At 71.3% G+C, this 55,943-nt stretch carries 52 protein-coding genes, 1 tRNA gene, 1 pseudogene and 1 riboswitch (2 of these 55 only partly in view); of the genes and pseudogenes, 22 read left to right on the forward strand and 32 right to left on the reverse strand.

Annotated features, from left to right (window positions below):
* The 5 genes from KWI83_RS23125 to KWI83_RS23145 form a co-directional block, all read right to left on the reverse strand.
* Positions 1-268, reverse strand: partial view of a DedA family protein gene (locus KWI83_RS23125; RefSeq protein WP_218516294.1) — the 5' portion only. The gene continues 509 nt to the left of window position 1, outside the view; 268 of the gene's 777 nt are visible here — the first part of the coding sequence; it begins with the start codon at positions 266-268; its stop codon lies off the left edge, out of view.
* A gap of 86 nt (positions 269-354) precedes the next feature.
* Positions 355-582: a zinc ribbon domain-containing protein gene (locus KWI83_RS23130; protein ID WP_218516295.1), complete on the reverse strand. Its 228-nt coding sequence runs from the start codon at positions 580-582 to the stop codon at positions 355-357.
* Positions 583-591: 9 nt separating this feature from the next.
* Positions 592-1,176: a DUF4383 domain-containing protein gene (locus tag KWI83_RS23135; RefSeq protein ID WP_218516296.1), complete on the reverse strand. Its 585-nt coding sequence runs from the start codon at positions 1,174-1,176 to the stop codon at positions 592-594.
* 136 nt (positions 1,177-1,312) lie between these two features.
* Positions 1,313-2,704, reverse strand: coding sequence for a hypothetical protein (locus tag KWI83_RS23140; RefSeq protein ID WP_218516297.1), 1,392 nt, complete (start codon positions 2,702-2,704; stop codon positions 1,313-1,315).
* A gap of 74 nt (positions 2,705-2,778) precedes the next feature.
* The gene (locus tag KWI83_RS23145; protein WP_218516298.1) at positions 2,779-3,561 is read right to left on the reverse strand and encodes a DUF4097 family beta strand repeat-containing protein; all 783 of its coding nucleotides are present in this window, start codon (positions 3,559-3,561) and stop codon (positions 2,779-2,781) included.
* 219 nt (positions 3,562-3,780) lie between these two features.
* Between KWI83_RS23145 and KWI83_RS23150 the strand changes: the two genes are divergently transcribed.
* Positions 3,781-3,852, forward strand: a tRNA-Val gene (locus tag KWI83_RS23150).
* A 95-nt stretch (positions 3,853-3,947) separates the two neighbouring features.
* Here KWI83_RS23150 and KWI83_RS23155 read toward each other — a convergent pair.
* Both KWI83_RS23155 and KWI83_RS23160 read right to left on the reverse strand, forming a co-directional pair.
* The gene (locus tag KWI83_RS23155) at positions 3,948-4,298 is read right to left on the reverse strand and encodes a hypothetical protein (protein ID WP_218516299.1); all 351 of its coding nucleotides are present in this window, start codon (positions 4,296-4,298) and stop codon (positions 3,948-3,950) included.
* A gap of 112 nt (positions 4,299-4,410) precedes the next feature.
* Positions 4,411-4,593 carry a hypothetical protein gene (locus KWI83_RS23160; RefSeq protein WP_218516300.1) on the reverse strand — a complete coding sequence of 61 codons (183 nt, stop codon included), beginning with the start codon at positions 4,591-4,593 and terminating at the stop codon, positions 4,411-4,413.
* Positions 4,594-4,698: 105 nt separating this feature from the next.
* Between KWI83_RS23160 and KWI83_RS23165 the strand changes: the two genes are divergently transcribed.
* Positions 4,699-5,082, forward strand: coding sequence for a VOC family protein (locus tag KWI83_RS23165; RefSeq protein ID WP_218516388.1), 384 nt, complete (start codon positions 4,699-4,701; stop codon positions 5,080-5,082).
* Positions 5,083-5,176: 94 nt separating this feature from the next.
* Here the strand turns inward: KWI83_RS23165 and KWI83_RS23170 are convergent, their stop codons facing one another.
* On the reverse strand, positions 5,177-6,079 hold the full coding sequence (locus tag KWI83_RS23170; RefSeq protein WP_218516301.1) for a ketopantoate reductase family protein: 903 nt from the start codon (positions 6,077-6,079) through the stop codon (positions 5,177-5,179).
* Positions 6,080-6,233: 154 nt separating this feature from the next.
* On the opposite strand from KWI83_RS23170, the gene KWI83_RS23175 reads away from it, so the two are divergent.
* Positions 6,234-6,467 carry a DUF2277 domain-containing protein gene (locus KWI83_RS23175; protein ID WP_218516302.1) on the forward strand — a complete coding sequence of 78 codons (234 nt, stop codon included), beginning with the start codon at positions 6,234-6,236 and terminating at the stop codon, positions 6,465-6,467.
* A 567-nt stretch (positions 6,468-7,034) separates the two neighbouring features.
* On the opposite strand, the gene KWI83_RS23180 is transcribed toward KWI83_RS23175, so the two are convergent.
* From KWI83_RS23180 to KWI83_RS23200, 5 genes are all read right to left on the reverse strand, one after another.
* Positions 7,035-7,664, reverse strand: coding sequence for a DedA family protein (locus KWI83_RS23180; RefSeq protein ID WP_218516303.1), 630 nt, complete (start codon positions 7,662-7,664; stop codon positions 7,035-7,037).
* 154 nt (positions 7,665-7,818) lie between these two features.
* Positions 7,819-8,286, reverse strand: a complete 468-nt coding sequence (locus tag KWI83_RS23185) for a DoxX family protein (RefSeq protein WP_218516304.1) — start codon at positions 8,284-8,286, stop codon at positions 7,819-7,821.
* Positions 8,287-8,365: 79 nt separating this feature from the next.
* Positions 8,366-10,552, reverse strand: coding sequence for an FAD/NAD(P)-binding protein (locus KWI83_RS23190; RefSeq protein WP_308122141.1), 2,187 nt, complete (start codon positions 10,550-10,552; stop codon positions 8,366-8,368).
* Between the two features lie 224 nt (positions 10,553-10,776).
* On the reverse strand, positions 10,777-12,417 hold the full coding sequence (locus tag KWI83_RS23195; RefSeq protein WP_218516306.1) for an alkaline phosphatase D family protein: 1,641 nt from the start codon (positions 12,415-12,417) through the stop codon (positions 10,777-10,779).
* 161 nt (positions 12,418-12,578) lie between these two features.
* Positions 12,579-13,223: an HNH endonuclease family protein gene (locus KWI83_RS23200; RefSeq protein ID WP_218516307.1), complete on the reverse strand. Its 645-nt coding sequence runs from the start codon at positions 13,221-13,223 to the stop codon at positions 12,579-12,581.
* A 393-nt stretch (positions 13,224-13,616) separates the two neighbouring features.
* Between KWI83_RS23200 and KWI83_RS23205 the strand changes: the two genes are divergently transcribed.
* Both KWI83_RS23205 and KWI83_RS23210 read left to right on the forward strand, forming a co-directional pair.
* The gene (locus KWI83_RS23205) at positions 13,617-14,198 is read left to right on the forward strand and encodes a TMEM165/GDT1 family protein (RefSeq protein ID WP_218516308.1); all 582 of its coding nucleotides are present in this window, start codon (positions 13,617-13,619) and stop codon (positions 14,196-14,198) included.
* A 189-nt stretch (positions 14,199-14,387) separates the two neighbouring features.
* The gene (locus tag KWI83_RS23210; protein WP_218516309.1) at positions 14,388-15,056 is read left to right on the forward strand and encodes an HAD-IA family hydrolase; all 669 of its coding nucleotides are present in this window, start codon (positions 14,388-14,390) and stop codon (positions 15,054-15,056) included.
* 80 nt (positions 15,057-15,136) lie between these two features.
* Here KWI83_RS23210 and KWI83_RS23215 read toward each other — a convergent pair whose 3' ends face one another.
* Together KWI83_RS23215 and KWI83_RS23220 are read right to left on the reverse strand one after the other, a co-directional pair.
* Positions 15,137-16,054 carry a peptidoglycan-binding protein gene (locus KWI83_RS23215; RefSeq protein ID WP_218516310.1) on the reverse strand — a complete coding sequence of 306 codons (918 nt, stop codon included), beginning with the start codon at positions 16,052-16,054 and terminating at the stop codon, positions 15,137-15,139.
* A gap of 266 nt (positions 16,055-16,320) precedes the next feature.
* The gene (locus tag KWI83_RS23220) at positions 16,321-16,803 is read right to left on the reverse strand and encodes a GNAT family N-acetyltransferase (protein WP_218516311.1); all 483 of its coding nucleotides are present in this window, start codon (positions 16,801-16,803) and stop codon (positions 16,321-16,323) included.
* Between the two features lie 116 nt (positions 16,804-16,919).
* On the opposite strand from KWI83_RS23220, the gene KWI83_RS23225 reads away from it, so the two are divergent.
* Positions 16,920-17,591, forward strand: a complete 672-nt coding sequence (locus KWI83_RS23225; protein ID WP_218516312.1) for a hypothetical protein — start codon at positions 16,920-16,922, stop codon at positions 17,589-17,591.
* Between the two features lie 5 nt (positions 17,592-17,596).
* Positions 17,597-18,124 (forward strand): hypothetical protein, encoded by a 528-nt coding sequence (locus tag KWI83_RS23230; RefSeq protein WP_218516313.1) that lies wholly within the window; start codon positions 17,597-17,599, stop codon positions 18,122-18,124.
* A 6-nt stretch (positions 18,125-18,130) separates the two neighbouring features.
* Here KWI83_RS23230 and KWI83_RS23235 read toward each other — a convergent pair whose 3' ends face one another.
* Positions 18,131-18,541, reverse strand: a complete 411-nt coding sequence (locus KWI83_RS23235) for a DUF1992 domain-containing protein (protein ID WP_218516314.1) — start codon at positions 18,539-18,541, stop codon at positions 18,131-18,133.
* Between the two features lie 98 nt (positions 18,542-18,639).
* Between KWI83_RS23235 and KWI83_RS23240 the strand changes: the two genes are divergently transcribed.
* A complete protein-coding gene (locus tag KWI83_RS23240; protein ID WP_218516315.1) occupies positions 18,640-19,032 on the forward strand; it encodes an FHA domain-containing protein in 393 nt (130 codons plus the stop codon).
* A gap of 6 nt (positions 19,033-19,038) precedes the next feature.
* Here KWI83_RS23240 and KWI83_RS23245 read toward each other — a convergent pair whose 3' ends face one another.
* Positions 19,039-19,710, reverse strand: a complete 672-nt coding sequence (locus KWI83_RS23245; RefSeq protein ID WP_218516316.1) for an O-methyltransferase — start codon at positions 19,708-19,710, stop codon at positions 19,039-19,041.
* Positions 19,711-19,940: 230 nt separating this feature from the next.
* Positions 19,941-20,114, reverse strand: coding sequence for a hypothetical protein (locus KWI83_RS23250; RefSeq protein ID WP_218516317.1), 174 nt, complete (start codon positions 20,112-20,114; stop codon positions 19,941-19,943).
* On the opposite strand from KWI83_RS23250, the gene KWI83_RS23255 reads away from it, so the two are divergent.
* Both KWI83_RS23255 and KWI83_RS23260 read left to right on the forward strand, forming a co-directional pair.
* Positions 20,113-20,613, forward strand: coding sequence for a hypothetical protein (locus KWI83_RS23255; protein WP_218516318.1), 501 nt, complete (start codon positions 20,113-20,115; stop codon positions 20,611-20,613). The genes KWI83_RS23250 and KWI83_RS23255 overlap by 2 nt on opposite strands.
* A 229-nt stretch (positions 20,614-20,842) precedes the next feature.
* Positions 20,843-22,894, forward strand: coding sequence for a bifunctional glycosyltransferase 87/phosphatase PAP2 family protein (locus tag KWI83_RS23260; protein WP_218516319.1), 2,052 nt, complete (start codon positions 20,843-20,845; stop codon positions 22,892-22,894).
* On the opposite strand, the gene KWI83_RS23265 is transcribed toward KWI83_RS23260, so the two are convergent.
* From KWI83_RS23265 to KWI83_RS23275, 3 genes are all read right to left on the reverse strand, one after another.
* Positions 22,881-23,768: a hypothetical protein gene (locus tag KWI83_RS23265; RefSeq protein ID WP_218516320.1), complete on the reverse strand. Its 888-nt coding sequence runs from the start codon at positions 23,766-23,768 to the stop codon at positions 22,881-22,883. The genes KWI83_RS23260 and KWI83_RS23265 overlap by 14 nt on opposite strands.
* 90 nt (positions 23,769-23,858) lie before the next feature.
* The gene (locus KWI83_RS23270; protein WP_218516321.1) at positions 23,859-24,239 is read right to left on the reverse strand and encodes a peptidase inhibitor family I36 protein; all 381 of its coding nucleotides are present in this window, start codon (positions 24,237-24,239) and stop codon (positions 23,859-23,861) included.
* Between the two features lie 272 nt (positions 24,240-24,511).
* A complete protein-coding gene (locus tag KWI83_RS23275; RefSeq protein WP_218516322.1) occupies positions 24,512-26,137 on the reverse strand; it encodes a helix-turn-helix transcriptional regulator in 1,626 nt (541 codons plus the stop codon).
* 401 nt (positions 26,138-26,538) lie between these two features.
* On the opposite strand from KWI83_RS23275, the gene KWI83_RS23280 reads away from it, so the two are divergent.
* From KWI83_RS23280 to KWI83_RS38915, 3 genes and pseudogenes are all read left to right on the forward strand, one after another.
* Entirely contained in the window at positions 26,539-27,867 is a 1,329-nt protein-coding gene (locus KWI83_RS23280; RefSeq protein WP_308122142.1) for a glycosyltransferase family 39 protein, read from the forward strand.
* Positions 27,868-28,040: 173 nt separating this feature from the next.
* Positions 28,041-29,438 (forward strand): glycosyltransferase family 39 protein, encoded by a 1,398-nt coding sequence (locus tag KWI83_RS23285; RefSeq protein WP_218516323.1) that lies wholly within the window; start codon positions 28,041-28,043, stop codon positions 29,436-29,438.
* 931 nt (positions 29,439-30,369) lie between these two features.
* Positions 30,370-30,516: pseudogene (locus KWI83_RS38915) on the forward strand (ArsR family transcriptional regulator); the annotation flags it as partial.
* Between the two features lie 89 nt (positions 30,517-30,605).
* Here the strand turns inward: KWI83_RS38915 and KWI83_RS23290 are convergent.
* Positions 30,606-31,025, reverse strand: a complete 420-nt coding sequence (locus KWI83_RS23290; RefSeq protein WP_374106356.1) for an ATP-binding protein — start codon at positions 31,023-31,025, stop codon at positions 30,606-30,608.
* A 92-nt stretch (positions 31,026-31,117) separates the two neighbouring features.
* Between KWI83_RS23290 and KWI83_RS23295 the strand changes: the two genes are divergently transcribed.
* Entirely contained in the window at positions 31,118-31,966 is an 849-nt protein-coding gene (locus KWI83_RS23295) for a helix-turn-helix transcriptional regulator (RefSeq protein WP_218516325.1), read from the forward strand.
* Positions 31,926-32,204: a DUF397 domain-containing protein gene (locus KWI83_RS23300; protein WP_218516326.1), complete on the forward strand. Its 279-nt coding sequence runs from the start codon at positions 31,926-31,928 to the stop codon at positions 32,202-32,204. Before KWI83_RS23295 ends, KWI83_RS23300 begins: the two co-directional genes overlap by 41 nt.
* Here the strand turns inward: KWI83_RS23300 and KWI83_RS23305 are convergent.
* Positions 32,188-33,357 carry a steroid 3-ketoacyl-CoA thiolase gene (locus KWI83_RS23305; protein WP_218516327.1) on the reverse strand — a complete coding sequence of 390 codons (1,170 nt, stop codon included), beginning with the start codon at positions 33,355-33,357 and terminating at the stop codon, positions 32,188-32,190. The two genes, KWI83_RS23300 and KWI83_RS23305, sit on opposite strands and share 17 nt — an antisense overlap.
* A 213-nt stretch (positions 33,358-33,570) precedes the next feature.
* Between KWI83_RS23305 and KWI83_RS23310 the strand changes: the two genes are divergently transcribed.
* Positions 33,571-34,806 carry a cytochrome P450 gene (locus KWI83_RS23310; RefSeq protein WP_218516328.1) on the forward strand — a complete coding sequence of 412 codons (1,236 nt, stop codon included), beginning with the start codon at positions 33,571-33,573 and terminating at the stop codon, positions 34,804-34,806.
* Positions 34,807-34,922: 116 nt separating this feature from the next.
* On the opposite strand, the gene KWI83_RS23315 is transcribed toward KWI83_RS23310, so the two are convergent.
* From KWI83_RS23315 to KWI83_RS23340, 6 genes are all read right to left on the reverse strand, one after another.
* Complete coding sequence (locus KWI83_RS23315; RefSeq protein WP_218516329.1) at positions 34,923-35,339, reverse strand: transglycosylase SLT domain-containing protein; 417 nt, start codon at positions 35,337-35,339, stop codon at positions 34,923-34,925.
* A 260-nt stretch (positions 35,340-35,599) separates the two neighbouring features.
* On the reverse strand, positions 35,600-36,496 hold the full coding sequence (locus tag KWI83_RS23320; RefSeq protein ID WP_218516330.1) for an ECF transporter S component: 897 nt from the start codon (positions 36,494-36,496) through the stop codon (positions 35,600-35,602).
* A gap of 11 nt (positions 36,497-36,507) precedes the next feature.
* Positions 36,508-38,226, reverse strand: a complete 1,719-nt coding sequence (locus KWI83_RS23325; protein WP_218516331.1) for an ABC transporter ATP-binding protein — start codon at positions 38,224-38,226, stop codon at positions 36,508-36,510.
* Positions 38,223-39,497, reverse strand: a complete 1,275-nt coding sequence (locus KWI83_RS23330; RefSeq protein ID WP_218516332.1) for an energy-coupling factor transporter transmembrane component T — start codon at positions 39,495-39,497, stop codon at positions 38,223-38,225. Before KWI83_RS23330 ends, KWI83_RS23325 begins: the two co-directional genes overlap by 4 nt.
* A complete protein-coding gene (locus KWI83_RS23335; protein ID WP_218516333.1) occupies positions 39,490-40,125 on the reverse strand; it encodes an SCO2322 family protein in 636 nt (211 codons plus the stop codon). The genes KWI83_RS23330 and KWI83_RS23335 overlap by 8 nt, the downstream gene beginning before the upstream one ends.
* Positions 40,126-40,127: 2 nt before the next feature.
* The gene (locus tag KWI83_RS23340) at positions 40,128-41,342 is read right to left on the reverse strand and encodes a prenyltransferase/squalene oxidase repeat-containing protein (RefSeq protein ID WP_218516334.1); all 1,215 of its coding nucleotides are present in this window, start codon (positions 41,340-41,342) and stop codon (positions 40,128-40,130) included.
* 132 nt (positions 41,343-41,474) lie between these two features.
* Positions 41,475-41,559, reverse strand: a riboswitch (cobalamin riboswitch).
* 202 nt (positions 41,560-41,761) lie between these two features.
* Between KWI83_RS23340 and KWI83_RS23345 the strand changes: the two genes are divergently transcribed.
* Positions 41,762-45,136, forward strand: coding sequence for a pyruvate carboxylase (locus KWI83_RS23345; protein ID WP_218516335.1), 3,375 nt, complete (start codon positions 41,762-41,764; stop codon positions 45,134-45,136).
* A 261-nt stretch (positions 45,137-45,397) separates the two neighbouring features.
* On the opposite strand, the gene KWI83_RS23350 is transcribed toward KWI83_RS23345, so the two are convergent.
* Positions 45,398-48,142: a SpoIIE family protein phosphatase gene (locus KWI83_RS23350; protein WP_218516336.1), complete on the reverse strand. Its 2,745-nt coding sequence runs from the start codon at positions 48,140-48,142 to the stop codon at positions 45,398-45,400.
* Between the two features lie 142 nt (positions 48,143-48,284).
* The gene (locus KWI83_RS23355; protein WP_218516390.1) at positions 48,285-49,307 is read right to left on the reverse strand and encodes an MBL fold metallo-hydrolase; all 1,023 of its coding nucleotides are present in this window, start codon (positions 49,305-49,307) and stop codon (positions 48,285-48,287) included.
* A 138-nt stretch (positions 49,308-49,445) separates the two neighbouring features.
* Between KWI83_RS23355 and KWI83_RS23360 the strand changes: the two genes are divergently transcribed.
* The gene (locus tag KWI83_RS23360) at positions 49,446-50,903 is read left to right on the forward strand and encodes an aldehyde dehydrogenase (protein WP_218516337.1); all 1,458 of its coding nucleotides are present in this window, start codon (positions 49,446-49,448) and stop codon (positions 50,901-50,903) included.
* 5 nt (positions 50,904-50,908) lie between these two features.
* Complete coding sequence (locus KWI83_RS23365; RefSeq protein ID WP_218516338.1) at positions 50,909-51,142, forward strand: ferredoxin; 234 nt, start codon at positions 50,909-50,911, stop codon at positions 51,140-51,142.
* Positions 51,143-51,502: 360 nt separating this feature from the next.
* Here KWI83_RS23365 and KWI83_RS23370 read toward each other — a convergent pair whose 3' ends face one another.
* Positions 51,503-52,144 (reverse strand): TetR family transcriptional regulator, encoded by a 642-nt coding sequence (locus KWI83_RS23370; protein ID WP_218516339.1) that lies wholly within the window; start codon positions 52,142-52,144, stop codon positions 51,503-51,505.
* 231 nt (positions 52,145-52,375) lie between these two features.
* Here KWI83_RS23370 and KWI83_RS38920 point away from each other — a divergent pair, with 231 nt between their 5' ends.
* The 3 genes in view from KWI83_RS38920 to KWI83_RS23385 are tightly spaced (each overlapping or abutting the next) and all read left to right on the forward strand, a layout consistent with a single transcriptional unit that may run on beyond the window.
* A complete protein-coding gene (locus KWI83_RS38920; RefSeq protein ID WP_308122143.1) occupies positions 52,376-54,355 on the forward strand; it encodes a glycosyltransferase in 1,980 nt (659 codons plus the stop codon).
* Positions 54,349-55,095, forward strand: coding sequence for a class I SAM-dependent methyltransferase (locus KWI83_RS23380; RefSeq protein ID WP_218516340.1), 747 nt, complete (start codon positions 54,349-54,351; stop codon positions 55,093-55,095). Before KWI83_RS38920 ends, KWI83_RS23380 begins: the two co-directional genes overlap by 7 nt.
* Positions 55,092-55,943: the 5' portion of a prenyltransferase gene (locus tag KWI83_RS23385; protein WP_218516341.1), read on the forward strand. 219 nt of this gene lie beyond the right edge of the window; only the first 852 of its 1,071 coding nucleotides appear in the window; the start codon lies at positions 55,092-55,094; its stop codon lies off the right edge, out of view. The genes KWI83_RS23380 and KWI83_RS23385 overlap by 4 nt, the downstream gene beginning before the upstream one ends.

The following is a 55,943-nucleotide window of genomic DNA, read 5'->3' on the forward strand; positions in this document are numbered from 1 at the left end:
CCAGCGTGCGGTCACGGCCGAGCATCGCCCCCACGCCGTACAGCGCGAGCGCGCCGATCACCGAGCCGGCCGTCGTCCAGATCAGCGCGGCGTACAGATTCATACGTCCCGTGCTGGAAGCGAACCCGGCCAGCGGCAGGATCACCTCGCTGGGCAGCGGCGGGAACAGATTCTCCAGTGCTACCGCGAGCCCGGCGCCCGGTGCGCCGAGGGTGTCCATGAGTTCGTTGATCCATTGTGGTGCCGTCTGCGCTGCGATGGCTGTCATGACGATCACGCTAGAGAACCGAACCTGAAGAAACCCTGAGGAGCGGAGCTGGAGCGGGCCACGACCGGGATCGGGCTCGGACGGCGTCAGCCGCAGCAACCCCCGCCGCAGCACCCACCGCCGCCACCGCCACCCCCGCCGCCCGCACGCGGCGTCGGCGCCGAGGCCGAGCCGCCCACCGCGACGGTCGACAGGAGTTTCACCGTGTCGTCGTGGCCCGTGGGGCAGGTGGCAGGGGCGGAGGACTCGGCCATGGGGCGGCTCAGTTCGAAGGTGTCGCCGCAGGTCCGGCAGCGGTACTCGTAGCGAGGCATGCCCACAGGTTAACGGGCGTCCTCCGGCGGACGCCGGGACTCGTCGAGCGCCACCGCCCGCCCACGGCCCAGTTCGCGGGGCTCGGGTTCGACCAGGTCGGGGTGGCGGGCCCGCCAGTAGGGGTTGTCGTGGGGCAGGGCCGAGCCGACCCTCCCGTACATCCCGAAGAACATCAGGACCACTCCGACGACGAAGCTGAACAGCACGTTCTGGATGCGGAAGGCCAGGAAGTTGTACTCCGTGTCCAGAAGCCCCAGGTTCACGAAGCCACTGAGGATGAAGGCGATGCCGACCAGCATGTTGACCGTCGAGGCGAAGTTGCCGCCGATCACCATGCCCACGAAGAGCAGCAGTCCCACGCAGATCGACAGGACGCTCAGGGCGCCGTTGGTGTTGAGGCCCACGACCTGGTCACCGCGGGTGTCGAAGAAGCCGACCTTGCCGATCAGACCGAGGATGCCGAAGGCGATCAGCACCAGACCCATCAGTCCGGCGCCGAAGCGGTAGACCTGGTTCAGCCGGTGGTCGACGGGGAGGTGCTTGTCGAACTGGATCCGTCGTCGTTCTCCCCTGTGCGCTGCGTGTGCGGCCATGTCGCCTCCCTCGGGGCGATAGCGGAGGCCGTGCTTCCCTTTCCCTTCAATATCTGCCCGCCCTGCCCGGTGGGCAACACAGCGAGGCGACATCCGGGCTCCGGCCCAGCTCAGCGCGGACAAGGAGGCGGGTGGGTCAGTGGGCGGTGGCGCCGCGCTCTTCCCGGATCTGCGCGACGACTCGGGCCACGGTCTGCCGGACCGCCTCCGTCTCGGTCAGGAAGTGCCAGTAGTCCGGGTGGCGGCCGTCCAGGATGGCGATCGCGCGCTCCAGTCGGCCGACGGAGTCGTCCAGGGGGCGGGCGTGTCGGGGATCGGGGGTGTTGCGGCCGGCCATGGCGAGCCGCTGGGCGTCGCGGATGGCGAACCGGGTCCGTTCGATTTCCTGCTGGGGGTCCTTCTGGACGGCGTTCAGCCGCCGGAGGCGGTCCCCGGCGGCGGAGACGGCCTCGTCGGTGGAGTTCAGCAGGGCCCGGGCCGTGGACAGCAGGGCGGTCGCGTCGGGCCAGCGCTGGGCCTGGCGCGCCGTCTGGGCCTCGGTGAGCTTCAGCTCGGCCTGGCGGACGCTCTCCGCGGCCTGTTCGGGGACGCGTTGCAGGTCCTCCCAGCAGGCCACCGTGAACCGTCGTCGCAGCTCGCTGAGCACCGGTTCGACCTGGTCGGCGCGGGTGGTCAGGGCCTGGGCGCGGGTGCGCAGGGAGACCAGGCGGCGGTCGATCTCGGCGGCTCGTTCGGGAAGCCGTTCGGCCTCCGCGCGGATGGCCTCGGCCTCCCGGGCGACGCGCTCGGCCCGTTCCAGGGTCTGCGGGACGCCGTGCTGGCCGGCGCCCTGGTTCAGCTTGGTCAGCTCGGGGGCGAGGGCGGCGAGACGGGCGGCGAGGTCGTCCGCCTTCAGCCCTGATCCTCGTACGGCGTCCAGGGCGTTCGAGGCGGCGAGCAGGGACTGGCGGGCGCGTTCGACGGCGGGGGCCAGGCGGGCGAGCTGGGTCTCGGCCTTGCCGAGCAGCGGGCCGAGACCGTCGGCGAAGCGGTCCAGGTCCTGCTTGACCCGGCCGAGCTCGTCCTTGGCCTGGGTGAGCTCGGTGCGGGCGCGGGCGGCGGCCGAGGCTTCCAGGTCGTCGCGGTCGAGGTCGTGGGCGTCGACGGCGTTGATGTACCGGTGGCTGGCCTCGTCGATGCGGTGGCTGAGCGCCTCGAAGTCGGCGGCGGCGCGGCGGGCGGCGGGGGAGTCGTCGACGGCCGCGATCGTCTCGATCGAGATGCGCAGATCGCGCTGGGCGGTGTCGAGTTCGTAGAACGCGGCCGCGGCTGCGTCCTTCGCGGCCTGTGCCTCGGCACGCTGGCTCTCGGCACGGCCGCCGAACCAGCGCCGGGTGCCGCCGCCGGCGAACGCGGCGGGCAGTACCAGGGCCGCCACCAGCGGCAGAGAGAGCAGGGTGAGGGTGTCACGTATCGCGGTGGACACCCGGGGTGAGCGGTGCGCACGCGGCATCGACGGCGAGTCCCGCTGAGGTGGTGTCGCCGTCACATCCCTCTCCCGTGCCGTCATCCGCCCTGCCCGGTGTCATTCTCCCACCGGTTAAGGACGAACACACGGGGCGGTTAGTTCGCTGTCCGGACCGTGACTTTGCCGTCGCCGGTGCGGGCGGAGACGACGTGCCGACTGGAGTCGTCGCGGGGCACGGACACGTCGACCGCGCCGTCGCCGGTGTCGGCGGACACGCGGTAGGAGGCCCGGGGCACCGAGACGGTGACGGAGCCGTCGCCGCTGCGGGAGTCCACCAGGTCGGGTACGGCGCCGAGTTCGAGGCGGGTGGAGCCGTCGGCGGTGTGGGTGCGGACGTGGCGTGAGGTGACGTCGGCGCGGATGGAACCGTCCTGGGTGCGCAGGTCCAGCGGGCCGGTGGCGTCGTCGACGCGGACGGAGCCGTCGCCGGTGCGGATGTTCAGCGCCTCCTGGAAGCCACGGGCGCGCACGCTGCCGTCGCCGTCCTTGACCTCGACGGCGACGCCGCGCGGTACCTCGATGCGGTGCTTGGCGGAGCAGTCGGCGACGAAGCCGGAGCACTTCAGCCGCAGCACCAGCCGGTCGCCGTCCATGGCCCAGGTGACCTTGGGGTCCTCACCCACGACGACCGAGCCCTCGAACCAGCGGGTGACGTCGATACGGCCTTCGGGGACCGCGTCCGTGGCGACGAGTTCCAGGGCGGAGTCGTCGGAGTCGACGGTGAGGGTGGAGCCCTGCAGCGGGAAGGACCGCCGCTCGGGCTCCCGGTCGTCCCCGGCGGCCGCACCGCAGCCGGTGACACCCGCGACGAGGACCACGACGGCACCGGCGACGACGGCGAAGCGGGCGGGCACGGAAGCGGAAGCGGTACGGGCCATGACGGATCTCCCCCTGAGACAGGCTGCGAGACGCCTCCCGTAGGGGCCGGAACCGGCGGGGAAGGCGACTCCTCGACCGTACGGCCCCGGCCTCCACCAGAGGATCCGGACCACTCCCGGAACCGGGGTGGGGTTAACCCCCGCCCCACCACACACCGCCCCCGGCGATACGGGTTTGCGGGGCACTGCCCCGGGCAAGGTAGGCTGTCGACTCGTCCTGGGCGCGTAGCTCAGCGGTAGAGCGCCGCCCTTACAAGGCGGATGTCGGCGGTTCGAAACCGTCCGCGCCCACCCGTCGCAGGACACAGCAAGGCCCAGGTCACCGGGGGGAACCCGGAGATCTGGGCCTTGTTCGGTTTCAGACACCTTCAGGTGCCCCGTCTGTGTCACGCATCCCGCTCCGGGACCGGCGGTGTCTCCTCGGCGTGTTTCAGTTTGGCTCGGGCGTCCACGCGGTCGGGGCCGGTGAGTTCGGACCAGTAGCGGTGGGTGCTGACGAAGATCGCGAGTTCGCGTTCGCGGCGGCGGAGCTTCTCGACCTCGGCCTGCTCGTCGGCCGTCCAGCCGGGGGAGGCGGGGCGTTCGATCTTGCGCCAGCCGCCTGCGTCGCTGAAGCCGTCCAGGGGCTCGACCGACCAGGGGAGCCGCTTCAGCAGGGCCGACAGTTCGGCCCGGACCTGATGCAGCTCCTCCTGACCGGCGCGGAGGTCGCTAGGAAAGTCGTAGGTCGTAGCCACGGCCGTAATGCTACGCCTGTTCGATTTGGAGTGGCGAGTTTCTTACGGCGGTTCATGCGAACGGGTGTGCCTGCGGGGCCCCTGGGCTACGGACTGTGGGTGCTTGCTCCGCTCAGGAGTGGGCGGTGAAGTCGGTGCCGGTGAAGCCGGGGAGTCGGTCCAGGGTGTCGCGCAGTGTGGCGTGCCACCAGTCGTAGTGCTGGGTCCGGTAGGGGCTGGTGCCCGCGCCGGACTCCTCCAGGGCCAGGGAGAGGTGCCGGTGGTCGAGCTTGCAGGTCTGCTGAGCGGGGGTCACCGCCAGGGCGTGTATCGAAGGAGCTGCCAGGTGCCCGAGCTGTACGCGCGAGGAGCGAGCGCAACTCGGTGGCGTCTGGAGCGAAAATCAGCAAGTCTCGCGCGCATGGTCTCGGTATTGCAGAACGTGGCGATTGACTGTGCGGATGCCTACGAGCTGGCCCGGTTCTGGAGCAGGGTGACCGGCCGTCCGCTGCATCCCGAAGACAAACCGGGTGATCCGGAGACCCAGGTGTTGTTGGCGGAGGGCCCAGTGCTCTACTTCAACCAGGTGCCCGAGGCTAAGACGATCAAGAACCGGATCCATCTGTGTTTGCGCCCAGAGACCTCGCGTGAACAGGAGGTGGAACGGCTGCTGGGCCTTGGCGCCACCCTCGTCGCCGATCTCCGGAATCCCGATGGCTCTGGCTGGGCGGTCCTTGCTGATCCCGAAGGCAACGAGTTCTGCGTTCTGCGCAGCGAGTCCGACCGGGCCGCCATGACTTTCTGACGCTTCCGTGTCCATCCTGGCCGGTTTCGGACGAGTGCTGGTCACAGCCACTCGCCGCCACGGAGTCCCGGTCCGGGTCCGCCACCGATGCGCCCTAGAGGCCTGCTTCCCTCAACTCCCGTACCAGCTTTGCCGCCACGGGAGTGGGTACGTCGTGCTGTTCGGCCGCGCGGAGCAACGCGCCGCCGATGGCGTCCAGTTCCAGGGGGCGGCCTGCCTCGGCGTCGCGTTGCATGGACGACTTGGTGGCCGGTGGGAAGGCGTCGAAGCGGGCGAGTGCCTCGGCCGGGTCGGCGGGGCCGCCGCAGGCGCGGCTGACGGCGGCCGTTTCCGCGACGAGGGCGGTGAGTTCGTCGCGGTGGTAGGTGCGGATGTCGCCGAGGGGGAGGGCGTAACGGGTGGTGAGCAGGGCGAAGGGGGCGAGGAACGACATCTTCGCCCAGAGGGTGGCCGCCTCGTCGTCCAGGACGCGGGTGGTGAGGTCGGCCGTGGTGAAGGCGGCGGCCAGTGTGTCGAGGCGGTGCCGGGGGACGGGGTCGCCGGTCAGGTCGATCTCGGCGAAGGGGCTGGTGTGTTCGATCTCGCCCGGGGAGACGCGGGTGGACTCGACGCGGATGACGGCGGGGGCCACCTGGTGGGGGCGGTAGCGGGAGCGCAGGTGGGTGGGGTGCTCGACGCCGTTGAGGAACGGGACGAGCAGGGCGTCTCCGAGGGTGGCGGCGGGGATGCGGGGGAGTGCGGCGTCGAGGGTGGTGTGCTTGACGGTGATCAGGCAGGCGTCGACCGGTTCGCGGAGTTCCGTGCTTGCTTCCACGGGGGCGGTGAAGTCGCCGTAGCGGGGGCTGCGGACGTGGATGCCGGTGGTGCGGAGGGTGTAGGCCGTGGTGTCACTGGCCAGGCAGATCACGCGGTGGCCGGCGCGGGCCAGGAGGGCGGCGAGCAGTCCGCCCACGCCGCCGGGGCCCAGGACGGCCACGGTGAGCTTGTCGTGCGCCATGTGTGGTTCCTCTCGTCGGTCGGCCCCGGGGAGGTGGCCGCCTCGGAGTGGATCATTGCAGGGGGAGTGGGAGGGGGCCAGAGGGGTTCCGGGAATTGAGGGCTGCGGTTCTACGGGGGTGGGCGGGAGTCGGGGTGGGCGGGAGACTGGGGGTATGTGCCGCAGTATCAAGACGCTACGTCCGCCTGTGCTGCCCGAGGAGGCCAGTGAGGCCGAGATCAGGGCTGCCGCTCTGCAGTATGTGCGGAAGGTTTCCGGTTTTCGGGTGCCTGCCGCGCACAATCGGGAGGTTTTCGATCGGGCCGTTGATGTGATCACCGAGGCTACGGCGGAGTTGCTGGGCGGGTTGGAGGTGCGGGGGTCGGGGGTGGCTCGTAAGACGGGGTAGGGGGCGGTGCCGGCTGGGGTCGGTGAGCGTGGGCGGTGCCGGCTGGGGTCGGTGAGCGTTGGTCGCGGGGCGGGCCGGTGCAGGTGCTGGCGCTGGGCGGGGGCGGGGTCGCTCACCCGCGCTGGCGGGCGCCGCTGCGCCCACCCGTGCCGCCCCAGCGGCACGACTGCCCGCAGCTACGCGGGTGGGGCGGGCCGCCTCTGCTACGCGGGTTGGTGCCGGGCTGCGGCTGCTACGCGGGTTGGTGCCGGGCTGCGGCTGCGCGGGTTTGCGTGTGCGCGGCTGCGGGGGCTTGCGTGCCTGTGGCTGTGCGGGTCTGCACGGCGCTCGGGCGCCTCGGCCCCACACGCGCCATCGGGGGAGCAAGGCCAGGATTCCTGCACCACTCGGCGGGACACCATCCTGCTGGTCGCTGCGGCAGTGCGCGCGGTTGGTGGTTGTTGGGGCGTTCTGGTGTGGCTGGTGGTCGCCGTGGCAACTCCCGTGCGGCTGGTGGTCGTTGCGGCAGAGTTGTGCGGTCGCCGCGGCAGCTCGCGCGCCGGAGCCCGGTTCCACGCCCGCCCCCTGCTACGACGGATCCGCCTCCGACATCCGCGGGCGGCGCATGAAGTACGTCGCTGCGGCGCCCGCGGCGAAGAGGGCCAGGGCCGAGACGCCCGTTGTCAGCCATGTCGTGCCCAGCCAGTGGGCGCCGAAGTAGCCGAGGGCGACGCTGTACGTGGCCCAGGTGAGGCCGGCCAGGGCCGACCAGGGGACGAAGTCGCGGGGGCGGCGGCGGGCGGCGCCGGCGGTGAGGGAGACGACCGAGCGGCCCGCGGGGGCGAAGCGGGCCAGGACGACCAGGGCGCCGCCGCCTCGGGCCAGGGCCGTGCCGAGACGTTCCTGCGCGGTGCTCAGGCGGCGTGAGCGGGCCAGCGCGCGGTCCAGGCGGGGGCCGCCGCGCCAGGCGAGGCGGTAGGCCACCAGGTCGCCCAGCACGGACGCGGTGGTGGCGCAGAGCGTGAGGAGCAGGATGTCGGGGACGTCGGTCGGGACCTGGCCGGTCGCCGCGCCGCAGCCCGCGGCCGCCGCCGTCGCCGCCATGATGACCAGCACCCCGCTCGGCAGTACCGGAACGAACACGTCGAGCAGGATCGACGCGGCCACCATCGCGTAGATCCATGGGCTGCCCGTCAGTGACCCCACACTCTCCAGCACTGCGACTCCCCGTCATCCCCCGTGAGCCACACAGCGTACGCCTGGGTGTGACAGAAGGTTCATCGGGGGCGCCAGGACAGCAGAGAAACGGCGTCTGCCCTCTGGGTCCCATGGGGCAGACGCCGCTCCGGTTCAGCGTCCGGTCAGGCATCGGTCATGCCGCGACCGGCGACTCCTGCCTCTCCGCCGACGCCTCCGGCCTCCGCTCGGCCTCACCACGCCGGGCGAACAGCGCGTCCAGGCCGAGGGCGCCCGAGCCGGTGAAGACCAGCAGGAAGAGGGCCCAGCAGAACATGGCCGCGGCCTCGCCGCCGTTCATCATCGGCCACAGGCCGACGGGCTGGTGCACGGAGAAGTACGCGTACGCCATGGAGCCCGACGCGACGAGCGCGGCCCCCCGCGTCCCGAGGCCCAGCATCACCAGGCCTCCCCCGATCAGCTGAATCACGGCGGCGTACCAGCCCGGCCAGGTGCCGGCGGAGATCGTGCCGCCGTCGGTGCCCGCGGCGCCGCCGAGTACGCCGAACAGGGACGCGGCGCCGTGGCAGAGGAAGAGCAGGCCGGTCACTATGCGAAACAGGCCGATCGCATAGGGCTGGGCGGTGTTGAGGCGTTCGGTCATGTGGGGGGCTCCTTCGGTGGGCGGGTCCGGGCAGACCCGTCGGGGACAGAACCGAGTGGCCCACCCACGTTAGGCACACCTAATCAATGCTTGCAAGTTCAACATTCTCCCCGTTGGGCCTGCTCAGCGGCCTCTCTTCACCCGACTCCGGCCCCGACTCCGCCCCTGCCCCCGTCCCCGCCGCCACCCGCAGCACCGCCCGAGCCACCGCGTCCGCGTCCGACAGCGTCACCGAGTCCACCCCGGGGCGCGCCCCCGCCGCCGTCACCCAGTGCACCCCCTCCGTGGGCACCCCGAACGCGAACCGCCTTTCGTGCGGCTGCCCTTGACGATCCATCAGGAGATACGGCCGCCGGGTCACGTCCAGCCCACCCGTCTCGTATCCGTCGGCCGTGTGCGGGCGGCACTGCCCGGTCCGCAGGAGCCGGGCCAGCAGCTCGTCGGCGGTGCGGCGCACGTCGGGTTCCGGGAGCCGGGCCTCTATGAGGGTCGTCACCCGCGCCGCCGACCCCGGCACCTCCGGCGACTGCGCCACCCACGCCCCCTCCGCGCACCGCACCTCCAGCCGTGGCCCGAGCACCTCCACCACCCCGGCCTCCATCAGCGCGGTCAGTTCCTCGATTCGGCGCCGGGGCGGGCCGATGGAGAGGAACGCGTTGAGCGGGGTGTACCAGAGGTCCAGGTGGTCCCGGCGGGACACGCCGGTCAGTCCCGCGTGGTCGACGATCAGCCGGATCTCGTTGCGCAGGTCGCGCAGCACGTCGAGGGCGGCCTTCAGCGGGCCGCGCACATTGCCCAGGGCGGCCTGCGCGGCGTCCTCCCGCAGATACGCCAGCAGCCAGTCCCGCCAGTCCCCGGGCCCGTCGAACGCACGTCCCGCGTACGGGCGGGAGATCCGCTCCCACGACCAACGGTCGGCGGCCGGAACCCCGAACTCGTCCAGCAGACGCGCCTCTTGAGGATCGCCATGAGAGACGGCGAGATAGCGCTCGACGAACTCCCGCGACCCACCCAGCACCGTGGCGTCCCCGTCCGGCGGTGTGGATTTCCCGTCCAGCGGCGTGGCGTTCCCGTCTGGCGGCGTGCAGTTCCGGCTCGGCAGCATGGCGTCCCCGTCCGGCGCTGTCGCGTTCCCGTTTGGCGGCGTGGCGTTGCCGTCCGGCGGCGTGGATTTCCCGCCCGCCACCATGGCGTCGGCGCCTCCGCCCGGCGCCATCGCGCCCCCGCCCGCCACCGCGGCGTCGGCACATCTGCCCGGCGCCGTCGCATTCCCGCCCAGCAGCGCCGCGTAATACACCGTCTCGACCTCCTTCGCCACCAACGGCCATATCTCCGTCAGGAAGTCCGGCGCGTCCCCGGAGTCCGCGCGCTTGCGGAAGCCCGCGATCACCTCCGGTGTGAGGACGAGAGGCTCGTGACGGCCGTACGGGCCCTTGGCGTTGTCGCCGCGCGCCTGGTACGGGACGCCGCGCCGGGAACCGGCGTACAGGCGTGGCTCGCGGCCGGAGGGGACATAGCGCAGCCCGTCCCCGGTGCGGACGAAGCGGCCGCCGCGGCCGGTGGTCAGCAGGGCCATGTGGTCGAAGAAGTTCAGGCCCAGGCCGCGCAGCAGCACCGGTTCGCCGGGGGACAGCGGGGTGAGGTCGACGTCCGCCGGGTTGGCGGGCGGGATGTAGCGCAGGCCGTGCCGGGCGGCGTACGACGTCTGCTGCCGCTGGTGCGCGTCCGGTGCCGTCGGCAGATGGCCCTGCGCGAGGACGACGGCCGCGAGCCCGGTCAGCACCCGGCCGTCGTCCAGGGCGAGGACCTGACGGCCGTCGGGACCGTCGTCGAGCCGGACCGCGCGGGCCGCGTGGGTCTGGACGCGCACCCCGGGCGGCGCGTCCCGCACCACCCGCGCGAACACCCACTCCAGATAGCGGCCGTACTGCGCCCGCGTCGGGTAGTCGTCCGGCCCGAGTTCACCGCCCGCCCACTCGTACAGGCTCGGGCCGGGGCGGATCGGCCCCGAGCAGTCCACGCTCTCGTCCGTGAACAACGTCACCTGCGAGGCGACCGTGTTCATCAGCAGCTCGGCCGACTGCGCGGTGCGCCACACGCGTCCGGGGCCGGGTGGTGCCGGGTCGATCACGTGGACCGTCAGCGGCGTACCGGGCGGGAGGAGTTCGGCGGCGGAGGCGCACAGCCGCTCCAGCACGCTGGTGCCGCGCGGCCCGGCACCGACCAGGGCGATCGCCGACGGCGGCGCGGAGGCCGGCACCGGCACCACCGCCCCCTGCGAGGAAGTCCTCGATGAGGAAGTCCTCGGTAGGGAGGACTCCGGTAGGGAGGACTCCGATATGGATTCCGCGGTCGGTGCAGACAAAGCGGTGACTCCCGAGCAGGTGCGGCACAGTGCGGCGAACCGCCCGCGGGAAGCGGACGGTCCGCCTCATCATGCCGTCGGGGACACCAGAAGCCAACGCGCGCCCCACAGGTCCCGGATGTACCTCATGCGGTGGTGAGAACCGACTCCTCCACGGTCGCCAGCCGTGCTCCGCCCCGCCCGTCCCCCTGGGCGTGCTCCAGCCGCAGCCGCGCCGAACGCCCGTTCATCGTCAGCGTCATGAGCTGGTTGCCGAACCAGGGCCCGCCCGTGCACCGCCAGTCGATCGACGGCTGCGGCACCTTGCCATGGCCCGCGATCCGGCGGCCCAGGAAACGCGCGACGCCGCTCCAGCCGAAGCGGAAGCCCCACTTGAGCACCAGCGGGATGGAGTTGTGGACCGGCGAGCAGGTGAGCTGGAGCACGCGCGCGTGCGGCCCGCCGGACGGCCACGTCGGTTCGGCCACGTACGCGTGATGCACGTCTCCCGACAGCACGCACACCGTCGCCGGTGCCGCGTCCCCCGAGCCCACCTCGGCGATCAGCGCAGCCAGCGCGTCGAAGGACTCCGGAAAGGCCGACCAGTGCTCCAGGTCCGCCGCCCGCCGCATCTTCTCGCCCCAGCGCGCCCAGCGCTCGCCCTTCTCGCCCCGGCACAGCGCGGCGTTCCACCCCTCGGCGTCGTGCGCCAGGTGCGGCAGCAGCCAGGGCAGGGAGGTGCCGATGAGGAGATGGTCGTACGATCCCGGCTCGTCCAGCGCCTCGGTGCGCAGCCACTGCTCCTCGCCGGGGTCGAGCATCGCGCGCTCGCCCTCCGCCAGGACGCGGGCCGCGCGCGTGTCCACCATCAGCAGCCGGACGCGCCCGAAGTCGCGCCGGTAGCTCCACCGCGCGGCCGTCGGGTCGGCGTCGGCCTCGTGGGCGAAGGCGCGCAGCAGGTCGGTGGCGTCCGGGGTGTCCCGTACGGCCGCGTAGAGCGGGTCGGCGGCCAGTTCGGCCGGGGACAGGTTCCCCAGGTGCTGGTGGACCCAGTACGACATCAGGCCGCTCAGGATCCGCTCCTGCCACCAGTCGGTGGCGCGCAGGTCGGCGAGCCAGGAGGCGGAGGTGTTCCAGTCGTCGATGACGTCGTGGTCGTCGAAGATCATGCAGGTCGGCACGGTGGACAGCAGCCAGCGCACCTGGGAGTCGAGCCAGGACTCGTAGTAGAGCTGCGTGTACTCCTCGTAGTCCGCCACTCCGCCGCCCGGCGGCTCCCGCAGGTCGCGGCGGGCGGCCAGCAGGCGCCGGGTGGCCACGGAGGTCTCGTCGGCGTAGATCTGGTCGCCCAGGAGCAGCAGGACGTCCGGTCGTTCGGCCGTGGGGTCGGCCGCGAAGCGGGCGGCCAGGGTGTCCAGGGCGTCGAGTCCGACCCGGTCCTTCCCGTCGGCCGGGGGCGCGGCCCAGCGGCAGGAGCCGAAGGCGACGCGGACGGTGTCGCCGACGAACCCGGCGCGGATCACGGAGGGCGGGAACGAGGAGTCGGGCAGCGGCCACACGCGCGTGCCGTCGAGCAGCACCTCGTACGACGTCGTCGTCCCGGCCGTCAGGCCGGTCACCGGCACGAGCGCGTAGTGGTGGCCGGCGACCTGGAAGGTGCGGGCCGTGCCGTGGGCGCCGTCGGCGCAGCGCACCTCGGCGGTGCACGGGCGGCTCGCCTCGATCCAGACGGTCGCGGTGGAGTCGTCGACGTATCGCAGCAGTGGTCCCAGGCGCAGTCCCGCCACGTGATCGCCCGCCTCTTCTCTGGCCGGCGCGCCCCTTCGGCTCGCCTCCTCCGTCGCCCCGTACGGTACGGAACGACGGAGGCCGGCGGGTAGGTTCCGCGCCAGAATGCCGGGCGGCTGTCAGCAACGCTCGGTCGGCAACGCTCGGGTGATCAATGCGCCTAGCAGGAGGCCAGGTAGTTGGTGAGCGCGTTCTTCTCGGCGGAGTCGACCGAGAGGTCGTAGTAGTACTTCACCTGGACCCAGGCGCGCACGTAGATGCAGCGGTAGGCGGTGCGGGACGGCATCCAGGTGGCCGGGTCCTGGTCGCCCTTGGCCTGGTTGACGTTGTCGGTGACCGCGAGGAGCTGCGGGCGGGTCAGGTCGTTGGCGAAGGCCTGGCGGCGGGAGGAGGACCAGTTGTCGGCGCCGGAGTCCCAGGCCTCGGCGAGCGGGACGAGGTGGTCGATGTCGACGTCGGAGGCGGCGTACCAGGTGGCGCCGTCGTACGGGGAGTACCAGCTGCCGCTGGTGGCGGCGCAGGAGGAGTTGGTGACGACGTTCGAGCCGTCGCGCTTGAGGACGGTCTCACGGGTGTTGCAGGAGCCGCTGATGGTGATCCAGTGGTTGAAGAGGTCCCGGTCGTAGCCGGTGCGGTCCTCGTTCGCCACGGTGAGCTGGGCGAGGTAGGAGCGGGCGGTGGCGCCGCTGACCGGGGTGGGGAGGGCGGCGGAGGCGGTGGGGGCGTTGAACAGGGCGACGGAGGCGACGAAGGCGCTGATCGCCGCGACTGTGCTCCGTCGTCGACGCGCGTAGAACCTGGGCATGCGAACTCCCTTGGGGTGTGGGGGTGTCGGGGTGCGGGCGAGGGAATGCTGTCGGTGCCGTGTTGCGAGCGCGTGTGCGTTCGATGGCAAGCTAGTGACGCGTGCATGACACGACAAGGTTCAAGACCGAACTTTCGGCTTCGGGGCCGTCGCGTACCATGGACGGCGCAGAAGGGGAGTAGCCCTTTCGCCGGACCGTCGACATACTGCTCAGCCCGTGAGGGACCTGGGCCGGCGCCCGGAGGCGGGCCTCGATCACGAGGCCGGCCGGCGAGACCTTCGGCAAGCAGTACACGCCCGTGCCGTACGGCACGGGTGCCGCGTGTGCTGCCGTGCCGAGGTCCGATGTTCGCCTGCGACTCTCGGCCGGTGGCCCCGACCGATTGAGGAACCTTGATCAGCCTCACCGTCACGGCGCTCGTCTTCGGCGTCGTCTTCCTCGCCGAACTGCCCGACAAGACCGCACTCGCCGGGCTCGTCCTCGGCACCCGTTACCGCGCCTCGTACGTCTTCGCCGGGGTGGCCGCCGCCTTCGCGCTGCATGTCGCGCTCGCCGTCGCGGCGGGCAGTGTGCTCACGCTGCTCCCGCGGCAACTGGTGCACGCGCTGACCGGTGTGCTCTTCCTGGGTGGCGCGGCGATGCTGCTGATGAAGAAGGACGACGGCGAGGAGGAGATCCGCAGCCCGCAGGACCAGTCCTTCTGGAAGGTCTCCGGGGCCGGGTTCATGCTCATCCTGGTCGCCGAGTTCGGCGATCTCACGCAGATCATGACCGCGAATCTCGCGGCGCGGTACGACGATCCGCTGTCCGTCGGGCTGGGTGCGGTGCTGGCGCTGTGGGCGGTGGCCGGGCTGGGCATCGTCGGGGGCAGGGCGCTGATGAGGCGCGTGCCGCTGGGGCTGATCACGAAGGTCGCGGCACTGCTGATGCTGGGCCTCGGGGTGTGGAGCCTTTGGGAGGCCGTGACCGGGTGAGAGGCCGTGACCGGGTGAGCTGAACGGCAGGTGAAGGGTTGGCCACGGTGGTGGCGGCGGCGCGACTTGTTTTGTACCGTGGGGGAACAAAGTGGCTCCCGCCCGTTTTCCCTGACCGGCGGGCGGGGCCGCCTTGTTTCGTCGGGGCCCGCCGCCTGCGCCGCCCCTCCCCGCGTCCTGGAGCTGCCGATGACGGCCACCACCGTGCCCACCGTGCTCACCGCCCGCGCCCTCCTGCTCGACATGGACGGCACCCTCGTCAACTCCGACGCCGTCGTGGAGCGCATCTGGCGACGGTGGGCCGAGCGGCACGGGCTGGACCCGGACGAGGTCATGAAGGTCGTGCACGGGCGGCAGGGATATGCGTCGATGGCCGTGCTGCTGCCGGACCGGCCGATGGAGCGGAACCTGGCGGACAACGCGCGCATGCTCGCGGAGGAGACCGCCGACATGGAGGGCGTCGTCGCGATCCCCGGTGCGGCGGACTTCCTGGCGTCCCTGCGCGGGCTGCCGCACGCGCTGGTGACCTCGGCGGATGTGCCGCTGTCCACGGCGCGGATGGCCGCGGCGGGGCTGGCGCTGCCGGACGTCCGGGTGACCGCCGAATCCGTGGGCGCGAGCAAGCCCGACCCCGAGGGGTTCCTCAAGGGGGCCGCCGAACTGGGCGTGGCTCCCGCGGACTGCCTGGTCTTCGAGGACTCCGGGGCGGGGATCGCGGCGGGGCGTGCTGCGGGGATGCGGGTCGTGGGGGTGGGGCCGCGGGCCTCGGTGCACCGGCCGGACGTGCTGGTGGCGGATCTGACCGGGGTGCGGGTCGAGGCGGCCGAGGGTGGGGAGATCCGGGTTTCTCTCGGGTAGGCCGACGAAGTGTCGGCTTCCTGTCGGGTGAGGGGTGGCCGGCTTCCTGTCGGGTGAGGGGAGGTCGGCTTCCCGTCGGATCAAGGCTCCGACGTTTCCGACTCCAGCTTCTGTCTGGTCTCCTCGCCGTAGACGCCCAGTTCGTCGGTCTGTACGCCGCGGGCCCACTGGTAGTTGCGTACGGCGTTCTCCACCTCTTGCGTGTAGTGGCCGTGCGGGTCGTCGTTGTACAGGTACAGCTGGCGCAGGCGGAGTTGGAGTTCCGTCACCTCGGGGCCGGAGTCGCCTCGGCGCAGGGTCGGGGCGGGCTCGTCGCGGTCGGAGGGGGCCAGGGAGCCCGTTGCGCGAACCGGGGGTGGCGACGGCTGGGCCGGGGTGGGTGACGGGGGTGGCGACGCCGGGGGCGTGGTGCGCGCCTGGGTCGGCGTGGGGGTCGGTGGGGGCGTCGGGGACGGGGATGGCGGCGTGGGGGTCGTCGCCGACGGTGTCGTTGCCGTCGGGGTCGGGCTCGGGCGCGTCGTGCGGGCCTCCGGTACTGCCTCCCGCACCGACTCCGGGGCCGCGCTGTCCCGGGTCGGGGGCTCGTACGAGAACAGGCCGCTCGCGAAGCCTGCCGCCGCGGCCACCGTGACCACCGCGCCGGAGGCCGCCAGCAGTGCCGTGCGGCGGCGGGCGGGGCGGGGGCGGGCGGTGCGGGGGCGTGGCTCGGATTCCGTGGCCCGCGTGATGGCCGGGGCGGGCGGCGAGGTCGGCGCGGGGAGCGGCAGGGTCGGCTCCGCCGGGGGCACTGCCTCGGTCGGCGCGTCCGGTGCGGTCGCGTCCAGGGCCACGTAGGGGCGTATGCGCAGCGGGTCGAAGTCCTCCGCCGCCGCCTGTTCCGCCGTGCGCGCGTCCCGCAGGGCCTCGGCGGCGCGTTCGCCGCACGCGCAGGACGGGGTGTTGTCCGCCCCCCTGGGCGCCCCGCACTCCGGGCACCGGTGTTTCTTCGGCTCCGCCACGCGTCCTCCCTCCCCTCGGGGCCGCCCCGTGGTCCCAGAGATTACGCGGATCCCGTGTGCGTCGTGTTCGCGAAGCCCCCGTAATCGCGCCGGAACGGCGCAGGCGTTCGGGTGTCGTCGACCGGGAGGAGGTGTCCTGGCGTGGTTCCTGAAGGAGGACCGGCTGCGGGTCGTTCAACTCCCGCACCAGATGCACCGTGACGGAGAGGTGCTGCGCGGGTCGGGATGCCCGCCGTGCGCGACTGCGGGTGCGTGGGGGTGCCTCATCAGGTGAGCCGCTTGCTGAACCAGTGCTCGGCGTACGGGTCTGTGTTGTGCGGCCCCGTCTCCTCGTAGCCGAGGCGTGCGTAGAGGGTCCGGGCCTCCACCAGGTCGCTTCTGGTGTCGAGGATCATTCGGGTGGCGCCGAGGTCGCGGGCGGCCTGCTCTGCGGCGGTGACGAGCCGTGTGGCTCCGCCCTTGCCGCGCAGGTGCGGCAGGAGGAAGACGCGGGTGAGTTCGGCGGTGGTCGGGTCGGGGGTCAGGCGTATGCCCGCCGTGCCGGCCGGTGTGGTGTCGTACCGTGCGACGAGCAGCAGGGTGAGGTCCTTGCCCGTGTCGGCGGCGATCTCCCGTTCCAGTTCGGCCGGGTCGGTTGTGCGGCCCTGGTGGCGTAGGTACCAGCGGTCACTGACCTCCGTGTAGTACGCCCGCCAGAGCGCGACGGCGGCGGGGGAGTCGGTGGGTTCCGGGGTGATCGTCCAGGGCATGGGCGGCATTGTCGGGCATGGCGGGCGCGCGTCGTTTGGGTGGGGGCGTGTGGGCAACCCGGTCAGTGGACCGGCTCGGTGATGGGTCGGTCGGGTCGAGAACCCGGAAGGCATTCATGTCCACTGGCTGGATCATTGCTCTGATCGTGATTGTGGCGGCGGTCGCCCTCGTCGTGGCCGCCCTGACCCTGCTCGGCCGTGGCGCGGGCGGCGGACGGAAGCTGAAGCGGCGCTTCGGACCCGAGTACGACCGGGCCGTGTCCCGGCACGACGGGAATGCGAGGGCCGCCGAACGTGAACTCGCCGAGCGCGTGGAGCGGCACGGCGAGCTGCGCGAGCGGCCGCTCGAACCGGCGCAGCGCGAGCGGTTCGAGGCCCGCTGGACGGCCGCCCAGGAGCGGTTCGTCGAATCCCCGCAGGAGGCCGTGACCGAGGTCGACCAGCTGCTGGCCGAGCTGGCCGGGGCTCGGGGCTTCCCGGACGGCGGGCAGTACGAGGAACAGCTCGCCGCGCTGTCCGTGCACCACGCGGACCACGTGCACGGCTACCGGCGCGTCCACCGCCTCGCCCGCGAGCGGGGGAGCGGCGCACCGGACGAGCGCACCGCCACCGAGGAGATGCGCGAGGCCATGGTCGAGGCCCGCGCCCTGTTCGAGGACCTGCTGCGTCCGACGCGCGACGACGACCAGGGGCGTCCGCCCACCGAACGGACCAAGACACTGGCCCACGCGGGCCCCGGCCGCCTGCACATGCCGTGGACGTTCGGGCGCCACGCGAAGGGGAGTTGAGGCACATGACCGACGTGACACGGCCCACGGGCGGTGAGCCGCCCGAGCCCGACCGCAGCGAGCGGCGCGAGGACCTCATCGGGCGTGAGACAGAGCCGGGGACGGCTCGGGAGACGGCGGAGACCGAAGGTACGGCGCGCGAAGTGCCGCCGACCGATGCGGCTCATGGGACTTCCGAGGCTGAAGGGGCCCCTGTGGCGCCGACCTCGGAGCGGCCCCCGGCCGACTTCTCCGCCCCCACCTCCCGCATGGCCCCGCTCCTGCCGCGTGAGGAGACCGACAAGTTCGAGCTGCGATTGCAGCAGGCGGTGTCCTCCTTCGTGGACGGCCCCCGGGCCGCCATCGAGGAGGCGGACCATGTGCTGGAGGAGATCGCGGCCCGGTTCACGGACGCCGTGACCCAGCGGCGTCGTACCCTGCGCCGGTCCTGGGAGGCGACCGACGAGGCCACCCCCGCGACCAGCGACACCGAACAACTCCGTCTCGCCCTGCGGGACTACCGCGAGCTGGCCGACCGGCTCCTGCGCCACTGAGGGAGGCTATCCGGCCGCCGCACGGCCCTGCTGCCACCGCCGTACGACATCCTCGACGTCGTACGGCTTCAGACCCAGCGGGGGGCCGGGCGGCGGCTTGAACATGACGTCGCGGATCTTGACGTTGACGTCCTCGACGATCTTCCGCACGAGCCGCTCCGACGGCGCCCGCATCGCGGCGAGCAGCGCGTCCTCGGCCTCCTTGCGCAGGGCGAGGGTGGGCGGCAGGACCGAGATGCCCTCGCGGGCCAACTTCCGCTTGATCCACCACTGTTCGTCGTAGGTGTCCTCGACGTCCTTCGGCAGTGGCTTACCCGCGCCCGGCAGATGGGCGAAGTCGCCGCGCGCCTGCGCGTCACGGATCTGCTTGTCGGTCCAGGACTCGAAGCTGACGCCCGGTGGCTTTCGCTCGGTCATGAGGCCATTGTGCCGGACGCCGCCCCGCCGGGCGATTTATCATGCGGCGGCGGCAGGCCAACCGGGCTGCCCGATCAGGACGTTGCAAGGGAGCGCACGTGCTCGAACTGACCATGGCCTCCGTCTCCGGGACGGATGCGGGCGCCACGGCCGGCATGCTCATGGCCGACGCGCCCAGCGAGCCGGGAACGGTGCTGCGGGTGGGCCGGGACAGGACCGTGTGCCGGCTCGTGACGCCCGAGGACTGGCTGTTCGTCTCGCGGGTGCACCTGGAGTTCCTGTGCGGGCCGGACGGCGGCTGGCAGGTGACCTGGCTGCGCGGCTCGCAGCCGGACCCGTCCTCCGAGGTCCGGCTGATGTCCGGCGAGTACGCCCAGCCGCTCGCGTACGGCGGTACGCTGCCGCTGCCCAGGGGCGGCAACGGCGAGATCGTCATCCAGGACCGCACCGGGCCGCGCAGCGTGAACGTGGGCTACTACCACGAGGCCTGAGCGGCCTCACCCGAGGACGCGCGCCAGCGCGAAGCCGTCGTAGCCCTTGCTGCCCACCGTCTGGATCGCGGTGCCGGTGAGCCTGGGGTGGGAGCCGATGAGTTCGATGGCGGCGCGCGTGCCCTGGACGTCGGGGGCGGGGCTGTCCGCCTCGGCGACGCGGCCGCCGCGGACGACGTTGTCGACGACGATCAGGCTGCCCGCGCGCGTGAGCTTCAGCGCCCACTCCACGTAGTGCGCGTTGTTGGCCTTGTCGGCGTCGATGAAGACCAGGTCGAAGGGCGGCGGGTTCTCGTCGGCGAGCTGCGGCAGCGACTCCAGGGCCGGGCCGACGCGCACCTCGACGACCTTGTCGAGGCCCGCGCGGGCGATGTTGCGGGTGGCCACCTCGGCGTGCTTCGGGCTGTACTCCAACGAGATCAGCCGGCCGTCGGCCGGGAGGGCGCGGCCCAGCCAGATGGTGCTGTATCCGCCGAGCGTGCCGATCTCCAGGATGTTCCGGGCGCCCTGCACCTGGGCGAGGAGCTGGAGGAACTTGCCCTGGGTCGCCGTGACGTTGACCCGCGGCAGCTCGGCCGCCTCGCTGTCGCGCAGGGCTGCCCGGAGGACCTCGTCGTCGCGCGAGAGATGGGTGGAGAAGTACTCGTCGACGACGTCCCAGATCTGCGACTCACTCATGCGCTCTGCCTCTCGTCGGTCTCGGTCTCGTTGGAAGCGCCGGCTGGTTGAACGTACGGACTGGTTAGGAGCCCTAAGTAGATATTCTAACGAGTGGGGGTGCGTCAGGTTTTCCTCCCGTGATGCCGGTGGGGCCAGTGGAGCGACGGCGGGTGATGAGTGCGGAAGGTGGTGTCCGTTGGCGCGCGGCGGAGTCGGTGGGCGCCGTCGACGAGGTCGGAGTGGGGAGGTCACGCCGACCGCGCGCCGACCCGAGCCGTGGGTGTTCGCGTCAGAACGCGGCCCGGGGTGTGCGGCTCCTCGTCCGGCCGGCGCCCTTCGAGCAGAGCCTGGCCGAGAGGGGACAGGGTGTGCCACACGGTGTTCGTCACCCGCAGGCTGATGATCAGGTTGGCGTCCCGCATGATCCCAGTGTGCTCGCTCGCCCTGCGGCGCGGTGACGCCGCCGCGGTGCTCCTGCACGTCGCGTGGCGCTGGCACTACGAGATCGCCGCGCTGGACACCGGCGAAGGCGGCGGCGTCATGGCCCACACCACCCGCCGTACGGTCGGCGCCGACTTCGAGTCGAACCACCTCTCCGGCACCGCCATCGCCCTCCACCCCACCGCCTACCCCCTGAACGGGAGCGAGGGCCTCTGGCCGCACCAGGAGGCGATCGTGCGGGACATCCTCGCGGACTGCGACGGCACCGTCGTCTGGGGCGGCGACCTCACGCCGGTGAAGCTCTCGCACTTCCACATCGCCGCCCGCCCCGGAGACAGAACGCTGTCCCGGACCACGGCCCGCCTGGGCACCAGCCGCCCCACCACATCCCGAACCCAAACCGCCGGCACGGTCGCCGACCCCTCCACCCCATGGCGCCGCACCAAGTCCCGCCACCTCCAACACGCAAAGGCCAACTGAGCCGACGCCTCATCTCAATACGCCCTGTCCAGGCCTGTCGGTGGGCGCCTGAACGCCTCTTCCGGGATCACCCTGTGATCCATCTCGCGCCCGGCCGAGGCAACCCGACCCCCCGCCGACTATCGTCTCCCGGACAAAAGGAGGGGGGACGTCAGGTGAATCGGGGGTTGCCTGCGTCTTCCCCACGTGCACGGCACGTGGGACGAACGGGGCGGGAGGCCGACGCGGCGTGGCGAATGCGGAGCACAGCGGGAGACCGGTGGGAGTCCTCGGAGCGACGGTCGGCGTACGCCTGCGCGCCGCGCGCCTGGCCCTGTGGCTGGTGGCCGCGATCCTCGGCGTACGGCAGATCGCCGTCGTCCTCAGCACCCCACGGGGTGAGCGGCTGACCGACCTGGAGACCTGGGTCGGCCCGGGCGGCGTCCTGCACGTCGAGGGCTCGCTCTACGACTCCACCCGCTTCACCGGCACCCCCTTCGGCGGCCTGGTCCTCAAGCCCCTCACCCGCGCCGCCGAACAGGCGCTCGGCTGGGGCTGGACCTTCGGCACGCTGCTGCTGGTCGTCGTCCTCGGCCTGGTCGCCGCCCGCGCTCTCCCGCCCCCCATAAGCCGCCGTACGTCCCTCGTCGCCGCGCCCGTCGCGATCTCCCTGCTGATGCTGTCGCTGCCGGTGCGCAACGCGTTCTGGCTCGGCCAGACCAGCATCATCCCGGTCCTGCTGGTCCTCCTCGGCTGCTTCGCCGTGCGCGGCGAGCGGGTCGGCGGCGCGCTGATCGGCGTCGCCGCCGCCTTCCAGCCGACGGTGCTGCTCTTCGCCCCGCTGCTGTGGTTCACGGGACGCAAGAAGGCCGCCGCGTCCCTGGGCGCGACCTTCGCCGGATGTACGGCGCTGGCGTGGCTGGTGATGCCGCACGACTCGTACACCTACTGGGTGCACCACATGGCCGGCGTCGGCCTCGGCGGCCGGGCCGACGACCTCGCCAACCAGTCCCTGCACGGCGCGCTGCTCCGGCTGGGCCTGTCCGGCCCGCTGGAGATCGCCCTCTTCCTGACCCTGGGCGCGGCGGTCGCCACCCTGGGCCTGCGCCGGGCCGTCCGCTACGCCCGCGACGGCCAGCTCCTGCTCGCCGTCGCCCTCACCGGCTGCGCCGCGATCGTCGTCGCGCCGACGGCCTGGCAGCACCAGCTGCTGTGGGTGCTGCTCGCGGTGGTCGGCCGGGTCGGCAGACGCGCCTCCGACCGCCTGGTGTGGCCCGTGGCCGTCGTCCTGGTGATGACCCTCCCGGCGAAGATGCTCCTGCCGAACATGGCCGCGCTGCACCCCCTGCGCGACAACGTGATCCTCCTCGCCGCGATCGCCGCCGCCACGGCCGTACCGTTCCTGTCGCGCACCTCCCCCTACTACCGCGCCCCGATCCCCACCGAGTACGCCCCACCGGTCCCGGCCCGCTGGAAGCACATACCGCTCCTGCCGTTCCTGCGCCGGGTCCTCTGCCGCCCGAACCTCCTCCTGGAGCTGCTCCTCATCCGTGTGACGTACGCCGCCTACTCCAAGGTCCGGCTGGCGGCCACCGGCGGCCGGGAGCGGGCCGAGGAGCACGGCGAGCAGATCCTCTCCCTGGAGCGGATGCTCCACCTCGACATCGAGCACACGCTCAACCACGCCATAGTGAAGGTCGACTGGCTCCGCCAGTTCTTCGACTTCTACTACACGTCGTTCCACTTCACCGTCCCGCTGACCGTCCTCGCCGTCCTGTACTGGCGCCGCCCGGTCGACTACCGCTGGGCCCGCTCCACGCTCGGCCTGACCACCCTCCTGGCCCTGATCGGCTTCTGGCTCTACCCCCTCGCCCCGCCCCGCCTGATGCCGGACCTCGGCATCATCGACACGGTCCACGGCGTCCAGGACTTCTCCCAGCCCGACTACGGCACCCTGACCGCCCTCACCAACCAGTACGCGGCGATGCCCTCACTGCACTTCGGCTGGTCCCTGTGGTGCGGCGTCGTGATCGCGATCGTCGCGCCCAGGGGATGGATGAAGGCACTGGGCCTGCTGCATCCCACCCTCACGGTGACCGCGATCGTCGTCACCGGCAACCACTGGGTCCTCGACGCGGTCGGCGGCGCCCTGGTGGTGGGCGCGGGCTTCGGGCTGGCGTATGTGTTCCAGGGGCCGCGGGCCGCAACTGGCGACGCTCTGGCTTCCGCTGCTCCAGGTGGCCTCGCGTGCACTGCGGACTCAGACGGCACCGGCGATACTAAGGCCGTCACTGTCGGTTGATGACCTCGCGCGCATGTTTCAGGTTTTTGGTCTTCGCCGAGGCAAGTTGCCCGAAGTAGGAGCGATGTAGAGCCACAGCCCGTCGCTGGAGGCGGGACTCCTCTGTATACAGCACCTTGACCAGGCGTGTCCGCTGTTTGCACTGGACATCCGCCACGGCTGTGGCGATCTCTTGGCGTGAGGCACCGTCGGACATCTCATGGCCGGACTCCTCCGACCACCACCGGGGGTCGGCGATGGACTCGTCGGGCGTGCGGTAGTCGAATCCCTTGTTCCGCATGCATGCTTCCCAGCGCTTCAGTGTCCTGATGGCCGTTGGCTCCCGCTTGGCCTTCGCCAGCAGCTCGGAGCTCAACCGATTGAATCTGCTGTAGTCGACTTTCGCCCCGTCGCGCAGGAGATAGGCGTTTGCCTTGTAGCCGCAGCCGGTCTTCTCGTCGTACGCCGCGCGTACGCCGTCGGTCCCGAGGTGTTCGTCGCGTTTCCTGCGTTGGTCCGTGATATCGGTTGCACCGGACAGAATGTCAGAGGTGGCGTGGTAACCGAATTTTCGGGCCACCTGGATCTCGATGACGCCGTATCGCCGACGGTTCTTCAAATCATCGACGTGCTCGGGGTAATTGAGAACTTGCCATTCATGGCCGCGTTTGTGCATGCATGCCCGGATCAGCAGATCCTGGGCTTTGGCAATGGTGAAGGATTCTCCGTGGGACAGCTCATACGCATCGAAGGGCAGTACGAGGCCGACGACCTCGGCGGTGGGTTTCGGGGCGTCGTACGCCTTATCGCCCTCTCCGCGGGTGGCGGCGTTCGCCGAGCAGCCAGTGATCAGCAGAGCTAACGCCACGAGAAATGCGGCACGGTGGTGTGTCACGGGAATCTCCGTCGTCCGACCTGTGCTGTCGGCCCTGTTCGGGCAGGGGAAGGGCGGTGCCGCAGATGTGCCGGCACCGCCCTGTTTCGCTCAGCGGAAGTCTACGCAGCTGGCCCTGTTGTCGAACCCGTTGTTGCTGAAATCGCCGTCGACGGAGTTGGCGCGGGCGAAGTAGTTGTCGCCGGAGCAGCCGACGTTCTGGTACAGCACCACGTCGCGGCTCGTCTGGTTCTTCATCGAGCTGGCCCCGTTGTCGACCCTGCTCGTCGTGCCGTTCCAGAACGTGTCGCTCAGGTCGCGATCGTCGCCCGAGAAGTTCTTGCTGCTACCACCGTAGTTGTCGTGCTGGAAGAGCCAGAAGTGCGTGGCCTGGGGCCCCGCCTCGGCGGCGGTGGCCGACTGGGCGAAACCGAACGCGGTCGCACCGACGAGTGCGGCGGAGCCGATGGCAGCGGCAATCCTACGACGCATTTTCTCTCTCCGTTCTCGGTGGGGGTGGCTGCGGCCGGGCAACCCGAGTCGAATCACTTCCCCCGATATTCCGGCCGCCTCCTGTCGCCTGTAATTCCAACGGGGTGGGCATGGCCTCGTCAACGAATGATTGGTGAGTTGGCCAGATTTCAAAGGGCCTGGATTTCAACCGTGCCGTCGGGAGAGAGATCGTTACCTGAGTGTTTACAGTGACATCGAAGGGCGGATAAGGATATTCCGCTTCACGGTTGGCCGGAATGCACCACCGCCTCTCAGGGGTGCTCCCGGGTGAGGAACCACATCACCCACGCCGTCAATGCGCTGGCGACGACCACAACGAGCAGTGTTGCGAGCACCTGGACGCGTCGGGCCGAGCGCACAGCCTCGCGCAGGGCCCGCTCGTCCTCCGCCACGCTAGCGGCGAGGAACGCGCCCTCCGACTCGTTGAGCTCTGCCACCGGCTCTCCGTCGGCCGTGGTGAACGCCTCCCGTGCCGCGCGCAGCAGAGCCCCCCGGTACAGAGCCCCCGGGTCGCGTGCCAGCCCCTCCCAGACGCGGGTCGCCTCGGTCAACCGCCGATGCAGCCGCAGCCGTTCGCGCTCGTCCTCGACCCATCCGCGCAGCCGGGGCCAAGCGGTGATCAGGGCCTCGTGGGCGAGTTCCACGCTGTCCCCGTCGACAGTCAGCAGCCGCGCTGCGACCATCCGCTCCAGCACCTCGGCGCCGACGCCCCTGGCCCGCAGCTCGGACAGCGGGACGGGCCGCCGGGTGTCCGGCCCGCCCTCGCCGGGGGAGATGAGTCGCAGCAGCATGGCGCGGGCCGCATCCGCCTCCGCCGGGCCGAACCGATTGAAAACGTCGTTCGCCGTGTGCGCGACGGCGCCCCGGACGCCGCCGATTGCGTCGTACGCCGACAGAGCCAGTCGCTTGCCCTTGCGGCGCCGCCACAGCTCCAGGAGCGTGTGGGACATCAGCGGTAGCCCGCCGGGCTCGTCCGCCACCTCGGCGAGGATGCGGTCCGTCACGGCCCGCTCCACTATCAGGCCGACCGCTCCGGCAGGCCGCACGATCGCCTCACGCAGCCGTTCGACGGACATGGCGGAGACCAACAGATGCGCCTCGTCGATGGCTCGGACGAGCCCTTGGTGCTCCGCGCAGTGCCCGAAAAAGTCGGCCCGTACGGCGATCAGGGTGCGCATTCGGCTGTCTGCCTCGCGCGCCGTCAGCAGCATCTCGATGAACGCGCGCCGCTGCGCCGGATCCGGGCACAGCGTGAAGAGCTCCTCGAACTGGTCGACCACGACGACCGTGTCTCCCACGGTGCCCTGGGCGGGAGCCAGCAGGGCACCACAGTCGCGTACGGGATCGGCCCCCGGCGTGCAGATGCGCACGGCACTGGGTTGGAAGTCGACCGCGCCGCCGTCCCGAAGGACCGGCACGACGCCTGCGCGTAGCAGTGACGACTTTCCGCTGCCCGAAGCGCCAACCAAGGCAGCGAACCGGTGCTCGGCCATCATCCGGAGCAGCCTGTCGACCTCGGGCGCTCGGCCGAAGAACAAGTGGCGGTCGTCAGTTCCGTATCGCGCCAGGCCTCGGTACGGTGCCGGGGCGTCGTCGGTCGCCGCCGCCCGCACTGCATCATTCGACGCGGCTCGCCAGCGTTGCGTCCACTCGGCTTGGTCCCCGCCGCAGGCACTGACGTACGCCAGGGTCACCGACAGGGAGGGCAGCCGTCGGCCGGCCGCCGCCTCGGAGAGTGTCGGTCCAGAATAGCCAGCGCGCCGGGCGAGTTCGCGGTACGACGGACTGCCCGCCTTCTCGCGGAGCAGGCGCAACTCGTGCGCGAGGCGCTGCACCGGCCCCTCGTCGGGGTCCAACTCGTTCTCGCGGCGACCCACGGTGCTTCCCTTCGTCTAGGCGGGCCTGGAGCGAGCCCGAAGCGACTCCGACCGGGATCCGGCTATTCCCTTCGGGTGGCATCCAGGGACGAAATCCACACGTCACGCTAGCCGTTCACTGGATTGATGGGTGATCCGCTGGGGGGCTGCCTATCAACTCCTGCGCTGGTGGGCTGAGGTCACGAGCCGATACGCCTGCGACGAAAGCCGAGTTCGCCATCGCCACTTCACAACTGCACGAGCCCGCAGCCCGTCGCCGCGGCCACCATGCGACCGTCCGTCTCGCGGCGCCGGCCACCGGCCCGGCACACACCGCATCTGTGGTCCTGCCCCCGTTCCTGGCCCTCGTGACCGGACTGTGGGGCATACGCCGCGGGGGAAGCCTGTGGCAGGACGAAGCCGTGACCTACGACATGGCCCACCGCACCTTGCCCGACCTGTGGGGCACGCTGGGCGATACCGATGCGGTCCACGGCTTGTACTACCTGTTCATGCACGGCGTATTCCACCTCTGGGACGGCGGTCTCCTCACACTGCGCCTCCCCTCTGTCCTGGCCATGGCCTGTGCGGCGATGGGGGTTGCTGCCGTCGGGCGGAGGCTCGCCGGGCCACGGGCCGGACTTGCGGCGGGCGTGGTGTTCACGCTGCTGCCGACCGTCCAGCGCTACACGCAGGAGGGTCGTTCCTATGCCTTGGTGACTGCGCTGGTCGTGGGCGAGACGTGGATCCTGCTCAGAGCATGCACTGACCAGGGCCGGCATCGGCGTCGCGGGTGGTGGGCCGGTTATGCCGCGCTGGCCGCAGTGTCCGGTCTGTTGCACGAGTTCGCCCTGCTGGCACTCGTCGCGCACGGTGTGGCCCTGCTCGCCGCCCGCCTGCCGCGGGCGCTCGTCGTGGCATGGGCGGCGTCCTGCTGCTGCGCGGTGGTGACGGTGACGCCGCTGGTGCTGCTGAGCCTGCGACAGTCCCGGCAGGTGGCGTGGATCGACGTGTCCGTGAGCGGAGACGTACTGGGGTTCGTGCTGAACACCGTCGTCGGGCTGGCCTGTCTGGCAGTCCGACGGCCGGCGTCCGCTGCCTGCCCGGGCGCGGGACTCGGCACGTTGGCCCTGCCGCTGCTTGTGATGCCGCCCGCGTTACTGCTGCTGGCCTCGGCTTTCAAACCTCTCTACGTCGACCGGTACGTGCTGTACGCCCAGGCCGGCCTGGCGCTCCTCGCGGGCGCCGCATTCGACGCGCTCTGGATGTCCTTGCGGGCGCGCGCGGTCTTGCTGCTCGCGACCTCGGCTGCCGCGCTGATCGCCCTGGTACCCGTAGGGACGCATCTGCGTAGCTCGGAGAGCCGGAGCGATGACGTCGCGGCGATAGGGCGCGCGGTACGGCAGACGACGGCGCCCGGGGACGGCGTGCTCTTCCTACCGGGCAGCCGCCGCGTGTGGAGCCTCCAGCAGGAGCCGTCTTCGTACGGCGGGCAGGACCTGGCGCTGTCCGCCTCACCGACCGCCTCCCGCACGCTCTACGGCACCGAGTTGCCGCCCGCAGACATCCGGAGACGCATCTTGGACGTCTCACGGGTTGTCGTGGTGCGTGAGCCGACACGTGAGCGCCACGAGATGAACGCACGGGAGGAGGCGAAGAAGGCGACCCTGCGCGCGTACTTCACACGATGCGCCCATACAGCCGTCGACACGGCACACATCGACGTCTACGTGCGCGGCGGCCACTGTTGACGCGAGCGCGTCACTCAGTCTCAGCAGGAGCATGGCCCATTTCGCAGGAGGAGACCATCACTCAGAACTTGGATGCCGCAAGGACACTGCCGACCGACGACTGTCCCCGCACAGTGGCCCAGCCGACCCCACATGGCAGGAAAAGGTCGACAGCGTCAATTCTCGTACCGGCCATGGTCGCGCTGGCCCTCGGCCTGTGGCGAATCGACAGGCAGGACAGCATGTGGCGTGATGAGTCTGTCACCTATCAGGTGGCCCACCGGTCACTGGGGGAGCTGTTCGGCCTCCTGTGCCACATCGACGCCGTGCACGGCCTGTACTACCTCCTCATGCATGGCGTGTTCGTCTTGTGGGACGGCGGCCTTGTCGCCCTGCGACTGCCGTCGGTGCTGGCGACTGCCATGGCAGCGGCCGGGGTTGGGGCGATCGGCGCGCGGCTGGCCGGCAGGCCGACGGGGGTAATCGCGGGGCTGGTCTTCGCGCTGTTGCCGGTGACGCAGCACTATGCGCAGGAGGGACGCTCGTACGCCCTGGTCACCGCCGGGGTCACGTGGGCGACTTACATGTTCCTGCGCGGTTGTCGAGACCCCCGCGCCCGGTGGTGGACGCTGTACGGCGTCGTTCTCGGGCTCGCGTGCTGGCTGCATGAGTTCGCCGCCCTGGCGATCGTCGCCCATGGGCTCACGCTGTGGCGGTTACGTGTGTCTCAGCGGCTGTGGCGGTGCTGGGGCATCTCGGCAGTCGGCGTGTCGCTCTGTCTTCTGCCGCTGGCGGCGGTGAGCGCGGGGCAGGCGGACGAGCAACTGGGTTGGTTGGGACGTCCGGGGCTGACTTCCTGGCTGCAGTTCGCCGGGATCTCGATCGTGGGCTGGCTGCTGTGCCGGTTCCTCGTGCGCCGCACCGGTCGGCGCGACCTGGCCGCTATGGCCCTCCCCATGCTCGTCGCGCCGGCGGGCTTGCTCATGGCTGTCTCCCTGGTCAAGCCCTGGTACGTCGAGCGCTATGTGCTGTATGGCATGACGGGACTGGCACTGCCCGCTGGGGCAGCCCTTGCGTGGGCTGTGGAGCAGCGTCACCGCCTTGTCCCCGTGGCCCGGGTTCTGACGGGGTGTCTGGTAGCCGTTGCGACGATCGCCGTACTGCTGCCGTGGTCGCTCTTTGTCCGCACGCCTGAAAGCCGCAAGGACGATGCGGTTGCCGTGGCCGAAGCAGTCGCGAGGTCGGCGGACGAGGGTGACGGGGTGCTCTTCATGCCTGCCAGACGCCGTGAGTGGCTGCTGTCGTATCCCACTGTGCTCGGGCGTCTGGACGACTTGGCCCTCGCGGAGTCCCCATCGGTCTCGCGCACTCTGCAAGGTACCGAATTGCCGCCTGAAACCATCAGGCGGCACATGCTGGCCACGGACCGCATCATCGCGCTGACCGATCCCGCAGGGCAGCCGCTCGATCCCTTCCCGCAGGAGGAGGCCAAACGGCAGACCCTGAAAGAGCACTTCGAGATCTGCGACAGGACTGAGGTGCACGGCGCACAGGTTCTCGTCTACTCCCGGAGTGGACACTGCTCGCCGTGACCTTCGAGCGGCATAGAACGTCCCTTATGAAGCGCCTGAAAATGATCTGGTCGCGATCACGGAGCCGTGTGAAGATCTCGCACGAAGGGGCTCTCCTGCCTGCACGCGTGGAGACCGCCGACCACTGACCAGGGTCGGCGGGGCGCCCGTATCAGCACTGGGGGGATGAGTGATTTCAGTTCGGCTTACGTCTGACGCTCTCATGGACGCCAGATTCGTGGTATCCCCGCTGGCCCAGATCGGATCTCTTCTTGGGTTCGGACTGACGGCCGTTGGAGACAGGCACTGGATGGACGGAGTGGCCGAGGAGGCGCTCGGTCACCGCGACTTGGGCTTGCTCATGGCGCTGCGACGCGAAAAGAAGAACTACGTACCCGGATTCATGTTTGCGGGGGCCGACGGCCACGGCTCGTTGGATGCGGAGCTGCACCTGGTCGCGTCGACGCCGAGCCGGATCGTCGCGCGCCAAATGGGTGACTTCGTGGAAGCCGCACTGACCGATCGGCGGTTGCCATCCGCGGAGACACAGAAGATCGCGGAGGCCCTGGAGGCCGGAGAGCGCGCGTTTGCAGAGCGGATTGCCCGCGAGTTGAGCGCCTTCTGGTCGGCGTGCATGTCGGCCAGGTGGAACGCCATGCACGTCCTGATGGAAAACGACATCCGGCGCCGCGCCGTTTCCATGGCCCGGCGCGGACTCGGCGCCACCCTCAGCTCCCTTCACCCGGACCTCTCGTACGACTCCGGCGTGCTCCGCATCCAGGGTGTCCACGTGTACGGCGTGATCGAACCCAAGAAGATCGTGCTGCACCCCTCTCCGCTGATGACGGCCTGGCTGCTCCGCGACGATCCGTCGGCCGAACACGGCACCCACCTCGCCTATCCGGTGCGGCCTGGCCTCGAAAGCGATCCGTTGACGGAGCACTCCGCGGGGATGGACTCCCTCGGCCTGGTCATCGGACAGGCTCGGCTTCTTCTGCTCACGGACCTGGGCAGCTCTCGGACCACGACGGAACTCGCGGAGCGCCACCACATCAGCGCATCCGCCGTGTCCTACCACCTGATCCGTCTACACCGGGTGGGGTTGCTGAGCCGGACGCGCGAAGGCAGCAAGGTCTACTACCAGCGGACGCCCGAAGCCGACCGCCTCATTGCCTACGGTGGGCGGGCTCATCGTTCCCGGCACTCGAACCAGACGGTCTTCCCGCCGTCGGCTCTCATGTCCACGCCCCACTTGTCGGTCACCGCGTCGAGAAGCAACAGCCCGCGTCCGCTCTCCGACTCCGGTGACAAGCCAAACGGCACGGAGGGAAGCTGATCCGAGCCGTCCGCAACCTCCAGGCGGGCGCCCGTCGGCAGCCGCATCACCAGCAGCGTGCAGCGGCGGTCCGGGACGTGGCGTACGACATTGGCGACCAGCTCCGTCACGCCGAGCTCCACCGCGTCGGTCAGGTCCGGCATCTCCCACTCCGCCAGGAGCGAGCGTACGATACGGCGGATGTGCCGCGCCGAGTGCTCGCCCACGGCCAGGTTCATGCGGTACTGGACGGGTCGCGGGGCCAAGTAGGCCGGGGGAATGTATTCGTTCACGCTACGAGGCTGGCCAGCCGCAACTACTCTGGGCAATGGAACGGATACAACCCGTCCCATTGTGGGCGGAGTTGCGTGAGAGGGGACCGTGCGTGACCCACATCAACGTCCTCGACCCCGGTGCCTCGCCGCTGGACTACTACGGCTACGAGCTGCGGCGAGCGCGGGAAGCGGCGGGACTGACACAGCGGCAGCTCGGGGACATCGTCAACTACACCGGGTCGCTGATCGGGCAGATCGAGACGGCGCGCAAGCTTCCGACGCCCACATTCAGCGAACGGGTGGACGCGGCGCTGGGGACGGGCGGTCTGCTGTCCCGACTGACGGAGCTGGTGCTGCGTAGCCAACTTCCGGCCTGGTTTCAGCAAGTCGCGGAACTTGAGTCGCGGGCCATCGAGATCTGCTCCTACCAAGACCATATGGTCCTGGGCCTTCTCCAGACCAAGGCCTACGCGCGTGCGGTGCTCGGCGTGCTGGATCAGACCAACCTCGACGACCGCACCACCGTAAGGCTGGCCCGCCAGCGCATCTTCGAGAAGAAGGATCCGCCGGTCTTCTGGGCCGTTCTCGGGGAAGCTGCGCTGTATCAGGCAATCGGCGGCCCGGAGACGATGCGGGAACAACTCGCCCACCTGTTGTCCTTCGAGAACAACCCCCGGATCAACATCCAGATCCTGCCGTTCTCAGTTGGCGCGCACGCGGGACTCACCGGCTCGTTCGACCTCTACCGCTTTCCGAGCGACCCGACCATCGTCTACATCGAGGGGTACGGCAGCGGGCATCCGACCGCCAATCCGGACACTGTCAAAGACTGCTCGCTCCGTTACGATCATCTCCAGGCCGCCGCTCTCTCCCTCAGGGACTCGGCGGAGTTGATCCGGCGCGTAATGGAGGAACGCTATGGCGAGCAACGCGGTTCCGACGGTGGCCCAGTGGCGTAAGTCCAGCTACAGCAGCGACCAGGGCGGCCAGTGCGTCGAGTGCGCACCGATCGGTCTGACGTGGCGCAAGTCGACGTACAGCGGTGACCAGGGCGGCGAGTGCATCGAGATCGCCGAAGCCCCCTGCGCCACCATCGCCATCCGCGACTCAAAGACCCCCACCGGCCCCCTGCTCACCGTCGCCCCCGCCGCCTTCACCACCTTCGTCTCCTGGTCGGCGGCTACAACCGCTGAATGATCGTGCCGGTGGCGAGTCCGCCGCCCGCGCACATCGTCACCAGCGCGAACTCCTTGTCCGCGCGCTCCAGCTCATGCAGCGCCGTCGTGATGAGCCGGGCACCCGTCGCTCCGACCGGGTGCCCGAGCGCGATCCCACCGCCGTTGACGTTGACCTTCTCCAGGTCCTGTTCGAAGACCTGCGCCCAGCTCAACACCACCGATGCGAACGCCTCGTTGATCTCGACGATGTCGATGTCCTTCAACGACATCCCCGCCTTGCCCAGCACAGCGCGGGTCGCGTCGATCGGACCGTCGAGGTGGAAGTGCGGGTCGGCGCCGACCAGCGCCTGGGCGACGATCCGCGCCCTCGGCTTCAGCTTCAGGGCGCGCGCCATCCGCTTCGACGCCCACATGATCGCCGCCGCGCCGTCCGAGATCTGCGACGAGTTGCCCGCCGTATGCACGGCCGTCGGCATGATCGGCTTCAGGCCCGCCAGTGCCTCCATCGACGTGTCCCGCAGGCCCTCGTCACGGTCGACGAGCCGCCACATGCCCTGCCCGGCGTGCTGCTCCTCCTCGGTCGTCGGGACCTGCACGGCGAACGTCTCGCGCTTGAAGCGCTCCTCCGACCAGGCGTTGGCGGCGCGCTGCTGGGAGAGCAGGCCGAGGGTGTCGACGTTCTCGCGGGTCAGGCCGCGGTGGCGGGCGATGCGTTCCGCCGCCTCGAACTGGTTCGGGAGGTCGACGTTCCACTCGTCGGGGAACGGCTTCCCGGGCCCGTGCTTCGAGCCCGACCCGAGCGGTACGCGTGACATGGACTCGACGCCGCAGGAGATGCCGACGTCGATGACGCCCGCCGCGATGAGGTTGGCGGTCATGTGGGAGGCCTGCTGCGAGGAGCCGCACTGGCAGTCGACCGTCGTCGCCGCCGTCTCGTAGGGCAGGCCCATGGTCAGCCAGGCCGTGCGCGCGGGATTCATGGACTGCTCGCCGGCGTGCGTGACCGTGCCGCCGACGATCTGCTCGACGCAGTCGGCGGGGATGCCGGTACGGCCGAGCAGTTCGCGGTACGTCTCGCCCAGCAGATAGGCGGGGTGCAGATTGGCGAGCGCGCCGCCGCGCTTGCCGATGGGGGTGCGGACGGCTTCGACGATGACGGGTTCGGCGGCCATGAGGCAGTCCTCTCGTCCAGAGTCAGGACCGGCGGGAACCAGCGGAGCTAGCGGAACTGGGGAACTGCGGGAGCTGCGGCAACTGGTACGTGTTCTAGTTCTGTGTGCAGTCTGCTGACGTGACGTCCGTCACCGCAAGGGTCTTGCAGTCTTCGGGGCCCGCCGTTACGTTCACGGCACTTCCTGATGGACCGTCAGATGGCTGGAGCCGCCATGCCCTGTCCAGCGCTTCCCGACGGGTTCGACTTCACCGACCCCGATCTGCTGCACCACCGTGTGCCCCTGCCGGAGTTCGCCGAACTGCGCCGCGTCGAACCGGTCACCTGGATCGCCCAGCCCGCGGGCCTGGCCGGTTTCCAGGACGAGGGCTACTGGGCCGTCACGCGGCACGCCGACGTCAAGTACGTCTCCACGCATCCCGAGCTGTACTCCTCGTCCCTCAACACCGCGATCATCCGCTTCAACGAGCACATCGAGCGGGACGCGATCGACGCGCAGCGGCTGATCCTGCTCAACATGGACCCGCCGGAGCACACGCGGGTGCGGCAGATCGTGCAGCGCGGGTTCACGCCCCGGGCGATCCGGGCGCTGGAGGAACGGCTGCGGGCCCGGGCGCACGCCATAGTCGAGGGCGCCCGCGCGCACTCCGGTCCGTTCGACTTCGTCACGGAGGTCGCGTGCGAGCTGCCGCTCCAGGCGATCGCCGAGCTGATCGGCATACCGCAGGACGACCGGGCGAAAATCTTCGACTGGTCGAACAAGATGATCGCGTACGACGACCCCGAGTACGCCATCACGGAGGAGGTCGGCAAGGAGTCGGCCACCGAGCTGATCGCGTACGCCATGAACATGGCCGCCGACCGCAAGCAGTGCCCGGCGCGGGACATCGTCAGCACGCTGGTGGCGGCGGAGGGCGAGGGCAATCTCGGGTCGGACGAGTTCGGGTTCTTCGTGCTGATGCTGGCGGTGGCGGGCAACGAGACGACCCGCAACGCCATCACGCACGGCATGCACGCCTTCCTCACACATCCCGAGCAGTGGGACCTCTACAAGCGGGAGCGGCCGTCGACGGCGGCCGAGGAGATCGTGCGCTGGGCGACGCCGGTGGTGTCCTTCCAGCGGACGGCCACCCAGGACACCGAGCTGGGCGGCAAGCAGATACGCAAGGGCGACCGGGTCGGCATCTTCTACGCCTCGGCGAACCACGACCCCGAGGTGTTCGACACCCCGGACGCCTTCGACATCACCCGTGACCCCAACCCCCACCTCGGTTTCGGCGGAGGCGGCCCTCATTTCTGCCTGGGCAAGTCTCTGGCGGTCCTGGAGATCGACCTCATCTTCAACGCGATCGCGGACGCGATGCCGGACCTTCGGCTGGAGGGGGATCCGCGTCGGCTGCGGTCGGCTTGGATCAACGGGGTGAAGGAGTTGCGGGTCAGGGCGGGGTGAGTACGTAGGCAGAAGACGGCGGCCCCGGGGATCGGGGGCCGCCGCCGTCGTGGGGGGCTGGTTTCTCAGCACCGGCCGAGGCTGTGGGGGCCACGAGAGGCCGGAGGTGTCGGCTCTCAGTACCAGCCGTTGGCCTGCCAGAAGTTCCAGGCGCCGACCGGGCTGCCGTAGCGGGACTTCATGTAGTCCAGGCCCCACTTGATCTGGGTCTGGGCGTTGGTCTTCCAGTCGGAACCGGCGGCGGCCATCTTGTTGCCCGGCAGGGCCTGGACCAGGCCGTAGGCGCCGGAGGACGGGTTGGTGGCGTCGACGTCCCAGTTGCTCTCGTGCTGGACGATCTTGCTGAAGGCGTTGAACTGGGCGGCGTCCGGGATCATCTTCTTGGCGATCGCCTTGGCCTGGGCGGGGGAGGCGCCCGACGCGGCGTGGGCCGGGGCGGCGGACAGCGCCATACCGGCGGTGGCGGCGGCGACGGCGATGCCGGTGAGGGCCTTCTTCGGGGTGGCGATGCGGCGGAGGATGGAGACGGACACGAGCGAACCTTTTCGTCGGGGACGGGGGATCGCGGCAGGCCGGAACCACGTGGTGCGTGGCGGGGGCATGCGTGGGCGCCGCGGCCCTGTGGGCTCGTCGGCGCCGTGCGACGTCATCCAGAGAAGCAGCCGGGCGAAGTGTCCGCAATGACCCCCTTTACTAGTTGTGGTCGCATACGGGGTGATGGGCCCCTGTGTGATCTGGCTCTCAATGTGCAGGTCAGGGCGGACAATGCCGCGTGCATGACATGCGAGCGGATCTACGACGGAGGATCGTTGGTGACGTGCGTCATGTGGGGTGCTTCACGGTCTGGGTGACTGTCCGCGCGCGAGCTCTCACCCGTCGGTGACGGAGTGGGCGGGTCGAATGTGACCGGCGTCTCGAAGGCGGCGCGGCGAGTGGCTCGGCGCAGAGCCTTGAGGACCGCCGGGCCGAGGGTGACGGTGAGGACGACCGTGACGATCGCGCGGCCCAGGTCCCAGCCGAGGGAGGTGGCCAGGCAGTACGCCAGGAAACGGGCCAGGTTGGCGGGGACCGGCGCGTCCGGGTCGAAGGCGATGTTCGAGGCCAGCGCGCTCATGAAGGGCCAGCCCGCGAGGTTCATGATCGTGCCGTAGGCGAAGGCCGCGAGGAAGCCGTACGCCCCCAGGAGGAGCAGCTCCGCGCGACCGCGGAGGCGGTCCGGCGCCGGGAGCAGGCCCGCCGCCATCGTGAACCAGCCCATCGCCAGCATCTGGAACGGCATCCACGGGCCCACCCCGCCTGTGAGCAGCGCCGACGCGAACATCGTGATCGCGCCGAGCACGAAGCCGAAACCCGGGCCGAGGACGCGTCCGCTCAGCACCATCAGGAAGAACATCGGCTCGATGCCCGCTGTCCCGGCGCCGATCGGCCGCAGCGCCGCGCCCGTCGCGGCCAGCACGCCGAGCATGGCCACGGCCTTCGGGCCGAGACCCGACTCGGAGATCGTCGCCGCCACCACGGCCATGAGGAGGACCAGCAGGCCCGCGAACAGCCACGGGGCGTCCTGGGCATGGGCCGCGACCTGGGAGGTGGGCGGGGCGAGGAAGGGCCAGAAGAACGCCGCCACGCCGACCGCGGTGGTGAAGGTGAGGGCGGCGAGGGAGCGGGGGCCCAGGCGGACGGGACCCTTCATGACAGGACCCTTCACGACAGGGCCTCCCGGACCTGGGCCACCGTGAGCCACTGCTGCGGGGCGAGGATCTTCGTGACCTGCGGGGCGAAGGACGGGGACGAGACCACCACGTCCGCCGTCGGGCCGTCGGCCATCACCTCGCCCTCCGCCAGCAGGATCACGCGGTGGGCCAGCTCGGCGGCCAGTTCCACGTCGTGGGTGGCGAGGACGATCGCGTGGCCCTCGGCGGCCAGCTCGCGCAGGAGCGTGACCAGGCGGGACTTCGCCGCGTAGTCCAGGCCCCGGGTCGGTTCGTCGAGGAGGAGGAGCGGCGGGCGTGCGGTGAGGACGACCGCCAGCGCGAGCGTGAGGCGCTGGCCCTCGGAGAGGTCGCGGGGGTGCGTGTCGTCGGTGATACCGGGGAGCAGCTCGGAGACCAGCGCCCGGCACGTGCCGGGGGCGGCGCCCGCGTCGGCGTCGGCGGCCGTGCACTCGGCGGCGACCGTGTCGGCGTAGAGGAGGTCGCGCGGTTCCTGGGGGACGAGGCCTACGCGGCGTACGAGGTCGGGGGGCGGCGTGCGGTGTGGGGTCGCGTCGCCCACGCGGACGCTTCCCGAGGACGGCCGGACGAGGCCGACGAGCGCGGAGAGCAGCGTGGACTTTCCGGCGCCGTTGCGGCCCATGAGGGCGATGGTCTCGCCGGGGGAGACGGTGAGGTCGATGTGGTGGAGGGCTTGGATGTCGCCGCGGGTGACGGTGAGGGCTTGTATTTCGGCCGTGTGGGGGGAAGCTGGGGTGGCATTCGTGCGTTTGCGTCGGAACCAGCGGTGGGTGGTGGCGCCCAATGGCTCGGGGGGTGTTGATGGTTGGCGGCTGCGGGTTCGTCGTGGCTGGTCGCGCAGTTCCCCGCGCCCCTGGAGGGCGTTGACGTCCCGCTTCTCAAGTCGTTCCCGCAGGGTCGCCGCCCGTCGTCGCGCGTCCCGGACCGTCAGTGGCAGGGGGGTCCAGGCCGCCAGGCGGCCCAGGGCCACGACCGGGGGGTACACGGGGGACACGGCCATCACCTCCGCCGGGGCGCCGAGGATCGGGGGCGCGCCAGGGGCCGGGAGGAGGGCGACCTGGTCGGCGTACTGGACGACCCGTTCCAGGCGGTGTTCGGCCATCAGGACCGTCGTACCGAGGTCGTGGACGAGGCGCTGGAGGACGGCGAGGACCTCCTCGGCGGCGGCAGGGTCGAGCGCGGAGGTCGGTTCGTCGAGGACGAGCACGCTCGGGTGCGGGGTGAGGACCGAGCCGATCGCGACGCGCTGCTGCTGGCCGCCGGAGAGGGTGGCGATCGGGCGGTCGCGCAGGTCGGCGAGGCCGAGCAGGTCCAGGGTCTCCTCGACGCGGCGGCGCATCACGTCCGGGGCGAGGCCCAAGGACTCCATGCCGTAGGCCAGTTCGTCCTCGACGGTGTCCGTCACGAAGTGGGAGAGGGGGTCCTGGCCGACCGTGCCCACGACGTCGGCGAGTTCGCGCGGCTTGTGGGTGCGGGTGTCACGGCCGGCGACCGTGACCCGGCCGCGCAGAGTGCCGCCGGTGAAGTGCGGGACCAGGCCGCTGACCGCGCCGAGCAGGGTGGACTTGCCGACGCCGGACGGGCCGACGAGGAGGACGAGTTCACCTTCCGGGACCTCGAAGTCGACGCCCCGGATGGTGGGTTCGGCGGCCCCGTCGTAGGTCACGGAGACGTCCTCGAAGCGGATCATGACGGTTCCTTGGGTGGTGCGGTGAGGAACGCCGGGAGCAGGCCGAGGAGTACGGCTGCCGCGGGCCAGAGGGGGAGCGTGGGGGCGACCAGGGGGATCACGCCGGGGTGCAGGGCGGTGGGGTCGGTGGCGGCGGCGAGAGTCAGGAGCGCGGCGACCGCGGCGCCGGACGCGGCGATCAGACAGGAACGGGGGTTCCAGGTGTCGGGGCGGTAGCGGGTGCGGGGGGTGCGGCGGCCGCCCAGCCAGAGGCCCGCGAGGGCGGCGGCGAGGCCGGTGAGCAGGACGGGGAGGCCGTAGGCGCCGCCCTCGGCGGTGAGCAGGACGGGGAGGCCGTAGGCGCCGCCCTCGGCGGTGAGCAGGCCGTACGTTCCGGCACAGACGCCGAGCAGGCCGGTGAGCGTGAGCGCGGCGGTCGTACGGCGGATCGCGGGCGGGACCTGCGCGGTACGGCCGTAGCCGCGGGCGTCCATGGCGGCGGCGAGGGCGACGGAGCGTTCGAGGGCGCCTTCGAGGACGGGGAGGCCTACGTGGAACAGGCCTCGAATGCCTCTGTCCGGGCGGCCGCGCAGGCGGCGGGCGGCGCGGAGGCGCTGGGCGTCGGCGATGAGGTGCGGGGCGAAGGTGAGGGCCACGACCACGGCCACGCCGGTCTCGTAGAGGGCGCCGGGGAGGGACTTGAGGAGGCGGGTGGGGCTGGCGAGGGCGTTGGCGGCGCCGACGCAGATCAGCAGCGTGGCCAGTTTCAGGCCGTCGTAGAGGGCGAAGACGAGGGTCTCGGCGGTGACCTCGCCGCCCAGGCGGATGCCCTGGGCCCAGTCGGGGAGGGGGACTTCGGGGAGGGTGAGGACGGTGTGGGTGCCGGGGAGCGGGGAGCCCAGGGTGATGGCGAAGAGGAGGCGGATGAGGAGGACGGCGAGGGCGAGTTTGACGAAGGCGCCGTAGGAGCGGGACCAGGGGGTGTGGGGGCGGCGGGTGATGACGACGTAGGCCGAGACCGTGAGGAGGAGCGTGAGGAGGAGGGGGTTGGTGGTGCGGGTGGCTGCGGTGCCGAGGGCGAGGGACCAGAGCCACCAGGCGCCGGGGTGGATGGGTGCCCGGTGTCGGTGGGGGGTGGGCGCGCTTACCGGCGCGTGCAGGGTGCCGCTGCGCCCACCCGTGCCGCCCGAGCGGCACGACTGCCCGCAGCTACGGCGGGGAAGGGGGCCGCGCGTGTCCGGGGCACCCGGGCGGCACGGCTGCTCGCAGCTGCGGCGGGTGGTGTCAGTCATGCCTGTGCCGTCGGACCTGCCAGCCCACTACCGCGCCCATGGCCGCCACCGCGGCGATTCCGGCGAGGATGCCGAGGGACGGGCCGCTGTCGGTCCTGGCGTCCCTGTCCTTTGACGGGTTCTCGTCCGTCGCCACCTGCTCCCCGCACCCCCTCTCCGGATACCCCGCGATCGCGCACAGCAGGGCGTTCGTGTCGTAACGCAGAGGCTCGGCCACTGCCGCCAGGGCCTCGGCCGTTGTCGCGTCGGGGGAGAGCTGGGCGCAGGCCGTGCGGGCGGGCGGCGGGGTTTCGCCGGAGGGGGCGTCCGACGTCGTACCGAAGTCGATGACCAGGGCCACCCGCTTCCTGCCGTCCCGCGCCGGGGTGCTGGCGCAGATCGTCGCGAAGTCGGCCGTGCCGCGCGGCTGGGACGCGTCGCCCGAGTCCTCGCTGATCGCGAAGCGGAAGCCCTGGACGTCGCCGTCGGCGGGGCGGGCGGTGGCGGGGCCCTGGATGGCGTACGTCCACGCGTCGCCGTCGCGCTCCCAGAACGACCAGTAGCGGTAGCCGGTGGCCTGCGCCTGGCCGGTGGTCAGCAGCAGGAACAGCGCGGCGAGGAGCAGGGCGGCGATACGGCGGAACCTCACGGCTACTTCCTCTTGTTGCGGCCGCTGAGCAGGAAGCCGATGCCGATGCCGACGACGAGGAAGACACCGACGTACCACCACACGCCGAAGCTCGGGCCCTCGTCCCCTGCGTCCTTCTGTGCCACGGCCCGGTCCTGGAGCACGGCCTGCGGCGCCGGGCCCGTCGCGTTGAGCCGGTCGACCAGGTTCGTGCCGCCGAAGTCCTTCGGGTCGGCGCCGGCCGCGTGGGCGGCGAGGATCAGCTGGGCGTAGGCGGCGGGGCCGCTCTGCTCGGCCCAGGTGGTGGCGTTCTGCTCCAGCCACTGGAGGGGCTTGGCGGCCTGGGCGGCGCCGCCCTGCGCGGCCAGCGCGACCACGGCGTCGGCGGTGTTGCCGTAGTCGGGCTGGTCCTCGGCGCCGGGGAGGGCGGAGGTGAGGTGGCCGTCCTCGGCGAGGGCCTTGGTGAGGTAGGCGGCGCCGTTGGCGGCGGCCTGCTCGGGGGTCTCGGCGTCGGCGCAGGTGGGCTCCGCCTTCCTGCCCGCCTCGGCCGCGAGGCCCTTGCCCAGCGTGCCCAGGACGGCCGCCGCGGTCGCGTCCGCGTTGGCGGCCAACGTGCCCTTCTCGTCGGGCTGGTAGGCGAAGGCGCCGCCGTCCTTCTCGCCGCACGGGATGGCCAGCTTCAGCAGGGCGTCGTAGGGGGACTTGCCGTCCTTGACGACGGCGTCCGGCTGCTCGCCCGCCGCGGCGAGGGCACCGATGACGACGGCGGTGGAGTTGGCGTCGCTGGGGCCGCCGGGGGTGTAGCCCCAGCCGCCGTCCTTGTTCTGCACGGACTTCAGCCAGTCGACCGCCTTGCCGGTGGCGGCGTCGTGGCCGCCGAGCGCGGCGAGGGCCTGGACGGCGGCGGCCGTGCTGTTGGTGTCGGCCATGGTCTTGGCGTCGCAGTCCTTGGCGGGCTCGGCCCGGAAGGCGGCGAAACCGCCGTTGTCGCACTGCTGCCCGGCCAGCCAGTCCGTGGCCTTCCCGGCGGGCTTGACGCCCACGGTGTGCTGGGCGAGCAGGGCGAGCGACTGCCGCCAGACGCCGTCGTAGGTCGGGTCGGACGTGCCGTACAGGCCGGAGGGCAGGGCCACCGACGGCGACGGGGACGGGTCGGCGGCCTGCGCGACCGGGGTCGCGGCGGCGCCGAGCACGACGGCTGCGGCCAGGGCCGCGGCGCTGCGGCGTACGACGTTCATGATCGGCGGGTGCCTCTCCCTGCGGGGAGCCGGGCAGCACGGGGCACCCCCGGGCGGCTCGGCTCCGTATACCTCGACGGTGCCCGCACACCGGCCGGTTGCCGGTGCGCGTGAGCCGGTCACGTCCGTGCGGGGCATTCCGGCTCACAGCTCGGGCTGCGCACAGCTTCGGCTGCTCACGGTTGCGGGTCAGCGCCGGATTTGCACCGGCTTCCCCCCGTACGGGTGTGATGACGACGCGGCCACTTTACCCGGCCGTAGCGGAACCCCCCGAGGGGCCGGTCAGTCTTCATGCGTCTCCATGAGTTGGCGCCCCGCCCCGCGGAGGCCCCCGACCGCGAGTGGCCCGGCTCACATGGCGTGACAGGTCCGTCCCCGACACCATGGTGCTCGTTGCCGACGGGCTGAAGGGATCGAGAATGTTCCGCAAGGTGCTGGTCGCCAACCGCGGCGAGATCGCGATCCGCGCGTTCCGCGCGGGTTTTGAACTGGGCGCGCGCACCGTCGCCGTCTTCCCTCACGAGGACCGCAACTCGCTGCACCGGTTGAAGGCCGACGAGGCCTATGAGATCGGCGAGCCGGGGCATCCGGTGCGGGCCTATCTCTCGGTGGAGGAGATCATCCGTGCCGCGCGCCGCGCCGGAGCGGACGCCGTCTACCCCGGTTACGGGTTCCTGTCGGAGAACCCCGATCTGGCCCGGGCGTGCGAGGAGGCGGGCATCACGTTCGTCGGGCCGAGCGCGGACATCCTCGAACTGACCGGGAACAAGGCGCGTGCGGTGGCCGCGGCACGCTCGGCCGGCGTGCCGGTGCTGGCTTCCTCGGCGCCGTCGACGGACGTGGACGAGCTGCTCCGCGCTGCCGGGGACATCGGGTTTCCCGTGTTCGTCAAGGCGGTCGCGGGCGGTGGCGGGCGCGGAATGCGCCGTGTCGAGGATCTGGCCCAGCTGCGGGAGGCCATCGAGGCCGCGTCCCGGGAGGCGGCGTCCGCGTTCGGTGACCCCACGGTCTTCCTGGAGAAGGCCGTCGTCGAACCCCGCCACATCGAGGTGCAGATCCTCGCCGACGGGCACGGCGACGTCATCCACCTGTTCGAGCGCGACTGCTCGGTGCAGCGCCGCCACCAGAAGGTGATCGAACTCGCGCCCGCGCCGAACCTCGACCCGGCCCTGCGCGAGCGGATCTGCGCCGACGCCGTGCGGTTCGCCCGGCAGATCGGCTACCGCAACGCCGGCACCGTGGAGTTCCTCCTCGACCGCGACGGACACCACGTCTTCATCGAGATGAACCCGCGCATCCAGGTCGAGCACACGGTCACCGAAGAGGTCACCGACGTCGACCTCGTGCAGGCGCAGCTGCGCATCGCCGCCGGCGAGACGCTCGCCGACCTGCGACTCGCCCAGGAGACCGTCACGTTGCGGGGCGCGGCCCTGCAATGCCGTATCACCACCGAGGACCCGGCCAACGGCTTCCGCCCGGACACCGGCAGGATCAGCGCCTACCGCTCGCCCGGCGGCTCGGGCATCCGCCTCGACGGCGGAACCACCCACGCCGGTACGGAGATCAGCGCGCACTTCGACTCCATGCTGGTCAAACTCACCTGCCGCGGCCGCGACTTCACCACCGCCGTGGGCCGCGCCCGGCGTGCCGTGGCCGAGTTCCGCATCCGCGGCGTGGCCACGAACATCCCGTTCCTGCAAGCGGTGCTGGACGACCCGGACTTCCAGGCCGGCCGGGTCACCACGTCGTTCATCGAGCAGCGCCCGCACCTGCTCACCGCACGCCACTCCGCCGACCGCGGCACCAAGCTCCTGACCTACCTCGCCGACGTCACCGTGAACAGGCCGTACGGCGAGCGGCCCGACCTGATCGACCCGCTGACCAAGCTGCCGCCGCTGCCGGACGGTGAGCCACCGGCCGGCTCCCGGCAGCGGCTCGCCGAACTCGGCCCGGAGGGCTTCGCCCGCGGGCTGCGCACGTCACCGACCATCGGCGTCACCGACACCACCTTCCGCGACGCCCACCAGTCGCTGCTCGCCACCCGGGTCCGCACCAAGGACATGCTCGCCGTCGCTCCGGTGGTGGCGCGTACCCTGCCGGAGCTGCTGTCGCTGGAGTGCTGGGGCGGTGCCACCTACGACGTCGCCCTGCGCTTCCTCGCGGAGGACCCCTGGGAGCGCCTGGCCGCCCTGCGGGAAGCCGTGCCGAACATCTGCCTGCAGATGCTGCTGCGCGGGCGCAACACCGTCGGCTACACGCCGTATCCCACCGAGGTGACCGACGCCTTCGTCCAGGAGGCGGCAGCCACCGGCATCGACATCTTCCGCATCTTCGACGCCCTGAACGACGTCGAGCAGATGCGGCCGGCCATCGACGCCGTACGACAGACCGGAACGGCTGTGGCGGAGGTGGCGCTGTGCTACACCTCCGACCTGTCCGATCCGTCCGAGCGGCTCTACACCCTGGACTACTACCTGCGCCTGGCCGAACAGATCGTGGCCGCGGGCGCCCACGTCCTGGCCGTCAAGGACATGGCGGGCCTGCTGCGGGCACCGGCCGCGGCGAAACTCGTATCGGCCCTGCGCCGGGAGTTCGACCTGCCGGTCCACCTCCACACGCATGACACCGCCGGTGGTCAGCTCGCCACCTACCTGGCCGCGATCCAGGCGGGCGCGGACGCCGTGGACGGAGCGGTGGCGTCCATGGCGGGCACCACCTCGCAGCCGTCCCTGTCGGCGGTCGTGGCCGCGACCGACCACTCCGACCGGCCCACCGGCCTGGACCTGAAGGCCGTCGGCGACCTGGAGCCGTACTGGGAGAGCGTCCGCAAGGTCTACGCACCCTTCGAGGCGGGACTGGCCTCGCCGACCGGCCGCGTCTACCACCACGAGATCCCCGGCGGGCAGCTGTCCAACCTGCGCACCCAGGCGATCGCCCTGGGCCTCGGCGACCGCTTCGAGGAGATCGAGGCGATGTACGCCGCGGCGGACCGGATGCTGGGCCGCCTGGTGAAGGTGACGCCCTCGTCGAAGGTGGTCGGCGACCTGGCGCTGCACCTGGTGGGCGCCGGCGTGTCCCCGGGGGACTTCGAGGCGGCACCGGACCGGTTCGACATCCCCGACTCCGTCATCGGCTTCCTGCGCGGCGAGCTGGGCACCCCGCCCGGCGGCTGGCCCGAGCCGTTCCGCAGCAGGGCGCTGCGGGGCCGCGCCGAGCCCAAGCCCGTACCGGAACTGACCGCCGACGACCGTGCGGGGCTCGCGAAGGACCGGCGGGCGACGCTCAACCGGCTGCTGTTCCCCGGGCCGACGCGCGAGTTCGAGACGCACCGCCAGACGTTCGGCGACACCAGTGTGCTGGACAGCAAGGCCTTCTTCTACGGGCTGCGCCCCGGCAAGGAGTACGGCGTCGACCTCGACCCCGGAGTGCGGCTGCTCATCGAGCTGCAAGCCATCGGCGACGCCGACGAACGCGGCATGCGCACGGTGATGTCGTCCCTGAACGGTCAGCTGCGGCCGATCCAGATCCGCGACAGGGCAGCGGCCTCCGACGTTCCGGTCACCGAGAAGGCGGACCGGGCCGATCCCGGCCATGTCGCGGCGCCGTTCGGCGGCGTGGTGACGCTCGCGGTCTCGGAGGGCGACGAGGTGGCGGCCGGTGCCACGGTGGCCACCATCGAGGCGATGAAGATGGAAGCCGCGATCACCGCTCCGAAGTCCGGCACGGTGGCCCGGCTGGCCATCAACCGCATCCAGCAGGTCGAGGGCGGCGACCTCCTCGTGGAACTGGCCTGACCCAGCGCACCGACCGCTCCTGGCCGACCGCAGGTGGGGCGGTCGGGGGTGGGGCGGTCGCAGGGGGAGCGGTCGGAGGTGGGGCGGTCGCAGGGGGAGCGGTCGGAGGTGGGGCGGTCGGGGGTGGGGCGGCTGGAGGCGGGGCGGTCGCAGGGGGAGTGGCCGTCAGGTGGGGCGGTCGGAGGGGGAGCGGTCGCAGGGGGAACGGTCGTCAGGCGGAGCGGTCGCACGGGGAACGGCCGTAGGCTGAGCGGGCGCTGCTCACCATGCGCTCTGCACGTCCGCCTCATGCACGCTGCGGCCCGGTTGACGCTGCGTGGGCGGCCCGGCTCGGTGTGCCGGTGGTGCGGCATGCGTCGGCACGGCCTGTTCGGCCCAGATGACCTTGCCCTGCGGGGTGTACCGAGTACCCCAGTGGTCCGCCACCTGGGAGACCAGGAACAGTCCGCGGCCGCCCTCCTCGGTCGTGGTGGCGTATCGCAGGTGCGGCGAGGTGCTGGTGCCGTCGGACACCTCGCAGATCAAGGTACGGTCACGCAGGAGCCGTACGTGGATCGGGGGCGAGCCGTGGCGGATGGCGTTGGTGATCAGCTCGCTGAGCACGAGTTCCATTCCGAAGGAGAGGTCGGACAGGCCCCACTCGTCCAGCTTCCGCGCCGCAGCGGCGCGCATGCCGGCGACGGCGGCGGGGTCACAGGGCACGTCCCAGTCGGCGACCCGGTCGGCCGGGGTGGCCAGGGTGCGCGCGATGAGCACTGCCACGTCGTCCTTGGGCCGCTCGGGCAGGAGTTCGTCCACCACAGCCTGGCAGTGTTCGTCGGGCGAGCGGTCGCGGTGCCGGGCGAGGGCCTCGCGCAGCATGTCCATGCCGACGCCCAGATCCCGCGAGCGGTCCTCGATGAGCCCGTCGGTGTAGAGGACGAGCCGGGTGCCTTCCGCCAGGTCGAGTTCGACGGCCTGGTACGGCATGCCTCCGAGGCCCAGCGGCAGGCCCGCCGGCACGTCGGCGAACGTGACGTCGCCGTCCGGGCCCACCAGGGCGGGGGCCAGGTGCCCGGCCCGTGCCATCGTGCAGCGACGCTCGATCGGGTTGTAAACGGCGTAGAGGCAGGTGGCACCGATGACGCCGGAGTCGCGGTCCGCATCCGACTCGTCCTGATCGATACGGCTGACCAGGTCGTCGAGGCGGCTGAGCAGCTCGTCGGGCGGCAGGTCGAGGGTGGAGAAGTTGTGCACGGCGGTGCGCAGCCGGCCCATGGTGGCCGCGGCGTGCAGACCGTGGCCGACGACGTCGCCGACCACCAGCGCCACCCGGCCGCCCGGCAGGGGGATGACGTCGAACCAGTCGCCGCTCACACCCGACTGCGCGGGCAGATAGCGGAAGGCGACTTCGAGCGCGCTCTGCTCGGGCAGTGCGCGCGGCAGCAGACTGCGCTGGAGGGCGACGGCGAGGGTGTGCTCGTGGGTGAAGCGGCGGGCGTTGTCGATGCTGAGCGCGGCGCGGGCGACCAGTTCCTCCGCCAGGGACAGCTCCTCTTCGTCGAAGGGCTCCGGCTTGCGGCAGCGCCAGAAGGCCGCCACCCCGAGCATGATGCCGCGGGCCTGGATCGGGACGGAGATCATGGAGTGGATGCCGTGTGCCTCGATCGTCCTCATCTGCTCGGCGTCCTGCAGATGCAGTCCCGTCGCGGTGGCCAGATCCGGCACCAGCTCGGAACGACCCGTGCCCATGCCCCGGGCGTGCGGTGTCGAGGGGACGAAGTCGATCAGGCTGCCGACGTCGTAGAAGGGATGGTCCTCCCGGATGCCCTTGACGGCGGTACGGCGCATGCCCGTCCCGGCGCCGGTCGGCTCCTCGCCCTGAAGCACCGCGTCGACCAGGTCCACGGTCACGTAGTCGGCGAACCGGGGCACGGCGATCTGGGTCAGTTCCTCGGCCGTACGCGTCACATCGAGGCTGTCGCCGATGCCCAGACCCGCGTCGTAGAGGAGTTTCAGGCGCTCGCGGGCCATCTCCGCCCGGCCGGAGAGTGCCCGCAACTCGGTGGAGTCGCGCAGGGCGACCACGGTGCCGTCGGGGCAGCCGCCGCCGCGTGCCGTGGGCCGCTGGTTGACCGCGAGCAGGCGTTCCCCGGCGAGGTGCACCTCGTCGGTGGCCCTGCGCCCGGAGGTCAGCAGCTCCCGGATGCCCCGGGGAAGGCCGGGCAGCTCCGTCACCGGCCTGCCCTCGGCGTCCGGGGGCAGGCCGAGAAGCCGTACGGCCTCGTCGTTCGCCAGGAGCAGTCGGCCGTCCGCGCCGACGATGAGCAGACCTTCGCGCACGGAGTGCAGGACCGCGTCGTGGTGCTCGTACATCCGCGTCATCTCGCTGGGGCCCAGGTTGTGGGTCTGCCGCCGCAGTCGCCTGCTGACCAGCGCCGTTCCGGCCGTGGCCGCCGCCAGTCCGCCCGCTCCGGCGCCCAGGATGAGCGGCAGCTGTCGTTCCATGTGGCTGGTGATCGTCTTGACCTTCAGACCGGCGGAGACCAGCGCCACCACGGTGCCTTCGCTGCCCCGCACCGGGACGGTGGCCTGTACCTCGTGGCCGAGCGGCCCGTGCACGCTCTCGGTGTAGACCCGGCCGGCCAGCGACGGCTCGATCCGTCCCACGAAGCGCTTGCCGATCCGGTCCGGCTGGGGATGCGTGTACCGGATGCCCTGGGTGTCCATGACGACGATGAAGTCGACGCCGGCCGACTGCCGGCCCGCCTCGGTGAGCGGCTGCAGCACCTTCGACGGCTCGGGGGCCCGCAGCGCGGACAGGATGCCGGGGGAGTGGGCGAAGGTCTGGGCGACGGCGATGGAGCGGCGCTCGGCCTCCGCGCGGTCGGCATGCTGCGACTGCAGCACCTGCGCCCCCACGGCGCCGGCCACCAGCAGCACTACCAGCGCCACCTGCAGGAGGAACACCTGACCAGCGACGCTTCGTGGGCTTCTGCTGCCCAGAAGCCGCGAAAATATCCCCATAAAACGACCAAAACTGTCCACTGGGGTCATTCCTACAGGAAGAACGTCCCCCTGACCAGCTCCCTGTTCGCATCCCTGCTCGCATTCCTGCCTGCACGGGAACCGGACGCCGGCCCGGCAGCGCCTGCCCTCAGGGCCTGCTTCACGCCGCCACGTACCTCACGGGATCGGTCCCGGGCACTGCCTCCGCTCGCCCCGACTTCACCAGGCGGCGCAGATGGGCCTCCGCCTCCGAGACGGCGATGGTGCGGGAGGCGTAGGGGATCTGGGGCCAGGGGCGGTTCCAGTCCATGCGCTCGGCGAGCTGCCAGGGGGTGAGGGGCTCGGTGAGGAGGCGGGACAGGCCGGTGAGACGGGACTCGTGGTGCGCGAGCAGCTGCCGTACGCGGACGGGGGCGTCGGTGAAGGGGTGCTGGTGGGCCGGGAGGACCTCGGCGGGGGCGAGGTGGGCGACGCGTTCCAGGGAGGCGAGGTAGTCGCCGAGGGGGTCGGTGACGGTCGTGTCGTCCGGGTCCTCGTACAGGCCGATGTGCGGGGTGATCTCGGGGAGGACGTGGTCGCCGGAGAACAGGCGTCCCTGGCCGGGGAGTCGGGACGGGTGCTCCTCCTCCAGGTGCAGGCAGACGTGGCCCGGCGTGTGCCCCGGCGTCCAGACCGCGCGCAGACGGCGGCCGGGGAGGTCGAGGAGCTCGCCGGGGACGATCTCACGGTCGGGGAGGGCGGGGGAGAGGCCGGGGAGGGGGCCACGGGCGGAACGCAGGGGGGCCACGTGGGCCTCGGGCGCTCCGGCGGCGGTGAGTTTGTCCGCCATGTACGAGTACCAGTGCTCGGGACGGGCCTCACGCGTGCGCCGTACCACCGCCGTGTCGGCCGCGTGCATCGCGATCCACGCGCCCGACGCCTCCCGCACCCGGCCGGACAGGCCGTGGTGGTCGGGATGGTGGTGGGTGATGACCACGCCGTGGATCTCCGCGGCCGATGTGCCGCACGCCGCGAGCCCGGCGACGAGCGTGTCCCAGGACGCCGGGTCGTCCCAGCCGGTGTCGATCAGTACCGGGCCGGCGTCGGTGTCGACGACGTAGACGAGGGTGTGGCCGAGAGGGTTGTCCGGGATGGGGACCTGGAGGGACCGTACGCCGCCGCCGTGGTCGTACACCCGTGTCATGGATCCCTCGGCCCGGCTGCTGGTCATCCGCATCTGCCCTCCACCCCACGACCCCACCCACGGCCCCACGGCCATTGCCCACTATAACTAGAACTGGTATCAGTCCTGAAACACCGTCAGGTCGGAAGGGCAGTCGCCATGACCGAGCTCGTGGAACACGGACAGCTGTTCATCGGCGGGGAGTTGACCGACCCCCTGGGCAAGGACGTCATCGAGGTGATCTCCCCGCACACCGAGGAGGTCATCGGGCGCGTCCCGCACGCCTCGGCGGAGGACGTGGACAGGGCGGTCGCGGTCGCCCGCCGGGCGTTCGACGAGGGGCCCTGGCCGCGGATGTCCCTCGACGAGCGGATCGAGGTGGTCGGGCGGATCAAGGACGGGATCGCCGCCCGGCACGAGGAGATCGCCCGCGTGATCTCGTCCGAGAACGGCTCGCCGTACTCCTGGAGCGTCCTCGCGCAGGCGCTCGGCGCGATGATGGTCTGGGACGCGGCGATCAGGGTCGCGCGCGACTTCAGCTACGAGGAGACACGCGACGGCGTGCTCGGGCGGATCCTCGTGCGGCGCGAGCCGGTCGGGGTCGTCGCGGCCGTCGCGCCCTGGAACGTCCCGCAGTTCGTGGCCGCCGCCAAGCTCGCGCCCGCGCTGCTGACCGGCTGCACGGCCGTCCTCAAGCCGTCGCCGGAGTCGCCGCTGGACGCGTATCTGCTCGGCGAGATCGCGAAGGAGGCCGGGCTGCCGGACGGCGTGCTGTCGATCCTGCCCGCCGACCGGGAGGTGAGTGAGTACCTCGTCGGGCACCCCGGGATCGACAAGGTGTCGTTCACGGGGTCGGTGGCGGCCGGGAAGCGGGTGATGGAGGTCGCCGCGCGCCACCTCACCCGCGTCACGCTGGAGCTGGGTGGCAAGTCGGCGGCGGTCGTGCTGCCGGACGCGGACGTGGCGACGGCCGTGGCGGGGATCGTGCCGGCGGCCTGGATGAACAACGGGCAGGCCTGCGTGGCGCAGACCCGGATCCTGCTGCCGCGCTCGCGCTACGCGGAGTTCGCGGAGGCGTTCGCGGCGGCCGCGAGCGCGCTCGTGGTCGGCGACCCGCTGGACCCGGCGACGCAGGTGGGGCCGCTGGTCGCGCAGCGGCAGCAGCGGCGCAACCTCGACTACATCCGCATCGGCCAGGAGGAGGGCGCGAAGATCCTCACGGGCGGCGGGTGCCCGGCGGGACTGGAACGCGGCTGGTACGTCGAGCCGACCCTCTTCGGCGACGTCGACAACTCGATGCGGATCGCCCGCGAGGAGATCTTCGGGCCGGTGATCTGCCTGCTGCCCTACGGCGACGAGGCCGAGGCCGTGAAGATCGCGAACGACTCCGAGTACGGGCTGAGCGGCAGCGTGTGGACGGCCGACGTGGAGCACGGCATCGAGGTCGCGCGGCAGGTCCGTACCGGTACGTACTCGGTGAACACCTTCAGCCTGGACATGCTGGGCCCGTTCGGCGGCTACAAGAACTCGGGCCTGGGGAGGGAGTTCGGTCCGGAGGGGTACGGCGAGTATCTGGAGCACAAGATGATCCACCTGCCCGCCGGGTGGGAGGGCTGACGGCCATGGGCGACCGCTGGCAGGTCGAGGTCGACCGCTCCTTGTGCATCGGCTCCGCCCAGTGCGTCCACCAGGCCCCGGACGCGTTCCACCTCGACCCGGGTCGCCAGTCCCACCCCACCGACCCGGAGCCGGACGCCCACGAACGCGTCCTGGCGGCCGCCGAGAACTGCCCCGTCGAGGCGATCACGATCACGCTGCTGGGGAGCGGGGAGGCGGTGTTTCCGCCGGAGGAGTAGGGCGCGAAGTGGTGTCACCGAGGGGGCCCATATCCGTGCACTCGGGAGATTTCGGTAAAAAATTGCCGCTCGGGGGTTCCCTTCGCGGGCGGGCGTTCTAGTCTGATAACAGGCCTACGAGGCGAGTGAGGGAGTTCGACCGGAGTAGCCGACTCCGGCGAGAGGCTTCGGCTTCCGCTGGTGCCGACGTCGACGGTCGGGCTGAGAGGCCCGAAGGCATATGACCGAGAGGTCGTATGACTGGAAGGCGACCCCCAGCCACCTGATCCGGGCAATGCCGGCGAAGGGAACCCGTCTCGTAGGTCGCTTCCGTGTGTCCGGGTCGCTTCTGTGCGTCCGGATCGCTTCAGTGTGTCCGGGTCACTTCTGCGCGTCGGGTGCCGTCAGGTCGATCAACCGGCACACCGTCTCGATGTCGATCTTGACCTGGGCGATGGAGGCGCGGCCCGAGAGCCAGGTGATCAGGGCCGAGTGCCAGGTGTGCTCGATGACTCGGACGGCGGAGAGCTGGGCGGGCGTGGGGTCGTCCAGGCCCATCGCGTCCAGGATGATCGCCGTGGTCTGACGGGAGACCTGGTCCACCTCGGGGCTCACGCTGCGGTCCGCGAAGGTGAGGGCGCGGACCATCGCGTCGGCCAGGTGCGGCTCGCGCTGAAGGGCGCGGAAGGCGCGCATCAGCGTTTCCGCGACCCGCTCCGCCGCCGTCTCGCCCGTCGGGGGCTTCTTGCGCAGCGTGCCGTGCATGTGCTCCAGCTGGTCCTGCATGGTGGCGACCAGCAGATGGATCTTGGACGGGAAGTAGCGGTAGAGCGTGCCGAGGGCGACCTGCGAGGACTCCGCGACCTCGCGCATCTGCACCGCGTCGAAACCGCCCCTTCCGGCCAGCTGGGCGCTCGCCCGCAGGATGCGGCGCCGACGCGCCTCCTGCCGCTCGGTGAGGGGCGGTGCGGCGGGGGTGGCGGGGCGCGCGCTACTGGGTTCCACCTTGGCTTCCGCTGGCATGAGGTCCCGTTTCGTGACAGTCCGTGAGGGCGTGCGATCAGACAGCATGGCAGGCCCGGGCCGCCGCCGTGTGCCCCGGCGGGTCGTGGCGTGAATCACCTGATCCACTGCTCACAGCGGGCCTACCTGCCGGTAGATTCGGAGCCTCTTGAACGATCAAGTCTGCAACTTGTTCTAGATTAGCGTCCCGGCGTAATGTCGCGGGACAGTGCAGGGAGAAGGGGGCCCAGAGTGACCGCTGAGGCCAGTCAGGCGGGCTCCCCGGCGGGACCCGCGGCCGACGGCTTGCGACCGCTCCGTATCGCGCTCCTCACGTACAAGGGAAACCCGTTCTGCGGCGGCCAGGGCGTCTACGTCCGGCACCTCTCCCGCGAACTCGCCCGCCTCGGCCACCGCGTCGAGGTCATCGGCGCCCAGCCCTATCCCGTCCTCGACGAGGGCTACGACGGCCTCAGCCTCACCGAGCTGCCCAGCCTCGACCTCTACCGCCAGCCCGACCCCTTCCGCACGCCCGGGCGTGACGAGTACCGGGACTGGATCGACGCACTCGAAGTCGCGACCATGTGGACCGGCGGCTTTCCCGAGCCGCTCACCTTCTCCCTGCGCGCCCGCCGCCATCTGCGCGCCCGGCGCGGCGCCTTCGACGTCGTGCACGACAACCAGACGCTCGGGTACGGGCTGTTGGGGGACGTGGGCGCTCCCCTCGTGACGACGATCCACCATCCCATCACCGTAGACCGGCAGTTGGAGCTGGACGCGGCGGAGGGGTGGCAGCGGCGGTTGTCCGTGAAGCGGTGGTACGGCTTCACGCGCATGCAGAAGCGGGTGGCGCGGCGCCTGCCGTCCGTCCTCACCGTCTCCGGTACCTCACGCCAGGAGATCGTCGACCATCTCGGCGTCCGCCCGGACCGCATTCACGTCGTGCACATCGGCGCCGACACCGACCTGTTCTCGCCCGACCCGGCGGTGCCGCAGGTGCCGGGGAGAATCGTTACGACGTCCAGCGCGGACGTGCCGTTGAAGGGGCTGGTCTTCCTCGTCGAGGCGCTGGCGAAGGTGCGCACCGAGCATCCTGACGCCCACCTCGTCGTCGTCGGCAAGCGTCCCACGGAGGGGCCGGTCGCGCAGGCCGTGCAGCGGTACGGGCTCGAAGGCGCCGTCCGGTTCGTCAAGGGCATCTCCGACGCCGAGCTCGTCGACCTGGTGCGGTCGGCGCAGGTGGCGTGCGTGCCGTCGCTCTACGAGGGCTTCTCGCTGCCGGCGGCGGAGGCCATGGCCACGGGCACGCCGCTGGTCGCCACGACCGGCGGGGCGATTCCGGAGGTGGCCGGGCGGGACGGGGAGACCTGCCTCGCGGTGCCGCCGGGCGACGCGGGGGCGCTGGCGGCCGGGCTGGGCCGACTCCTGGGCGACGCGGACCTGCGCACACGGCTCGGCACGGCCGGACGCGAGCGGGTCCTACGGCACTTCACCTGGGCCCGCGCCGCGGAGGGCACGGTGGCCCGCTACCGGGAGGCGATCGCCCGCTCCGCGGGCCCGGAACGACGCGGCCCCGTGGGCCCGGAGCGACGCGTCCCTGCGGGCCCGGGGCAACGCCGCGAGGCGGGCCCGGAGCGACGTCCGTCCACGGGCCCGGACCAACGCCCCCCTGCGGCCGACCTCGACCGCCCCGCGCTCCAGGCCCCTGGCTCTTCTGTGGTGGCTGTGGAGCGTCCTGCGCTTCAGGGGCCTGGCTCTTCTGTGGTGGCTGTGGACGGTCCTGCGCTTCAGGGGCCTGGCCCCTCCGCGGTGGCTGTGGACGGTCCTGCGCTCCAGGCCCCCGTCCCTTCCGCGGTGGCCGTGGAGCGTCCTGCGCTCCAGAGCCCCGGCCCCTCCGCGGCCGGCCTGGGGCGCGCTGCGGTGTCGAACCCCGGCTCCGACCGGTCCGCGGTCCCGGGTCCTGGTGTCGATCGCGGTGCGGCCGACCCCGATCGCGTCGCGGCCCCAAGTCCCGGCCTCTCCGTCGCTGCAGAGGGGACAGCAGGCGGAGGCGCCCCAGCGGGTGCGGGCAGTGGGATCGGTGGCGGATCCCTGGAGGAGAGCCCCACCACCGGCGGAGCCCGCACCGGCGGAGCCCCCACCGGCGTATCCGCGAGCCATGCCACCGCGCCCCCGGAAGCCACCCCCACCCGTACCACCGGCGTCTACCGCGAAAGCAGGAGCACGTGCTGACCGTCGACTTCTCCCGGTTCCCGCTCGCCCCGGGCGACCGTGTCCTGGATCTCGGCTGTGGTGCCGGGCGGCACGCCTTCGAGTGCTACCGGCGTGGTGCGCAGGTCGTGGCCCTGGACCGGAACGGGGAGGAGATCCGCGAGGTCGCCACGTGGTTCGCGGCGATGAAGGAGGCGGGAGAGGTCCCCGAGGGCGCCACCGCGACCGCCATGGAGGGCGACGCCCTCGCGCTGCCCTTCCCCGACGAGTCCTTCGACGTCGTCATCATCTCCGAGGTGATGGAGCACATCCCGGACGACAAGGGCGTCCTCGCCGAGATGGTGCGGGTGCTGAAGCCGGGAGGGCGGATCGCGATCACCGTCCCGCGGTACGGGCCCGAGAAGGTCTGCTGGGCCCTCTCCGACGCCTACCACGAGGTCGAGGGCGGCCACATCCGCATCTACAAGGCGGACGAGCTGCTGGCGAAGATACGCGAGGCGGGGCTGAAGCCGTACGGCACCCACCACGCCCACGCCCTGCACTCCCCGTACTGGTGGCTGAAGTGCGCGTTCGGCGTCGACAACGACAAGGCGCTGCCGGTGCGGGCGTACCACAAGCTGCTGGTCTGGGACATCATGAAGAAGCCCCTCGCCACCCGTGTCGCCGAGCAGGCGCTCAACCCGCTGATCGGCAAGAGCTTCGTGGCCTACGCGACCAAACCCCACCTCCCGCGCGTCGCCGAAGAGGTGGCCGCCCAGTGACCACTCCCCGGACAGAACACCTCGTCCTGCCCGGGGTCCTCACCGCCGAGCAGGCCGCCGCGACCGTCCGCGGGATCCTCGCCGTGCAGCGGGAGGACGGGGCGATACCGTGGTTCCGCGGACACCACCTGGACCCCTGGGACCACGTCGAGGCCGCGATGGCGCTGGACGCGGCAGGCGAGCACGAGGCCGCCGAGCGGGCGTACCTGTGGCTGGCGACCCATCAGAACCAGGACGGCTCCTGGTACGCGGCCTACGCCGACGGGGCGCACGACGACATCACCGACCGGGGGTGCGAGACCAACTTCGTCGCCTACACGGCCGTAGGCGTCTGGCACCACTACCTCTCCACCGGCGACGACACCTTCCTCGACCGCATGTGGCCGGTCGTCCACGCGGCCATCGAGTGCGTGCTGCGGCTCCAGCAGCCCGGCGGGCAGATCGGCTGGAAGCAGGAGGAGGACGGCACGGCCGTCACCGACGCGCTGCTCACCGGGTGCTCGTCCATCCATCACGCGCTGCGCTGCGCCCTCGCCATCGCCGAGCAGCGCGAAGAGCCGCAGCCCGACTGGGAGTTGGCGGTGGGCATGCTGCGGCATGCGATACGCCGGCACCCGGAGCGGTTCCTGGACAAGGACCGCTACTCGATGGACTGGTACTACCCCGTGCTGGGCGGCGCGCTGACCGGCGCGGAGGCCAAGGAGCGTGTGGAGGAGGGCTGGGACCGTTTCGTCGTCCCCGGCCTCGGAGTGCGGTGCGTGGTCCCCAACCCGTGGGTGACCGGCGGCGAATCGGCCGAACTCGCCCTCGCGCTGTGGGCGATGGGCGAGTCCGACCGGGCGCTGGAC

Source organism: Streptomyces sp. TRM70350, assembly GCF_019219825.1.
Taxonomy (GTDB): domain Bacteria; phylum Actinomycetota; class Actinomycetes; order Streptomycetales; family Streptomycetaceae; genus Streptomyces.

Excerpts from the sequence above, each read along its gene's own strand:
- KWI83_RS23340 (WP_218516334.1), bottom strand. The coding sequence starts at position 41,342 with ATGAACGTCGTACGCCGCAGCGCCGCGGCCCTGGCCGCAGCCGTCGTG.
- KWI83_RS23225 (WP_218516312.1), top strand. The coding sequence starts at position 16,920 with ATGTCCACTGGCTGGATCATTGCTCTGATCGTGATTGTGGCGGCGGTC.
- KWI83_RS23250 (WP_218516317.1), bottom strand. The coding sequence starts at position 20,114 with ATGCGGGACGCCAACCTGATCATCAGCCTGCGGGTGACGAACACCGTG.
- KWI83_RS23365 (WP_218516338.1), top strand. The coding sequence starts at position 50,909 with ATGGGCGACCGCTGGCAGGTCGAGGTCGACCGCTCCTTGTGCATCGGC.
- KWI83_RS23220 (WP_218516311.1), bottom strand. The coding sequence starts at position 16,803 with ATGCCCTGGACGATCACCCCGGAACCCACCGACTCCCCCGCCGCCGTC.
- KWI83_RS23255 (WP_218516318.1), top strand. The coding sequence starts at position 20,113 with ATGATCCCAGTGTGCTCGCTCGCCCTGCGGCGCGGTGACGCCGCCGCG.
- KWI83_RS23130 (WP_218516295.1), bottom strand. The coding sequence starts at position 582 with ATGCCTCGCTACGAGTACCGCTGCCGGACCTGCGGCGACACCTTCGAA.
- KWI83_RS23350 (WP_218516336.1), bottom strand. The coding sequence starts at position 48,142 with ATGGGGATATTTTCGCGGCTTCTGGGCAGCAGAAGCCCACGAAGCGTC.
- KWI83_RS23200 (WP_218516307.1), bottom strand. The coding sequence starts at position 13,223 with ATGCCCAGGTTCTACGCGCGTCGACGACGGAGCACAGTCGCGGCGATC.
- KWI83_RS23355 (WP_218516390.1), bottom strand. The coding sequence starts at position 49,307 with ATGACACGGGTGTACGACCACGGCGGCGGCGTACGGTCCCTCCAGGTC.
- KWI83_RS23300 (WP_218516326.1), top strand. The coding sequence starts at position 31,926 with ATGGCGAGCAACGCGGTTCCGACGGTGGCCCAGTGGCGTAAGTCCAGC.
- KWI83_RS23325 (WP_218516331.1), bottom strand. The coding sequence starts at position 38,226 with ATGATCCGCTTCGAGGACGTCTCCGTGACCTACGACGGGGCCGCCGAA.
- KWI83_RS23235 (WP_218516314.1), bottom strand. The coding sequence starts at position 18,541 with ATGACCGAGCGAAAGCCACCGGGCGTCAGCTTCGAGTCCTGGACCGAC.
- KWI83_RS23345 (WP_218516335.1), top strand. The coding sequence starts at position 41,762 with ATGTTCCGCAAGGTGCTGGTCGCCAACCGCGGCGAGATCGCGATCCGC.
- KWI83_RS23175 (WP_218516302.1), top strand. The coding sequence starts at position 6,234 with ATGTGCCGCAGTATCAAGACGCTACGTCCGCCTGTGCTGCCCGAGGAG.
- KWI83_RS23210 (WP_218516309.1), top strand. The coding sequence starts at position 14,388 with ATGACGGCCACCACCGTGCCCACCGTGCTCACCGCCCGCGCCCTCCTG.
- KWI83_RS23310 (WP_218516328.1), top strand. The coding sequence starts at position 33,571 with ATGCCCTGTCCAGCGCTTCCCGACGGGTTCGACTTCACCGACCCCGAT.
- KWI83_RS23305 (WP_218516327.1), bottom strand. The coding sequence starts at position 33,357 with ATGGCCGCCGAACCCGTCATCGTCGAAGCCGTCCGCACCCCCATCGGC.
- KWI83_RS23245 (WP_218516316.1), bottom strand. The coding sequence starts at position 19,710 with ATGAGTGAGTCGCAGATCTGGGACGTCGTCGACGAGTACTTCTCCACC.
- KWI83_RS23320 (WP_218516330.1), bottom strand. The coding sequence starts at position 36,496 with ATGAAGGGTCCCGTCCGCCTGGGCCCCCGCTCCCTCGCCGCCCTCACC.
- KWI83_RS23270 (WP_218516321.1), bottom strand. The coding sequence starts at position 24,239 with ATGCGTCGTAGGATTGCCGCTGCCATCGGCTCCGCCGCACTCGTCGGT.
- KWI83_RS23170 (WP_218516301.1), bottom strand. The coding sequence starts at position 6,079 with ATGGCGCACGACAAGCTCACCGTGGCCGTCCTGGGCCCCGGCGGCGTG.
- KWI83_RS23330 (WP_218516332.1), bottom strand. The coding sequence starts at position 39,497 with ATGACTGACACCACCCGCCGCAGCTGCGAGCAGCCGTGCCGCCCGGGT.
- KWI83_RS23145 (WP_218516298.1), bottom strand. The coding sequence starts at position 3,561 with ATGGCCCGTACCGCTTCCGCTTCCGTGCCCGCCCGCTTCGCCGTCGTC.
- KWI83_RS23230 (WP_218516313.1), top strand. The coding sequence starts at position 17,597 with ATGACCGACGTGACACGGCCCACGGGCGGTGAGCCGCCCGAGCCCGAC.
- KWI83_RS23165 (WP_218516388.1), top strand. The coding sequence starts at position 4,699 with ATGGTCTCGGTATTGCAGAACGTGGCGATTGACTGTGCGGATGCCTAC.
- KWI83_RS23360 (WP_218516337.1), top strand. The coding sequence starts at position 49,446 with ATGACCGAGCTCGTGGAACACGGACAGCTGTTCATCGGCGGGGAGTTG.
- KWI83_RS23185 (WP_218516304.1), bottom strand. The coding sequence starts at position 8,286 with ATGACCGAACGCCTCAACACCGCCCAGCCCTATGCGATCGGCCTGTTT.
- KWI83_RS23285 (WP_218516323.1), top strand. The coding sequence starts at position 28,041 with ATGGTCGCGCTGGCCCTCGGCCTGTGGCGAATCGACAGGCAGGACAGC.
- KWI83_RS23370 (WP_218516339.1), bottom strand. The coding sequence starts at position 52,144 with ATGCCAGCGGAAGCCAAGGTGGAACCCAGTAGCGCGCGCCCCGCCACC.
- KWI83_RS23135 (WP_218516296.1), bottom strand. The coding sequence starts at position 1,176 with ATGGCCGCACACGCAGCGCACAGGGGAGAACGACGACGGATCCAGTTC.